Genomic DNA, 57,671 nt, shown 5'->3' with positions numbered 1-57,671 from the left:
TGGAAAAGAGCGCTGGTCAACTGGCGTTGGCATTCAAGCATGGCGCACTGCGGACCTTGGAGGGCGGCCCCTTGTTCGAGCGCGCACTGGCCGCTGTGGTGGGCAAGCTGCGTCAACTCAATCGCGGCAAGTGATCGCAACCAGGGGGCCGAACGCGGCATACTGGTCACATGTTGTCTCGTTCAAGGAACCGGTATGCAGTTGGACCCCATCAGCGGTTGGTGCCAGGGCATCCGTCATTGCCCTTCACCCAACTTTAACGAGCGCCCCGCAGGCGAAATCTCACTGTTGGTGGTGCATAACATCAGCCTGCCGCCGGCGCAGTTCGCCACCGGCAAAGTGCAGGAGTTTTTCCAGAACCGCTTGGATGTCACGGAACATCCCTACTTTGAAGGAATCGCCGACCTACAGGTGTCTGCGCATTTTCTGATTGAGCGTGATGGTGCGGTGACGCAGTTTGTTTCCTGTCTCGACCGCGCCTGGCATGCCGGGGTTTCCCAGTTCGAGGGTCGGGAAACCTGCAATGACTTCTCCCTGGGGGTGGAACTGGAAGGCACTGATGATCAACCGTTCACCGACGCCCAATATGCGGCGCTGATCGACCTGACCCGCCAGTTGCTGGCGGCTTACCCAGGCATCACTGCCCAGCGCATTTGCGGTCACAGCGACATCGCCCCGGGACGCAAGACCGATCCCGGCCCGGCTTTTGATTGGACGCGCTTTCGCAGCGCCTTGCAGGATGGAGGACACGCACGATGAGTTTCCTGGTGTTGGTGCTGGCCGTATGGATCGAGAAGTTCTCGGCCTTGCGCCAGCGGTTGCAGCGTGACGGCGGTTGGTTGCGCGAACTGGCCAAGCTGGAATCGAGACCGCGCATGGGCAAGCGGCCCTGGCTGATTCTGGCGTTGCTGGTGTTGCTGCCGGTGGCGTTGCTGGCCTTGTTGTTGCTGGTGCTGGAGCCGGTGGCCTATGGGCTGTTGGCGTTGCCGGTGCACCTGCTGGTGGTGATCTACAGCCTGGGCCGCGGTGATCTGCTCGCCGGCCTCGGTCCCTTCCGCGATGCCTGGCGCCGTGGCGACCTGCAGGCCGCCGAGCATGTGGCCGAACGTGACCTGAGCCTTAACGCCGACGACGGCGAGCAATTGCTTGAACGTGTCCAGGGCCACCTGTTGTGGCAGGCCTACCAGAGCTTTTTCGCGGTGATTTTCTGGTACTTCCTGCTGGGGCCGGTAGCGGCCCTGGCCTATCGCCTGCTTGCCCTGGCCAGTGAGCACAGCAAGAACCCGCTGGTGGCCGAGCGCGCCACGCAACTGCGCCACGCATTTGACTGGGTGCCGGTACGCCTGCTGGCGGCCAGTTTTGCCCTGGTCGGCAACTTCGTCGCGGTCGGCCGTGTGATGCTGCACGAATTGCTGAACTGGGACATCAGCGCCGCCCAACTGGTAGAAAAAGTCGGCTTGGCTGCCGCTGAAATTCCGCCTCCGGCGCTGGGCCCCGATGGCGTCAACAGCCTGGACAGGCTGTGGGAATTGCTGCTGCGCGCGGCGGTGCTGTGGTATGCAGGGTTTGCTATCTGGACGGTTTTGCCCTAGCCAGACGGGCCCCGAGATTAAAAGCAAAAGCGCGACGCCCCGGTCAAGCTGTGGGAGCTGGCTTGTCGGATCGCCGCACCGCTGCGATGCAGGCGCCTTGGTAGATCAGGCATACCCTGTTGATGCCATCGCAGCATAGGTATCTACACAATTTTCAACGGTGTGTGGCGAGGAGCTTGCTTGGCGGCCTTCGGGCCGACCGTTTTTTGGGTTTGACGGAGTACATATCCGTTGCTGCGGTAACGGCGGCTTAGGGTTCCGCCCTTACGGCGGGTCACTTTTTGGAGAGCGCAAAAAGTAACCAAAAACGCTTCGCCCCACCACTCGGTGCCTCGCCTAGGCTCGGCATGCCCGTAATCCGACATTGATTTGGGGGGCCGCCGCCACGCGCCATCCATGGCGCGGGGCGGCTAAACCGGCGTCCTGCCGGTTTACCCCCCAAATCAATATCGAATTGCGGCCAGCGTGGTTGACGGGGCGCCTCAGATCAAGATCAAAAACAAAGCGCGGCGGCCTTGGAGCCGACCGGTATTCATGTCGAACTCGGTTCAAAATGTGGGAGCTGTCGAGCCCCAGCGAGGCTGCGAAGGCGGCGGCACTGCTGGCATTTTTTTCGCCTGACCCACCGCTTTCGCAGCCTCGCTAAAGCTCGACAGCTCCCACAAAAAAGCAGATCTGCAGAGTTCCCCCACCCATTAACCTTAAATTACAAAACTCCCCCTCAAAGTGAGCTATACAGATGCTGGCTAACTGCCGCCCTGTGCCTCAATAAAAATAAAAGAAAAGGGAGTTCACCTGTGAAGCGCTTGCTCTATCCCGCCGTCGCGTTGATGAATCGCCTGAGTTTCGGCATGAAGTTCAGCTTGGTCAGTGTGCTGTTCCTGCTGCCGATGCTGGCGACCAACTATTACCTGGTGCGCGATTCCTGGCGTGAATTCCAGGGCACTCGTGTGGAATTGCAAAGCCTCGACCTGCTCGGCAGCAGCCTGGCCCTGCGTCGCGACCTGGAAACCCTCAACAACCAGGTACAAATCAACGCCACCCTCGGCCAGTCCGGCAAGGCCGGCGACCTTGAGGCGCAGATAAACGCATTGGAAAACAGTGTGCTCAGCCGCCTGCAAAGCCTCAGCGCCATGGCCAGCGACCCCGAGCACATTGCTGCGTTTGAGGGCAAGCGCGATGAGTTGATCGCGGCCTTCAAGGCCCAGCAACAGGAAACCTCGCTACTGAGCAAAAGTGCGCTGATCGGCAAGTTGCTCAACAAGGCGCAGATGCTCAGCCAGATCATCGCCAGCCAATCCGGCTTGAGCCGCGACCCCCAGGGCGATCTGCGGCAGCTTACCGAACTGATCACCAGCGTCACCCCTCAGGTCACCCAAACCCTGGGTGAAGGTCGGGCTATGGGCGCCTATTCCCTTGGCCAGGGGTTTCTCAATTCGTCAGCCAGCACGCGCTTTGATGAGCTATTGCAGCAATTGGAAAAACTCCAGGCTGAATATGGCTTGAAGTTGCAGGATGCCTTGGGCTCCAGCAACGCCGCGCTCACTGCCCTGGAGAGCCTGGCCACGGCCAGCAACGCCAGCCTGAAGCAAGGCAGTGTGCTGTTTGAAGATCAGGTGGTGATGGCGCAAACCCTGGATGCGCCGTGGCAGGGGTTCTACGACAGCGTCAGCCAGTTGATGGCCAAGACCTACGGGCTGGATGACGCCACCCTCGCATTTCTCGCGCAGCAATTGGAGCAACGCCTGGCGCAGAATCGCACGCACATGCTGGTACTGGTCTGCGCGCTGACGGCGGTGTTCTTGCTGATCTTTTATTTATACGCAGGCTTCTACGCCTCCACCCGCACCACGCTGCGCCGCTTGGGCGCCATGATGGACAAGGTGGCGGCCGGCGACATGACGGTCACCTTCGTGGCCGACAGTCGCGATGAGTTGGGCGACCTGGGCCAGGTGTTCAACGGTACCGTGGCGAAGATCCATGACCTGATCGAACGTGTCGGCCACACCGTCAGCCAGGTGGAGCGCCAGGCCGGCGAGGTGGAAACGGTCTCGGCCCAGAGCAATCAGGCGGTATCCGGGCAGCGTTTCCAGATCGAGCAAGTCGCCACGGCCATGAACCAGATGTCGGCCACTGCCCAGGAAGTCGCACGCAGCGCGGCGGCGGCGGTCAGCAGTGCCCGTAGCGTCAACGACGAAACCGTCGGCGGTCGTGGGCTGGTGCAGTCCCAGCAAGTCAGCATCGCACGGCTGGCTTCGGAGATTGATCAATCGGCGGGGGTGATCAACCAATTGGCCACGGACAGCCAGTCCATCAGCAGTGTGTTGGAGGTGATCAAGAGCATTGCCGAGCAAACCAACCTGCTGGCACTCAATGCCGCCATCGAGGCGGCGCGGGCGGGTGAGCAGGGCCGTGGTTTTGCGGTGGTCGCCGATGAGGTGCGGACCCTGGCCCGGCGCACCCAGGACTCCACAGAGGAAATCGAGCAGATAATCAGCCGCTTGCACAGCGGCGTGGCAGCGGCGGTGAAGGCCATGGGCAGCAGCCATGAAATGGCGAACGGCACGGTTGGGCAGTCGGAAAAGGTGCAGCAGGCCCTGGAAAATATCCTCGGTGCCGTAGGAATGATCGTCGATCAGAACCAACAGATCGCTGCCGCGGTGGAACAGCAAACCGCTGTCGCCCATGACATCGACCAGAATATCGTCGCGATCAATCGCGCCGGTGAGCATGCGGCGCAAGGCGCGCAGCAGACCGAAGCGGCGAGCCGGCAACTGTCTGCGCAAGTGATCGAGTTGAAGCAATTGATCGGTGCGTTTCGCGTGTAGCGCAGGTGTCGGCACTCAGGCAGGCTTTACCAGCCGAACAGCTCGCAGGCGTTGCGTGTACTCGCCTCTGCCAGCGCTGGCGGGCTGATGCCCATGCGTTCGGCCAGCGCCGCGCAGATAGCCGGCAGATGCTCGGGGCTGTTGCGTTGGCCCGGGTACATGGCGGGCGCCATGTCGGGTGAGTCGGTTTCCAGCACCACCGCGTCCAGCGGCAGATGCGCCAGCACCTTGTGCATGCGCAGCGCCTGGGGCCAGGTGGCGGCGCCGCCCAGGCCCAGTTTGAAGCCGAGCTTGATGTATTCGCGGGCTTCTTCGCGGCTGCCGGCAAACGCATGGATGATGCCGCCGCGGGGCAGGCGAATGCGCTTGAGGGTCGCGATCACCGCCGCGTGGCTGCGCCGCACATGCAGCAACGCAGGCAGTTGGAAATCCAGCGCCAGCTTGAGCTGGGCTTCAAACAGGCTTTGCTGGCGTTCGCGGTCCGGTTGCTCGACAAAGTAATCCAGGCCAATTTCACCGACCGCACACAGTTGCCGATGGCCGTGCAGGCGAGTCAGCCAATCGCCCAGTTCACTCAGGTCAGCGGGGCGATGCTCATCGAGGTACACCGGGTGCAGGCCAAAGGCGGCGAACAATCCCGCGTCCGTTTGCACCAGATCCCACAACCGTTGCCAGTTCCGCTGATACACCCCCAACACCACCATGCGCCGCACGCCCAACGCACGGCTGTGGGCGAGGACTTCGCGGCGGTCGCTATCGAAATCCGCAAAGTCCAGGTGGGTATGGGTGTCGATCAGCTCCACGCTCAGGCCTCGTGAATACGCTGTTTGAATGTGCGGCCGATGGCGTGTACGCCGGGTTGGTAGTGTTCTTCTTCAATAGCGGCCAAGGCCAGGCGCAGAGCGGTATCGGCGATCAACTGATGTTGCTGGGCCATGGCGTTGACCGGCAGCGGCAGGAAATCCAGCAACTGGGTATCACCAAAGGTGCCCAGGCGCAGCGGGCGCGACTTGAGCGGGAAGTCATGCAGCGCATCGAACACGCCCTGCAACAGCACGTAGGAGGTGGTGACCAGCGCGTCAGGCAAATGCCCCAATTGATGCAGAAGCTGCTCCATCAATTGCCGGCCGCAGTCCCGGCTGAAGGCTTCGCCGTGTTCGACGATCACCTCGCCGGTGAAACCCTGGAGGGCTTCACGGAAACCGGCGGCACGCGCCTGGCTGATGCTCAGCTCGGGCCGTGCGCCGATCAGCACGATCTGCTTGGGCACCGGTTGCAGCAGGCTGCTGGTCAATTGCTGACACGCTTGGCGGTCGTCGCTGACCACCGAGCAAAACTGATCCGACGCCATCTCCCGGTCGATCGCGATCACCGGCAAACCCTTGGCTTGCAGTTCGCGGTAACTGTCATCGCTGGCCGGCAGGCAACTGGCCACAAACAACGCATCGCAGCGCCGCGCGCGGAACAGTTGCAGCAATTGGCGCTCGCTGCCGGCGTCGTCATCCGAGCTGGCGATCAGTAACTGATAGCCGCGCGCCCGTGCGCCTTGCTCCAGGAGCTTGGCGATGCGTGCGTAACTGGGGTTTTCCAGGTCGGGCAGGATAAACCCCAAGGTGCGCGTATGCCGACTGCGCAGCCCGGCGGCCTGGGGATTGGGGGTAAAGCCATGGGCTTGGACGACAGCGCGCACCCGTTCGACGGTGGCATTGCTGATGCGTTGCTGTTCGGCCTTGCCATTGATGACGTAGCTGGCGGTGGTCACGGACACACCGGCCAGGCGTGCGATATCACTGAGTTTCAAACCGGGATTTCCTTGTTTTCTGGAGCTCGCCCCGACATTTTGTCCAATCGTAACCGATTCCTGTACGCGACTTATGTCCTGGCTCAATCGCCGAGTGGTCCTTCAAGGATGCGCAATTAACGCGTAGTCTTCCATAAAATCTAGATTAAACGTTTCAGCCAGCGTATTTTTACGACGTTCGCGACTGAGTGGCTACTGCCCATCGACTGCTCGGTCAGTTATTTTTGAACACCCATTACACTGTTTGTTTAAAACAATACCTAGTGCACGACCGCACTAACTAGGAGAACGGCATGCTTGAGCTCACTGTAGAGCAGATTTCCATGGGCCAGGTGGCTGTGGATAAATCCGCTGCCTTGCACCTGCTCGCTGAAAAACTGGTGGCCGACGGCCTGGTCGCCGAGGGTTACCTGAGCGGTTTGCAAGCCCGTGAAGCCCAAGGCTCGACCTTTCTCGGCCAGGGTATTGCCATCCCCCACGGCACCCCGGAAACCCGCGACCAGGTATTCTCTACCGGCGTACGCCTGCTGCAGTTCCCCGAAGGGGTGGACTGGGGCGACGGCCAGATCGTGTACTTGGCCATCGGCATTGCCGCCAAATCCGACGAACACCTGCGCCTGCTGCAACTGCTCACCCGTGCCCTTGGCGAAACCGACCTGGGCCAGGCACTGCGCCGTGCCGGAACGGCCGAAGCGCTGCTGAAATTGCTGCAGGGCGCGCCGCAGGAACTGGCGCTGGATGCGCAGATGATCAGCCTGGGCGTGTCCGCCGATGACTTCGAAGAGTTGGTATGGCGCGGCGCACGGCTGTTGCGCCAGGCCGATTGTGTAAGCAATGGTTTCGCCGCCGTGTTGCAGCAGGTCGACGCGCTGCCCCTGGGCGATGGCCTGTGGTGGTTGCACAGCGAGCAAACGGTCAAACGTCCGGGCCTGGCGTTCGTCACCCCGGACAAGCCCATGCGCTACCTCGGCCAGCCGCTCAATGGCCTGTTCTGCCTGGCTAGCCTCGGTGAGGCCCACCAGACGCTGCTGGAACGCCTGTGCGCCTTGCTGATTGAGGGTCGCGGCCAGGAACTCGGCCGCGCCACCAGCAGCCGCGCGGTGCTCGAAGTGCTGGGCGGCGAACTGCCGCCGGATTGGCCCAGCGCGCGCATCACCCTGGCCAACGCCCACGGCCTGCATGCGCGCCCGGCGAAGATCCTGGCGCAATTGGCGAAAAGCTTTGAAGGCGATATCCGCGTGCGCATCGTCGATGGCCCAGTGGGCGCGGTGTCGGTCAAAAGCCTGAGCAAGCTACTGAGCCTCGGCGCACGGCGTGGCCAGGCGCTGGAATTTGTCGCCGAGCCGACGATTGCCGATGACGCACTGCCCGCGTTGCTGGCCGCGGTGCAAGAAGGCCTCGGTGAAGACGTCGAGCCGCTGCCGACCCTGAGCGAACAGCCGCAAGTGCTCGATATCGAGCCGCTGCTCAGCGCGCCGCAGGCCGGCAGCCAGGTCCAGGCCATCGCCGCAGCGCCGGGCATTGCCATCGGCCCTGCGCACATTCAGGTTCAGCAAGTCTTCGAATACCCGCTGCGTGGCGAGTCCTCGGCGATTGAACGCCAGCGCCTGCAAAGCGCCCTGGCCGAGGTGCGCCGGGATATCCAGGGCCTGATCGAACGCAACCCCGCCAAGGCCATCCGCGAGATTTTCATCACCCACCAGGAAATGCTCGACGACCCGGAACTCACCGATGAAGTCGAGACCCGCCTCAAGCAGGGCGAGAGCGCGCAAGCGGCGTGGATGAGCGTGATCGAAGCGGCCGCCAAGCAACAGGAGTCGCTGCAGGACGCCTTGCTCGCCGAGCGCGCCGCCGACTTGCGGGATATCGGCCGCCGCGTACTGGCGCAACTGTGCGGTGTTGAAACCGCCCCGGAACCCGGCGAGCCTTACATCCTGGTGATGGACGAAGTCGGCCCGTCCGACGTTGCGCGGCTTGATCCCGCGCGCGTCGCCGGCATCCTCACCGCCCGTGGTGGCGCTACCGCCCACAGTGCCATCGTCGCCCGTGCCCTTGGCATCCCGGCCCTGGTCGGCGCCGGCCCGGCGGTTTTGCTGCTGGCCTCGGGCACGCCGCTGTTGCTCGACGGCCAGCGCGGCCGCCTGCATGTGGACCCCGACGCCGCCACCCTGCAACGCGCCACGGTCGAGCGCGATACCCGCGAACAACGCCTGCAGGCCGCCGCCAAGCAGCGCCATGAACCGGCGCTGACCCGTGACGGCCACGCCGTGGAAGTGTTCGCCAACATCGGTGAAAGCGCCGGTGTCGCCGGCGCGGTGGAGCAGGGGGCCGAAGGCATCGGCTTGCTGCGCACCGAACTGATTTTCATGGCTCACCCGCAAGCGCCGGACGAAGCCACCCAGGAAGCCGAGTACCGCCGCGTCCTTGACGGCCTTGGCGGTCGCCCGCTGGTGGTGCGCACCCTCGATGTGGGCGGTGACAAACCGCTGCCTTACTGGCCGATTGCCGAGGAGGAAAACCCCTTCCTCGGCGTGCGCGGCATACGTCTGACCTTGCAGCGCCCGCAGATCATGGAAGCGCAATTGCGCGCGCTGCTGCGTTCGGCGGACAACCGCCCGCTGCGCATCATGTTCCCCATGGTCGGCAGCGTCGATGAATGGCGTGCGGCCCGCGACATGACCGAGCGCCTGCGCCTGGAAATCCCGGTGGCGGACTTGCAACTGGGCATCATGATCGAGGTGCCGTCGGCCGCGTTGCTGGCGCCGGTGCTGGCCCAGGAGGTCGACTTCTTCAGCGTCGGCACCAACGACCTGACCCAGTACACCCTGGCCATCGACCGTGGTCACCCGACCTTGTCCGCCCAAGCGGATGGCTTGCACCCGGCGGTCCTGCAACTGATCGACATCACCGTGCGCGCCGCCCACGCCCATGGCAAATGGGTCGGTGTGTGCGGCGAGCTGGCGGCGGACCCGCTGGCGGTGCCGGTGCTGATCGGCCTGGGCGTGGATGAGTTGAGCGTGTCGGCCCGCAGTATTCCCGAAGTGAAGGCGCGCGTGCGCGAATTCAGTCTGAGCGAGGCCCAGGGCCTGGCGCAAAAAGCACTCGCGGTAGGCTCGCCCGCCGAAGTGCGTGCCCTAGTGGAGGCCGTGTAAATGGCACATATCTTGACCCTGACGCTGAACCCGGCGTTGGACCTGACCGTGCGCCTGCCGCGCCTGGAGCCGGGTGCAGTCAATCGCAGCGAAACCCTGCTGACTCATGCCGCCGGCAAGGGTGTGAACGTGGCGCAGGTCTTGGCGGACCTCGGCCATCACCTGAGCGTCGGCGGTTTTCTCGGTGCGGCGAACCCCGAGGCGTTTGATGCGCTGATCGCCCGTCGCGGCTTTGACGACGCGTTCATCCGCGTGCCCGGCGAAACCCGCAGCAATATCAAGATTGCCGAACAGGATGGCCGGGTCACCGATATCAATGCGCCGGGGCCGCTGGTGAGTGAGCAGGCACAAAAGGACTTGCTCAAGATGATCGCGAGCATCGGGCCCGGGTTCGACGCGGTGGTGGTCGCCGGCAGCTTGCCGCGCGGCGTCAGCCCGCAGTGGTTTCAAGCAATGCTGCAACAGTTGAAAGACCTCGGCTTGAAAGTCGCCCTGGACACCAGCGGCGAAGCGTTGCGCGCTGGTCTGCAGGCCGGCCCGTGGCTGGTCAAGCCCAACACCGAAGAGCTGGCCGAAGTCCTTGGTAATCCCTCCGATGCAATCAATCAACTGCATCAACAGGGCGTGGAACATGTGGTGGTTTCCGACGGTGCCGCGGGCGTGACCTGGTACAGCTCGGGTGCAACGCTGCATGCCACTCCGCCCAAGGTGGAGGTGGCCAGTACCGTAGGCGCCGGCGACTCGCTGCTGGCCGGGATGCTGCACGGTTTGCTCAGTGGCGATAAACCCGAGCACACCCTGCGCCGCGCCACGGCGATTGCCGCGATGGCGGTGACGCAGATCGGCTTTGGTATCAGCGATGACGCGCAATTGGCGCGCCTCGCAAGCGGCGTCCAAATACGCACGCTGACAGAACAATAAGAGGGTTTGTGATGAAGTTAGCCATTGTTACCGCCTGCCCGAACGGCATGGTCACCAGTGTGCTGTGCGCCCGCTTGCTGGACGCCGCCGCACAGCGCATGGGCCTGCACACCAGTGTTGAAGTGGTGGATGTGCAGCGCCCGGAACGCCAGCTGTCCCAGGCCACCCTCGACGACGCAGAATGGGTGCTGCTGGTCAGCAGCACGCCGGTGGATATGCCGCGGTTTGTCGGCAAGCGCGTGTTCCAGACTACTCCGGCCCAGGCGTTGGCGGATGTTGACGCAGTGTTGCGTCGCGGCGCCGAAGAGGCGCAGGTGTATGTCGCACCGCAGGGGGCGGCCAAACAGGCGCCGCGCATCGTTGCGATTACCGCATGTCCTACCGGGGTGGCCCACACGTTCATGGCCGCCGAAGCCTTGCAGCAGACGGCCAAGCGCTTGGGCTACGACTTGCAGGTCGAGACCCAGGGCTCGGTGGGCGCACGTACGCCCTTGAGCCCGCAAGCCATCGCCGACGCCGACGTGGTATTGCTGGCGGCCGATATCGAAGTCGCCACCGAGCGCTTTGCCGGCAAGAAAATCTACCGTTGTGGCACCGGCATTGCCCTCAAGCAATCCGAAGCCACGCTCAACAAGGCCCTCGCCGAAGGTGCGGTGGAGAGCGCAGCCGGCGGTGCGGTGGCCAAAAAAGAAAAGACCGGCGTGTACAAGCATTTGCTTACGGGCGTGTCGTTCATGTTGCCGATGGTGGTGGCGGGCGGGTTGTTGATTGCCCTGTCGTTCGTGTTCGGCATTCACGCGTTTGAACAGGAAGGCACCCTGGCGGCGGCGCTGAAAACCGTGGGTGACCGTGCATTCATGTTGATGGTGCCATTGCTGGCGGGTTACATCGCCTACTCGATTGCCGACCGTCCCGGCATTGCGCCCGGCATGATCGGCGGCTTGCTGGCCGGCACCTTGGGCGCGGGGTTTATTGGCGGGATCTTCGCCGGTTTCCTCGCCGGCTACTGCGTCAAGCTGATCACGCGCGCGGTGAAGTTGCCCCAGAGCCTGGAGGCGCTCAAGCCGATCCTGATCATTCCGTTGCTGGCGAGCCTGTTCACGGGCCTGGCGATGATCTATCTGGTGGGCCCGCCTGTGGCGCGCATGCTGACCGGCCTCACCGACTTCCTTGCCACCATGGGCACCACCAACGCAGTGCTGCTGGGTGTTCTGTTGGGCGGCATGATGTGTGTCGACCTGGGCGGGCCGATCAACAAGGCGGCGTATGCGTTTTCCGTCGGGTTGCTGGCGGCGTCCAGTGGCGCGCCGATGGCGGCGACCATGGCGGCCGGCATGGTGCCGCCGATTGGCATGGGCATCGCCACGTTCCTGGCGCGACGCAAGTTCGCCCAGACTGAGCGTGAGGCGGGCAAGGCGGCGATGATCCTCGGCATGTGCTTTATCTCAGAGGGCGCGATTCCGTTTGCCGCCAAGGACCCGCTGCGCGTGATTCCGGCCAGCATTGCCGGCGGCGCCTTGACCGGTGCCCTGTCGATGTACTTCGGCTGCAAACTGGCGGCGCCCCATGGCGGCTTGTTTGTACTGGTGATTCCGAATGCGATGAACCACGCGCTGCTGTATCTGCTGGCGATTGTCGCCGGTAGCCTGCTGACCGGGCTGGTGTATGCGCTGATCAAGCGGCCGGAGACGGTGGAGCTGGCGGTCACACCAGCGTAAAAAATGTGGGAGCTGGCTAGTGTCATCTCTGATTCATGCGCACATGCTTAAGTCTCCCTTTTGATCCTCAAGAGGGCACCCGCATGAGCCACTTCGATCTTGGCCGTCGTCGCGTGATGCAAGCCGTCGGCGCCGGTCTGTTACTGCCGGGCCTGGCCCCGGCGGTGATCGCCTCGGTCAAGGACCGGCCGCAACTCACCGACGGCGTGCAGTCCGGTGACCTGCTCGGCGACCGCGCCATGATCTGGAGCCGCAGCGACCGCCCGGCGCGCATGGTGGTGGAGTGGGACACCCGCAGCGTGTTCAGCAACCCCCGCCGATTCGTCTCGCCCCTGGCTGACAACCGCACCGACTTTACCGCCCGCGTCGAACTCACCGGGCTGCCCACCGACCAGGCGATTTTCTACCGCGTGCACTTTGAAGATGCCCAGACCGGCGTCCCCAGCGAACCCTGGTTCGGCCATTTGCGCAGCGTGCCGCAACAGCGCCGCGACATCCGTTTTGTGTGGAGCGGCGACACGGTCGGCCAAGGCTTCGGCATCAACCCGGACATCGGCGGCATGCGCATCTACGAAGCCATGCGCCTGCGCCTGCCGGACTTTTTTATCCACAGCGGCGACACCATCTACGCCGACGGCCCGGTGCCGGCGCAACTGGCCACCGAAGGCGGGCGCATCTGGCGCAATATCACCACCGAAGCCAAGAGCAAAGTTGCGCAGACCCTCGACGACTATCGCGGCAACTATCGCTATAACCTGATGGACGAAAACGTGCGCCGCTTCAACGCCGAAGTGCCGCAGATCTGGCAGTGGGACGACCATGAAGTGGTGAACAACTGGTCGCCGAGCAAGCAGCTCGATGAGCGCTACCAGGTCAAGGACATCAACACCTTGGTGGGCCGCGCCCGCCAAGCCTGGCTGGAATATTCACCGATGCGCCGACAGGCCGCCGACGGCGGCGGGCGGATTTATCGCAAGCTCGCTTACGGTCCGTTGCTGGATGTGTTCGTGCTCGACATGCGCAGCTATCGCGGGCCCAACGATGACAACCTGGGCGCTGAAAAAGCCTTCCTCGGTCGCGAGCAACTGGACTGGCTCAAGCGTGAACTCAAGGCGTCCCAGGCGCAGTGGAAAGTCATCGCCGCCGACATGCCCATCGGCCTTGGCGTGCCCGACGGCGAAGTAAGCCCCGGCGTACCGCGCTGGGAGGCGATTGCCAACAACGATCCGGGTGCGCCGCAAGGCCGCGAGGTGGAAATTGCCGAATTGCTGGGTTTCCTAAGAGCACAACAGATACGCAACCATGTGTGGCTGACGGCGGATGTGCATTACTGCGCGGCCCATCATTACCATCCGGACCGCGCGGCCTTCCAGGATTTCGAGCCGTTCTGGGAGTTTGTTGCCGGACCGCTGAACGCGGGGAGTTTTGGGCCCAATCCACTGGACAAGACCTTCGGGCCGCACGTGGTGTTCGAAAAAGCGCCGCCGGCGCAGAACACCTCGCCGTTTGCCGGGTTCCAGTTTTTTGGCGAGGTGCAGATCGATGGGCAGACGGCGGAGTTGACCGTGATTTTGCGCGACTTGGATGGCGTCTCAGTGTTCGAGCAAAAACTGCAACCCACCTGATTTGGAATGCGATCAAAACTGTGGGAGCGGGCTTGCTCGCGAATGCGATGGGTCAGTTACATCACAAGTGACTGACACGCCGCATTCGCGAGCAAGCCCGCTCCCACATGGGGTCTTCAGCGCTAACAAAAGTATCAATACACATCCCGGCGATAGCGACCTTGTTCGATCAACCGCTCCACGGCCTCGCTCCCCACTATATCCACCAGCGCCTGATCCACCCCGGCCGCCATCCCCTGCAAACTCCCGCACACGTAAATCGCCGCGCCTTCGTTGAGCCACTTGCGCAACACCTCGGCTGATTCGCGCAGGCGGTCCTGCACGTAGATTTTCTCCGCCTGATCGCGGGAAAACGCCAGGTCCAGCAACGCCAGATCACCGCTGGCCAACCAGCCTTGCAGCTCGTCCTGGCACAGGAAGTCATGGGCGATATTGCGTTCGCCAAACAGCAGCCAGTTGCGCTGCTGGCCGTCGGCAATGCGTGCCTTGAGCAAACTGCGCAGGCCGGCCAGGCCGGTGCCGTTGCCCACCAGGATCAGCGGCACCGGGGCGTCCGGCAGGTGGAAACCACTGTTGCGGCGCAGGCGCAGGCTGACGCTCGAACCCACGGCGGCGTGCTCGGTGAGCCAGCCGCTGGCCACACCCAGGCGGCCGTCGGGGTGGCGTTCCTGGCGTACGATCAGCTCCAGCGCACCTTCGCTTGCAATTGAGGCGATGGAGTATTCGCGCATGCCCAGGGGCACCAGTGCGTTTGCCAGGGCCTGAGCGTGCAGGCCCACCAGATGGGCGCGGTTGTCCGGCAGTTGGCGCGTGGCCAGGGCCTGGTTGAGCGTCTGCGGCAAGCCGTCGATCAATACGCCCTCGCTGCCGGCCAGGCCCAGGCCCTCGATGAAGTGCTCGATGGCCCGGGAGCAATTGCGTGGCAGCACTTCCACCAGGTCGCCGGCTTGCCAATTGTGTGGCGATGGCGAGCTGAGGCCGAGCAGATAGACTGGCGAGCCGCTGCTGCCGGGATTGAGCAGGCGGCGTTGGCTCAGTGTCCAGTTTTCATACTGTGCAATCGGCCAGGCCGCTGCGGGTGCGTGGCCGGTCAGTTGCCCGAGCTGCTGTTGCCAGTGCAGCAGCGCCGTGGTGTCGCCGCTGTCTACTTCCACGGGGGCGAACAATGGGTTGCCACCCTGGTTGGTCAGCCAGAAACTCAGGCGTCGGGCAAAGCCGCAAAAGTGTTCGTACTGGCGATCGCCCAGGGCCAGCACCGAGTAGTTCAGGCCCTTGAGCGACAGGTCCTGTCCGAGCACGCTGCGCTCGAAACCACGGGCGTTGTCCGGGGCTTCGCCGTCGCCGAAGGTGCTGACCACAAACAGCGCATTTTCCGACTGGCGCAGGTCGTCCTGGCTGACGCTGCCCAAAGGCTGCACCTTCACCGGCAACCCGGCCGCCTGCAATTGGCCGGCGGTCTGCCAGGCCAATTGCTCGGCAAAACCGCTCTGGCTGGCAAAACCGATCAGCCAGGCTGGCGCATCGCTGGTGTGGGGCGCGAGGCCTTTGCGCGCATCACGCACCTGGCGCTTTTTGCGCCGGCGGTCCAGGTACAGCAACCAGCCGGTGATAAAGAACAAGGGCATCAGCACCGAGCTGAGCGTGAGGATGATCCGCCCCGCGAGGCCAAAGTAACTGCCAGTGTGCAGCGCGTACACGCTGGTCAGCAGCCGGGAACCGAGTGACTTGCTGGCATACCTGTCGTGGGCAGTGACCTCGCCGGTGGCCGGATCCAGGTTGATCTGGTTCACGGCGCGATCATGGGGCGAATCTTTCAGCAGGTAGTAGACGGTGGCCGGTTGCCCGGCGACGGCTGGCATGCGGATGTTATAGGCGCTCAAGCCTGGGCCGGCGTTGCTGTAGATGCTGCTCCAGATCGCGTCGTAGTTGGCCACTTGCGCCGCGCCCTCTGGCGTCGGGCCGCGCTTGCGCCCCCGTTCGTTCTGTGGCGCGTCGGAGAGCAATCGGATCAGGCCCTGGCTGTACCAATCGTAGGACCAGGTCAGGCCGGTCAGTGCCGACAGCAGGTAGGCCAGCAGGCACCAGGTGCCGAACACCGAGTGCAGGTCCCAGTTGAAGCTGCGGCCCTTCTTACGCCAGTCCACGGCCAACCAGGCTCGCCAACTCGCCACTTGGCGTGGCCAGCGCAGGTACAAGCCGGACAGACAGAAGAACACCAGGATCAGCGTGCACGCGCCGGTGATCTGCCGGCCGGTTTCGCCCATGACCAGGAAACGATGAAACTGCAGGATAAACTCGAACACGTCCTGGCCGACGACGTCGCCCACGAAGTTCCCGGTGTAGGGGTCGAAGTAGCGCAACTGGGCGCGCGGCTCACCCGCCGGTGAGGTGAAGAGCACCCGCGCGGCGTTGCCGCTTTCGCTTTCCACCCAGAGCCGTGAGACGGTCTGGCCTGCGCTGGCCTCCAGCTTGCGCACCAGTTCGGCGGGCGGCAGTACCCCGGCTTCACGTTTCTCCACGCTCAGCACGCTCGGGTTCAGCGCTCGCAGTATTTCATCCTGAAACGAGACCGCAGCCCCGGTGATCCCCATCAAGGCCAGCACCAGCCCGGCGGTAATGCCGAAGAACCAGTGCAACTGGAACAGGGTTTTCTTCAACACGTCTGACGGCCTCGTCTATCTGAATATGTAGGACAGGGCGCGCATTATGCCGTGCCTTGTCGAGAAACATTCCTTTTAAGCACAAAAAAGCCCACGACAGGTCGTGGGCTTTTGCTTGCCGCTGCGTTTATACGTAAAACGATTTCAATGGCGGAAAGCCATTGAACTCAACCGCGCTGTAGCTGGTGGTGTACGCGCCGGTCGACAGCCAGTACAAGCGGTCACCGATCGCCAGGTTCAGCGGCAGGCCGTACTTGTAGTTTTCGTACATGATGTCGGCGCTGTCGCAGGTAGGACCGGCGATGACCACTTCTTCCATCTCGCCTTTCTTCTCGGTCCAGATCGGGAACTTGATGGCTTCGTCCATGGTTTCGATCAGGCCGGAGAACTTGCCCACGTCTGTGTACACCCAGCGCTCAACGGCGGTACGCGACTTGCGCGCCACCAGCACCACTTCGCTGACCAGAATACCGGCGTTGGCGATCAACGAACGGCCCGGCTCCAGGATGATTTCCGGCAGGTCGTCGCCGAAGTCTTCCTTGAGGAAACGGATGATTTCCTCGGCGTAGGTTTCCAGGCTGTTGGTGCGGGTGATGTAGTTGGCCGGGAAGCCGCCGCCCATGTTGATCAGCTTGAGGTGAATGCCGTCTTCTTCCTTCAGGCGTTCGAAGATCACTTTGACCTTGGCGATCGCCGCGTCCCACACGCTGATGTCGCGCTGTTGCGAACCAACGTGGAACGAAATGCCGTACGGCACCAGTCCCAGATCACGGGCCAGGATCAGCAGGTCCATGGCCATGTCGGTCTGGCAGCCGAATTTGCGCGACAGCGGCCAGTCAGCCGTGGTCGAGCCTTCGGTGAGGATACGCACATACACTTTCGAGCCCGGCGCGGCCTTGGCGATGTTGCGCAGGTCGGCTTCGGAGTCGGTGGAGAACAGGCGCACGCCCTTCTCGTAGAAGTAGCGGATGTCCTTGGACTTCTTGATGGTGTTGCCGTAGCTGATACGGTCGGCGCTGACGCCACGGTCCATGACCTTGTCCAGCTCGTAGATCGAAGCAATGTCGAAGCTCGAGCCTTTGTCCTTGAGCAGGTCGATGATCTCGACGGCCGGGTTGGCCTTGACCGCGTAATAGACTTTGGCGAATTCGAAACCGGCGCGCAGGTCATCGTAGGCCTGGCTGATCATCGCGGTATCGATCACCACGAATGGGGTTTCTTGCTTGTCGGCGAACGCCTTCATTTTGTCAAAGGTGGCGCGCGCGAAATAATCTTCGACGTTAATCGACATGCTGGGAACTCCTAGGGCAAACAAATTTGGTCAATGGGTGCAAATGAACGTCCTCCGTATCCCCACTTTGGTTCGCCTACTTCCCAAGGCATGTCGCCGAAAGCAAAAAGGCCATGGGAATGACTGCTTCCCTTGGCCTTGCTGTCTCGTCGTCAGTACTTGAGCCGGATGGATCGTTTCCAGCATGGACGTTCGGCGCGAACTTTAGGGCTTGATGGGCGTGGGATCAACTAAAAATGTCGCGTTTTTGCACGCGTTCGTCGCGCGACCGTGTGCAGCTACTTATGTAACCGACAGGTGTGACGGAATGATGTTCCCCGCAGATGGGGAATTGAAGGTATTTCCCTGCCACACCGCAGATCCAAATGTGGGAGCGGGCTTGCTCGCGAATGCGGTGTGTCAGTCAATACACAGGTGACTGATAGACCGCGTTCGCGAGCAAGCCCGCTCCCACATTTTGGACTGAGTTGTGTCAGATCAGGCCAGGGCGGTTTCGGCCGGCGACACGATGCTGGTCTTGCCCCCACGGGACTTACCTGAGCTCAGGTACTCGGCAATCGACTCCTGGGTTACTTCCCCGAGGAACACCCGCTCCGCATCCATCACCGGCAACCACGAACGGTTGAACTCGTACATGCGCGACAGCAGGATGCGCAAGTGTTCGTCATACGCCGCCGTGGCGTTGAACTCGCGCAGGTACTGGCCGCAAGTACCGGTCTGACGGTGCAGGTCGCGACGTCTTACATAACCCAGCGCCTTGTTCTCGGCGCAGGTGACCACCACGTAGCGACGGTCCAGTTCGTCCATCAGTTCCAGCGCTTCGGCCACCGGGGTTTCCGGGCTCACCGACGGCGCGTTGTCCGCCGCGTCTTCGGCCTTCACCAGCAGCAAGCGCTTGAGCGTGCTGTCCTGGCCTACGAAGTTGCTGACGAATTCATCGGCCGGGTGCGCCAGCAGGGTGTCCGGATGATCGATCTGCAGCAGCTTGCCGGCGCGGAAGATCGCGATCTTGTCACCCAGCTTGATGGCTTCGTCGATGTCGTGGCTGACCATGATCACGGTCTTGTTCAGCGCGCGCTGCATTTCGAAGAACTCGTTCTGGATCATCTCGCGGTTGATCGGGTCAACGGCGCCGAAGGGTTCGTCCATCAACAGCAACGGCGCATCCGCCGCCAGCGCACGGATCACGCCGATGCGCTGTTGCTGGCCGCCGGACAACTCACGCGGATAGCGGTGCAGGTACTGCTTGGGTTCCAGCTTGATCATGCTCATCAACTCGCGGGCGCGGTCGTGGCATTTCTGTTTGTCCCAGCCCAGCAGCTTGGGCACGACCACGATGTTTTCCTCGATGGTCATGTTGGGGAACAGGCCGATCTGCTGGATCACGTAGCCGATGTTGCGACGCAGGGTCACTTCGTCGAGGTCGGTGGTGTCTTCGCCGTTGATCAGGATCTTGCCCGAGGTCGGCTTGATCAGGCGGTTGATCATTTTCAGCGTGGTGCTCTTGCCGCAGCCCGAAGGCCCCAGGAATACGCAAATTTCGCCTTCGTTGACGGTCAGGCTTACGTCGTTGACGGCGGACACAGTCTTGCCGTTGCTTTGAAACGTCTTGGTCAGGTTTTGAAGTTCGATCATTTGAGCAATCCTTTTGGAGTCAGCGAGCGTTGCAGCCATTGCAAGAGCAGGTCGGCGAAGATGGCCAGGAGACTGACCAGCACGGCGCCGACGATCAGCATCGACATGTCGCTGCGGCTGATGGAAGCCAGAATAAGTACACCCAGGCCACCGGCGCCGATGGTGGCGGCGATGGTCATCACACCAATGTTCATCACCACGGCGGTGCGCACACCGGCGAGGATCACCGGCACCGCGATCGGCAGCTCGACCATGCGCAGGCGCTGGCCGAAGGTCATGCCGATGCCTTTGGCGGCTTCGCGAATACCCGGTTCCACGCCGGTCAGGGCCAGGTAGGTGTTACGCATGATCGGCAACAGGGAGTAGAGAAACACGGCGGTGATCGCCGGCATCGGCCCCAGGCCCTGGCCGAACTTGGAGTAGAACGGCAGCAGCAGGCCGAACAGGGCGATGGAAGGTACGGTCAGCAACACCGTGGCGCTGGCTTGCAGCGGGCCGGCCAGGGTCGGGAAGCGGGTCATCAACACGCCCAGGGGCACGCCTGCGACGATTGCCAAGATGACCGCAATGCCGACCAGCGTAATGTGCTGCCAGGTCAGGTGCAGGACTTGGGCCCAATCAAGATGGGAAAAGGCGTTCAGAAATTCCATGTCTCTTCCTCTTATTGATTGATCGGATGCTGGCGCAGGAAATCGGCGGCAACAGCGGACGGGCTTTCGTGGTTAACGTCGACCCGCGCATTCAGCTCGCGCATGGTGTTGTCGTCGAACAGATCGGCCAGCGGCTTGAGTTCGGCCGCCAGTTGCGGATGCTGGTCGAGATACGCCTGGCGGATCACCGGCGCTGCGGTGTAGTCCGGGAAATAGTGCTTGTCGTCTTCCAGCAGCTTCAGTTTGAAGGCGTTCAGGCGACCGTCGGTGGTGTAGACCAGGCCGGCAAACACCTGGCCGTTACGCAGCGCGGTGTAGACCAGCCCCGCGTCCATCTGCCGGGTGTTTTTGCGGGTCAGATTCATGTCGTATAGCTTGACCATGCCGCCCATGCCGTCGGAACGGTTGGCGAACTCGGTGTCCAGGGCGACCAGGCGCGTGCCCTTGGTTTTTTCCGCCAGGGCTTGGGTCAGGTCGCTGATGCTGTTGATGTGCGGGAACTCCTTGGCCACGTTATCGGGCAAGGCCAGGGCGTAGGTGTTGCTGAAGCGCGACGGCGAGAGCCAGACCAGGCCTTTTTTCGCGTCGACTTCTTTAACCCGTGCGTAGGACTGTTCGCTGTCGAGTTTCTCGTCGATATGGTTGTAGGCCACCAGAGAAACCCCGGTGTATTCCCACAGCAGGTCCAATTGCCCGCTTTCCTGGGCGCTGCGTGCCAGGTTGCTGCCCAGGCCGCCGGTTATCTGGGCGTCATAGCCCTTGGTGCGCAGGTACTGGGACGTGATCTCGGCGAGCAGGGTCTGTTCAGTGAACACCCGCGCGCCGATGCGGATCACCGGTTTATCAGCGGCCTGCGCGATGCCTGCAAACAGCAGGACGCAGCCTAATATCAAGCTTAGCTTTTTCATGTGAATTCCTTTGCAGGCCTTAAGACGCACGCAACCCGCGTTCCAGCCAGAGGCGGCTGGCCAGGGTCACCAGGCCGTCAAGCAACAAGGCGAGCAGCGCGGTGCACGCGGCGCCGAGCAGCAATTGCGGCTGATTGTTCAGGGCGATGCCGGGGAAGATCAGGCTACCCAGGCTGTTGGCGCCAATCAGGAACGCCAGCGGTGCGGTACCGACGTTGATCGCCAGGGCCACGCGCACGCCACCGATGATGATCGGCACGGCGTTGGGCAATTCCACGCGCAGCAGCACTTGGCGCGGCGTCATGCCGATGCCGGTGGCGGCTTCTTTCAGGGAGCCCTGGACGTTTTTCAGGCCTTCGTAGGTGTTACGCACGATGGGCAGGAGTGAAGCGAGGAACAGCGCGAAGATCGCCGGGCCGCTGCCGATGCCGAGGACACCGAGGGCAATGGCCAGTACGGCCAGGGGAGGAATGGTGTTGCCGATGTTGAAGATCTGCATGAAGCGTTCTGCGCGCCCGACCATGTTCGGCCGGCTGAGCAGGATACCGGCGGGGATACCCACAACGAGGGCCGCCAGCATGGAGACAAGAACCAGGATCAGATGAGCTTGCAGGTAAAACACTAAATCGTCGCGGTACAGTTCGATCGTATTGATGCCGATCCAGTGGACCAGCAGGGCCAGGAGCGCGACGACAACCGCGCCTCCCATAAGCCCTTTGCCATAGCGAATAGCCACAGGCGGACTCCTTTTTTCTTCTGTCGACGAACACATTCCCGCGTGGCATGCCATGGCTGGCTGTCAGCGGAATATGGTCGCGAAATGCAGCTCGCCAATGCCGTCAAAAGCGGCATGAGTTCGAGCCATAAGCGCTGCCCCGTCAGGCTAACTTGCTGATTTTTCAGCCCCTGGTACGAGTGCGTTGGCAGGGGAATGGACGTCTCCACCTTTTAAAAGGTTCCACACTTGGCCGCATTTAGCCACCCCCAAACGGGTGAACGGTGGTCCGGCACGCCCGGTTTGCGCTATACTCGCCGCCCTTTTTTGACTCACCTGCCAGGCGATTTCCCATGACCCACCAGGCCGCCGAAGTCGCGAAACGCCGCACTTTCGCCATTATTTCCCACCCCGATGCCGGTAAAACCACCATCACCGAGAAGCTGTTGCTGATGGGCAAGGCGATCGCGGTGGCCGGCACGGTGAAGTCGCGCAAATCCGACCGCCATGCCACCTCCGACTGGATGGAGATGGAAAAACAACGGGGTATTTCCATTACCACGTCGGTCATGCAGTTCCCGTATCGCGACCACATGGTCAACCTGCTCGACACCCCGGGCCACGAAGACTTCTCAGAAGACACCTACCGCACCCTGACCGCGGTGGACTCGGCGCTGATGGTTCTGGACGGCGGTAAAGGCGTCGAGCCCCGGACCATTGCCTTGATGGACGTGTGCCGGTTGCGCGACACGCCGATTGTCAGCTTCATCAACAAACTCGACCGCGACATCCGCGACCCGATCGAGCTGCTGGATGAAATCGAAGCCGTCCTGAAGATCAAGGCCGCGCCGATCACCTGGCCGATCGGTTGCTACCGCGATTTCAAGGGCGTGTACCACCTGGCCGACGACTACATCATTGTCTACACCGCCGGCCATGGCCACGAACGCACCGATGTGAAAATCATCGAAAAGCTCGACTCCGACGAAGCCCGCGCCCACCTGGGTGACGAATACGACCGCTTCGTCGACCAATTGGAGCTGGTGCAGGGCGCCTGCCATGAATTCAACCAGCAGCAATTCCTCGACGGTCAGTTGACCCCGGTGTTCTTCGGCACTGCATTGGGCAACTTCGGCGTCGACCACGTGCTCGACGCCGTGGTGGATTGGGCACCCAAACCCTTGGCCCGTGTCGCCAACGAGCGCACCGTCGAGCCGGTTGAAGAGAAATTCACCGGTTTTGTGTTCAAGATCCAGGCGAACATGGACCCCAAGCACCGCGACCGCATCGCTTTCATGCGCATCTGCTCCGGTCGCTACGAAAAAGGCATGAAGATGCGCCATGTGCGCACCGGCAAGGACGTACGCATCGGCGACGCCCTGACGTTCTTCTCCTCCGAGCGTGAACAGCTAGAAGAGGCCTACGCCGGCGACATCATCGGCCTGCACAACCACGGCACCATCCAGATCGGCGACACCTTCACCGAAGGCGAAGCGCTGGGCTTCACCGGTATCCCGCACTTCGCCCCGGAACTGTTCCGCCGCGTACGCCTGCGCGACCCGCTCAAGTCCAAGCAACTGCGCCAGGGCCTGCAGCAACTGGCGGAGGAGGGCGCCACCCAGGTGTTCTTCCCCGAGCGCAGCAACGACATCATCCTCGGCGCTGTCGGCGTGCTGCAGTTCGATGTGGTCGCCAGCCGCCTGAAAGAGGAATACAAGGTCGAATGCTCCTACGAGCCCATCACCGTGTATTCCGCGCGCTGGATCGATTGCAGCGATAAGAAGAAGCTCGAAGAGTTTTCCAACAAGGCGGTGGAAAACCTGGCGATTGACGGCGGTGGGCACTTGACCTACCTGGCGCCGACCCGGGTCAACCTGGCGTTGATGGAAGAGCGTTGGCCGGACGTGAAGTTCCGCGCGACGCGCGAGCACCATTAAGCTCTAAGCGGTAAAGAAGGGCGAAGCTGTGATGGCTTCGCCCTTTTTATTGGCTGGCGCAAATCAAAAATGTGGGAGCGGCGGTGCGACGATTCGACTTGCTCGCGAAGGCGGTGCGTCATTCACCAGATGTACTGCCTGATCCACCGCTTTCGCGAGCAAGCCCGCTCCCACATGTTGATCTTCATTCGTCATGGCACTGGCGAGAACTTGACATCCGGTCTAGCGTTTCTCATTCCGATGACAGAAGAGGGGAACACCGTGCCTAGTGTTGAGCGCTTTATCTTTCTGGTATTGCTCGCCGCCCTGGGGTTCTCGAGCGCCCCAGCGCAGGCAGGCGCGGGAACGCCTCAGTGGAAAGACACCGGCCCGGTCACCAAGAAAAAGCAGCAAGAGGTCAACTCCGGCAGTTGGCAACCGCAGCCCCAGCCTTCAGACGTCAAGGATCCGGAAAATCCCGTCAACGAAGGCGAAGACAGTGAAACCTTCGACGACGGCGAGACCTGAGACGCGGCGCACAGCCAAAAAGAAACCCCTCCCGCCAGGCTGATGCGCAACCTGACGGGAAGGGCTGTAGAACGCTATGGGAGCAGTGTTGCCTCAGGCCACGAATTGCTCCGCGTAGTGGCACGCCACCTGGCGGTTATCCAACGGCCGCAACTGCGGTTCCTCGGTGCTGCACCGCGCCGTCGCATACGGGCAGCGCTTGTGAAACGCGCAACCCGATGGCGGGTTCAGCGGGTTGGGCAACTCGCCGACGATTTTGATCTTCGGCTTGTTCGGATCCGGATGAATGGTCGGGGTGGCCGACAGCAGCGCCTGGGTGTACGGGTGCAGCGGGCGGGCGTAGATGTCTTCCTTGGGGCCGACTTCCACCGGGCGGCCGAGGTACATCACCATCACGTCATCGGCCACATGTTGCACCACGGCCAGGTTGTGGGAGATGAACACGTAGGCGGTGTTGAATTCCTGCTGCAGGTCCATGAACAGGTTGAGTACCTGGGCCTGGATCGATACGTCGAGCGCCGAGGTCGGTTCATCGGCCACCAGCACCTTGGGTTGCAGCATCATCGCGCGGGCCAGGGCGATACGCTGGCGCTGGCCGCCGGAGAACATGTGCGGGTAGCGCTGGTAATGCTCGGGGCGCAGGCCCACTTGCTTCATCATCGCCTGCACTTTCTCGCGGCGTTCGGCGGCGGACAGGTTGGTGTTGATCAGCAGCGGCTCGCCGAGCTGGTCACCGACTTTCTGCCGTGGGTTCAACGAGGCATACGGGCTCTGGAACACCATCTGCACGTCTTTGCGCAATTGCTTGCGCTGGGCCTTGTCGGCGCCGGCGACTTCCTGGCCGGCGATTTTCAGCGAGCCCGAAGACGGCTCTTCGATCAGCGTCAATGCACGGGCCAGGGTGGACTTGCCGCAGCCCGACTCACCCACCACGGCGAGGGTCTTGCCGGCTTCCAACTCGAAGGACACGCCATTGAGTGCGCGTACCAACGCATGGCCCTTGAACAGGCCACGGGACACTTCGTAGTGACGGGTCAGGTCGCGGGCGGTAAGAACGACGGCCATTACGCCACCTCCTGGTTCAAGGGGTAGAAGCAGCGCGCCAGGCTGTTGGTTTTCGGATCAAGCGCTGGGCGCTCGCTGCGGCAGTTGTCGCGTACATACGGGCAGCGCGGCGACAGTAGGCAACCCTGCGGGCGGTCATAGCGGCCCGGCACGATGCCCGGCAGCGTGGCCAGGCGCGTGGCGCCGAGGCTGTGCTCGGGAATCGCCTTGAGCAACGCTTCGCTGTACGGGTGCGCCGGGATGTCGAACAACTGCGGCACCTGGCCGACTTCCACCGCTTGGCCGGCGTACATCACGCACACGCGCTGGGCGGTTTCCGCCACGACCGCGAGGTCGTGGGTGATCAGCACCAGGCCCATGTTCTGTTCTTTCTGCAGGGCCAGCAGCAGTTCCATGATCTGCGCCTGGATAGTCACGTCCAGGGCGGTGGTCGGTTCGTCGGCGATCAACAGCTTCGGCTCGCCGGCAATCGCCATGGCGATTGCCACACGCTGGCTCATACCACCGGACAGTTGGTGCGGGTAGGCGTCCATACGGCTGGCGGCGCCTGGGATCTCGACTTTTTCCAGCAACTCGATGGCACGCTTGCGCGCTTGCTTGCCGGACATTTTCAGGTGCAGGCGCAGCACTTCTTCGATCTGGAAACCCACGGTGTAGCTGGGGTTCAGCGCGGTCATCGGGTCCTGGAACACCATCGCCAGGTCTTTGCCGACGATCTGGCGGCGCTGGCGGTTGCTCAGCTTGAGCATGTCCTTGCCGTCGAAGTTCAGCGCGTCGGCGGTGACGATGCCGGGGTGCTCGATCAGGCCCATCAGCGCCATCATGGTCACGGATTTACCCGAGCCCGACTCGCCAACGATCGCCAGGACTTCGCCTTTGTCGACCGAAATGTCGAGGCCATCGACCACCGGCACGGCGGTCTTGTCGCCGAAGCGCACGTTGAGATTCTTGATTTCTAACAGTGACATGGGAATCTCCTCAGGCGGCGTTCTTGAGTTTCGGGTCCAGCGCATCGCGCAGGCCGTCGCCCATCAAGTTGATTGCCAGCACGCTGAGCAAAATGGTCAGACCCGGCAGGCTCACGACCCACCAGGCGCGTTCGATGTAGTCACGGGCCGAAGCCAGCATGGTGCCCCACTCAGGGGTTGGCGGTTGTACGCCAAGGCCCAGGAAGCCCAGGGCCGCGGCGTCGAGGATCGCCGAAGAGAAACTCAGGGTGGCCTGCACGATCAGCGGCGCCATGCAGTTGGGCAGCACCGTGATGAACATCAGGCGCGGCAAACCGGCGCCGGCAAGGCGGGCGGCGGTCACGTAGTCACGATTCAGTTCGCCCATCACCGCGGCGCGGGTCAGGCGCACGTAAGATGGCAACGACACGATGGCGATGGCGATCACGGTGTTGATCAGGCCAGGGCCGAGGATCGCGACAATAGCCACAGCCAGCAGCAGCGAGGGCAGGGCCAGCATGATGTCCATCAGGCGCATGATGGTCGGGCCGAGCAGGCGCGGGAAAAACCCGGCGAACAGGCCCAGCAGGATGCCGGGGATCAGCGACATCACCACCGACGACAAACCGATCAGCAGCGACAGGCGCGAACCCTGGATCAGGCGCGAGAGCAAGTCACGGCCCAGTTCGTCGGTACCCAACAGGAACTGGATCTGCCCGCCCTCCAGCCAGGCCGGTGGGGTCAGCAGGAAGTCGCGGTACTGCTCGCTCGGGTTATGCGGTGCAACCCACGGCGCGAAGATCGCGCAGAACACGATCAGCAACATGAACAACAGCCCGGCAACCGCGCCTTTGTTCTTGGAGAAGGCTTGCCAGAATTCTTTGTACGGGGACGGGTACAGCAGGCTTTGATCGACTGCTGACACTTGAGTAGGTGTGGTCATGGTCATGATCTCAGCGCTGGTGACGGATGCGTGGGTTGGCGAAGCCGTAGAGGATATCCACCACGAAATTCACCAGAATCACCAGGCAGGCGATCAGCAGGATGCCGTTCTGCACCACCGGGTAGTCTCGCGCGCCAATGGCTTCGATCAGCCATTTGCCGATGCCGGGCCAGGAGAAGATGGTTTCGGTCAATACCGCGCCGGCCAGCAGCGTGCCGACTTGCAGGCCGACCACGGTGAGTACCGGGATCAGCGCGTTACGCAGGCCGTGCACGAACACCACCCGCGCCGGCGACAGGCCCTTGGCCTTGGCGGTGCGGATGTAGTCTTCGCGCAGCACTTCGAGCATCGACGAGCGGGTCATGCGCGCGATCACCGCCAGCGGGATGGTGCCGAGCACGATGGCCGGCAGGATCAGGTGGTGCAGTGCGTCCCAGAAGGCGTCCGGCTCGTCAGCCAGCAGGGTGTCGATCAGCATGAAGCCGGTGCGCGGCTCGATGTCGTAGAGCAGGTCGATGCGCCCGGACACCGGGGTCCAGCCCAGGCTGACCGAGAAGAACATGATCAGGATCAGGCCCCACCAGAAGATCGGCATCGAATAGCCCGCGAGGGAGATGCCCATCACCCCGTGGTCGAACAGGGATCCTCGCTTCAAGGCCGCGATCACCCCGGCCAGCAGGCCCAGGATACCGGCGAACAACAGGGCGGCCATGGACAGTTCCAGGGTCGCCGGGAAGAGGGCGGTGAATTCGGTCCACACGCTGGTACGGGTACGCAGCGATTCGCCAAGGTCGCCCTGGGCGAGCTTGCCGACATAATCCAGGTATTGCGCATACAACGGCTTGTTAAGGCCAAGGCGCTCCATTGCCTGTGCGTGCATCTCGGGGTCGACGCGGCGTTCGCCCATCATGACTTCTACGGGGTCGCCAGGAATCATGCGTATCAACGCAAACGTCAGCAACGTGATGCCGAAGAACGTGGGGATCAATAACCCCAGTCGGCGGGCAATAAAACTAAACATCTTGTGGTGTACCTCAATCAGCCGGTTAGGCAGGTCCGGCGCCGTCAATAGCGACGGCACCGAGCGTTTTTCTTATTTACTTCACCTGGGTGGTGGCGAAGTTATTTGTACCCAGAGGGCTTTGGGTGAAGCCTTCTACGTTCTTGCGCATGGCGGTGAACAGTTTCGGGTAAGCCATGGGAAGCCATGGTTGGTCCTTGTCGAAAACGTCCTGTGCTTGTTCATAGAGTGCAGCGCGCTGGCCGGGTTCAGCGACGGCGCGGGCCTTGTCGATCAAGTCTTGAAACTCTTTGTTACACCAGCGTGCGTAGTTTTCGCCGTTTTTCGCTGCATCGCAACTCAGGTTTGGCGTGAGGAAGTTATCCGGGTCGCCGTTATCACCTACCCAGCCGGCCGAAACCATGTCGTGCTCGCCGTTTTTAGCACGCTTGAGCATCTCGCCCCATTCCATGACTTTGATATTCACCTTCAGGCCAATCTGCGCCAGATCCGCCTGCATGCGCTGGGCGCCGAGCATCGGGTTCGGGTTGGTCGGGCCGCCGCCGTTACGGGTGAACAGGGTGAACTCGGTGCCTTCCGGTACGCCGGCTTCCTTGAGCAGGGCACGGGCCTTGTCCAGGTCGCGGGGCGGGTTTTTCAGTTTGTCATTGAAACCCAGCAGGGTCGGCGGATAAGGGCCGGTACCCACCACTGCATTGCCTTTGCCGAACAGGGCTTCGGTATAACCGGCCTTGTCGAACGCGATGTTGATCGCGTGGCGTACCCGCGCATCGCTCATGTATTTGTGGGTGGTGTTCAACGCGGTGTAACTGGTGGTCATCGCCGCCAGTTCATCGACTTTCAGGTTCGGGTCTTTCTTGATGCTTGGAATGTCATCCGGCTTGGGAAACAACGCGATCTGGCATTCGTTGGCCTTGAGCTTCTGCAGGCGCACGTTGTTATCGGTGCTGATCGCCAGGATCAGCGGATCGACTGCCGGCTTGCCGCGGAAGTAGTCAGGGTTGGCCTTGAACCGCGCCTGGGCGTCTTTTTGATAACGGATGAAGATGAACGGGCCAGTGCCGATGGGCTTGGCGTTGAGGTCATCGGTCTTGCCGGACTTGAGCAACTGGTCGGCGTATTCCTTCGAATGAATTGAAGAAAATGCCATGCCCAGGTCGGCCAGGAACGGTGCTTCAGGACGGGTCAGGGTGAAAACGACGGTGTGATCGTCCGTCTTTTCTACGCTCTTGAGCAGTTCCTTGAAGCCCATGCTTTCGAAGTACGGGTAGCCCACGAGGGACTTTTTATGCCACGGGTGATTGGGGTCCAGCTGGCGCTGGAAACTCCAAAGCACGTCGTCGGCGTTCAGGTTGCGCGTGGGTTTGAAGTAGTCGGTGGTGTGGAACTTGATGTCGTCACGCAGGTGAAAGGTGTAGGTCAGGCCATCGGCGCTGATCTCGGGCAGGGCCTTGGCCAGCGCGGGAACGACTTCGGTGGTGCCGGGCTTGAAGTCCACCAGACGGTTGAACATGGTTTCAGCGGCGGCGTCAGCGGTCACGGCCGTGGTGTACAGGACCGGGTCAAAACCTTCCGGGCTGGCTTCGGTGCAGACCACCAGTGGTTTGGCCGAAACGCCGATCGCCACGCTCAACAGCGCGGCAGCCATGGCGGCTTGTAGCGGGAGCATTTTCATTCGGAACCCTCTGCAATCGATGGGACCAGTAAAAACGTAGACGGCGGGCTCGTCCTGAGCCCGCCGTTTACCTGGCGCTAATTAAAGAATGTTGAACGGGATGGTGGTGACCAGACGGAACTCTTTGATGTTGCCGTCAGCCTGTTGAGCGCTGGCGCGGTGAGTCACGTAGGTGCCACGGATGGTCGTGGCCTTGAGTGGGCCGCTCTGAATTGCGTAGGACGTGCCAACGCCGTATTCCTGGTGTTTCTCGCCATCCATCAGACGCAGGTCACTGCGCGATGCGCCGGCTTCGCCGTAAGCGGTACCGTTGTAGTGAGTACCGTCGATGCCCCAGCCGCGAGCCGAGTAGACGTTGAACTTCAGGCCTGGCACACCGTATTCGGCCATGTTGATGCCGTAGGCGATCTGGAAGGACTTCTCGTTCGGGCTGTTGAAGTCAGAGGTCAGGGAGTTGGCCAGGTAGATGCCGTTGGTTTCGTGCAGGTAGTCGAAGTACTCGTCACCGTTCACTTCCTGGTACGAGAAGGTCAGGCTATGAGCCTGGTGGGTCAGTCCCAGGGACAACGAGTAAGTATCGTTGTCGATGTTGCCCATCTTCTTGCTGCCGGTGTCGGTAGTTTTGTAGTAGTTCAGGCCGGTAGTCAGTGCCAGGGTCTGTGCATCACCCAATTCGTGGGTAGCACCGAAGTAGTACTGGTTCCAGAAGTCTTCGACGTTAGCGGCGAACACGCTGGTTTTCAGACTCTTGAACGGCTGATAGTTGAAGCCCAGGGTTTTGACCTTGTCGGTTTCCTGGCCATTGCCGTACTCGGAACGGAATTTCGACAGGCTTTGTTCGGTACGCGGCGAAACGCGATCGAAGATGCCGCCCTGGAACGACAGGTTGCTGAACTCTTCGCTGTTGAAGCTCACACCTTCGAAGCTCGAAGGCAGGGCACGGTTACCGATGGTGTCGACGATACCGGAGCTGAAGTTCTGGCGACCGGCGGTCAAGGTGGTGTTGGAAACACGGAACTTGACGTTGGCCAGGCCCAGTTTGCTCCACTGGCCTACTGCGTCACCGCCGGAGTCAGCCAGGGTACGGTTGGAACCACCGGCAATGTCCTTGCGGTCGCGGTCAAGGGCGATGAAGTTGTAAGCAGCGACTTCAGTGCTGACGCCAACGGTGCCTTGGGTGAAGCCCGAGGTGTAGTTGAGGATGGTGCCCTGAGCCCAGTTGATACGACGGGAGATCGGGGTTTTCACGCCGTCTTTGGTGTAGCTGAAGCGGTCGTTGCGGAACTTCATTTCGTTCGCATACCAGTTACGGGTCGTGCCGCCCAGGCTTTGACCCTCGATAAAACCCTTGGACTCGCTTTGCGCGCTGGTGCCGGCCAGTGTGGTCGGAACGAAGTCCTGGCTGGCGGGTTCAGCGTAGGCGGTGGCCGTGATGCTGCTGATGGCCAGGGCCAGAAGCGCTTTGCTGCTCAGTTTCATGTGTGAAGCTCCTTTGGTTCTCTTTTTAATGCCGGTCTTTTTTGGTGATCCGACTATTGGGTGTGTAACTCTTTTCAAGCTATGCAAACGTTTGCCGTAGGAAAAATACCAATAAATGGCTGCACGTTTGCCGGAGAGCCAATCTCGCTCTCCTGCAATCCGGTTATTTTCTTATGGGGTAATGCTGACGCCCGAGAACACGTTGCGGCCGAAGGGGCTCACTTTGAAGCCTTCGACTTTGGCGCTTAACGGCTGGTTGACCGTCGAGTGAGCGACTGGCGTGATCGGCACCTGCTGCTTGAGCAGTTGCTGCGCCTGTTTATACAGAACAGTCCGTTGTTCGCGGTCGGTGACGACCTTGGCTTGCTTGATCAGCTTGTCGTACGCCGGGTCACACCACATCGAGTAGTTGTTCCCGCCGATGGCGTCGCAGCTGTAGAGGGTGCCCAGCCAGTTGTCCGGGTCGCCATTGTCGCCGGTCCAGCCGATCAGGCTGATATCGTGCTCACCGTTCTTGGTGCGCTTGATGTATTCGCCCCATTCGTAGCTGACGATCTTGACCTTGAGGCCGATCTTGGCCCAGTCGCTTTGCAGCATCTCGGCCATCAGCTTGGCGTTGGGGTTGTACGGGCGTTGTACCGGCATCGCCCACAGGGTGATTTCGGTGCCTTCCTTTACGCCGGCGGCCTTGAGCAATTCCTTGGCTTTCTCCGGGTTATAGGCCGCGTCCTTGATGCTGTCGTCATAGGACCACTGCGTCGGCGGCATGGCGTTGACCGCCAGTTGCCCCGCGCCCTGGTACACGGCATTGAGGATGCTCTGCTTGTTCACCGCCATGTCCAGCGCCTGGCGCACTTCGAGCTGGTCGAACGGCTTGTGGCGCACGTTGTAGGCGATATAGCCGAGGTTGAAGCCCGGCTTGGTCAGCAGTTGCAGTTTAGGGTCGGCCTTGAGCGCATCGACGTCAGCCGGGCGCGGATGCAGGGTCACCTGGCATTCGCCGGCCTTGAGTTTTTGCACGCGTACCGAGGCGTCGGTGTTGATCGCGAAGATCAACTGGTCGAGCTTGACCCGGCTCGGGTCCCAGTACTGTTTGTTGCCCACGTAACGGATCTGCGAATCTTTCTGATAGCGCTGGAACACGAACGGGCCAGTGCCGATCGGCTTCTGGTTGATGTCGCTCGGCTTGCCCGCCTTGAGCAACTGCTCGGCGTATTCGGCCGACAGGATCGCGGCAAAGCTCATGGCAATGTTCTGCACGAACGCGGCGTCGACCGTGTTGAGGGTCATGACCACGGTGAGCGGGTCGGTTTTCTCGACCTTGGCGATGTTCTTGTTCAGGCTCATCCCGTTGAAGTATGGAAACTCGGTGGGGTAGGCCTTGCGAAACGGATGGTCGGGGTCAAGCATGCGGTTGAAGGTGAACAGCACATCGTCGGCATTGAAATCCCGCGTTGGCTTGAATTCCTTGTTGCTGTGGAATTTCACCCCTTCGCGCAGGTGAAAGGTGTAGGTCAGGCCGTTGTCGGAAATATCCCATTTGGTTGCCAGCCCCGGCACCACATTGGTTGCACCTTTTTCAAACTCGACCAGGCGGTTGTACAGCGGCTCGGCCGCATCGTTATCGGTGGCGGTGGTGTATTGCGCCGTATCAAAACCGGCCGGGCTGCCTTCGGAGCAGAACACCAGGCTCTGCTTGTCGGCGGCTTGGCCCATCGTGGCCACAGCCAGCAGGCTGGTGCCGAAAATTGCGGATAGAACGGTGGTATGGCGCATGACGATCCCGATCCTTGTTTGTAGTTGTCATCAGCGAGCAACCGCCCTGGCAATCGGCCAGGGCGACATCGCTGATCCCACACGCAGCAAGTACCTTTCCGTAGTAGGTGCATCTGCTGTCCTACGACGTTAGGCGTCGCGGACCTGGCAGTAAATGCACTAAATCGGATTGACCTTGTAGGCAACGGAGACACGGATCGCAGTTCGTTGCTGTAGGACGCAACTATTACGAGCGTGGTCTGTTTCCTACGGGCCAGGCAGATGCAATAACGGCGACGTTATGAAACGTCGCCGCCAGGGCTTCTTACTTGCCGCTTACGCTCACGCCGTAAAAGGAATTCAAGCCAAACGGGCTGATCTTGAAGTCCTGCACGGTGGACCGCATGGGTTGATACACCGTCGAGTGCGCGATAGGTGTCATCGGAACCGCATCTTTGAGGATATGTTGCGCCTGCTTATACAGCTCGGTGCGTTTGGCGACATCCGATGTGGCCTTGGCTTCTTTCACGATGCCGTCGAATTTCTTGTCGCACCATTTGGAGAAGTTGTTACCGGACAGCGAGTCGCAGCCGAACAGCACGTTCAGCCAGTTGTCCGGATCACCATTGTCGCCGCTCCAGCCAATGATCATGGCCTGGTTCTCGCCACCTTTGGAGCGCTTGATGTACTCGCCCCACTCGTAGCTGGTGATTTTTACGTTGAGACCGATTTTCTTCCAGTCGTTCTGCAGCATTTCAGCCATCAGCTTGGCGTTCGGGTTGTACGGACGCTGAACCGGCATGGCCCACAGAACGATTTCGGTACCTTCCTTGATGCCGGCTTCCTTGAGCAGCGACTTGGCTTTCTCAGGGTCGTACTTGGCATCCTTGATGGTGGTGTCATACGACCATTGGGTCGGCGGCATGGCGTTGACGGCCAGCTGGCCGGCGCCCTGGTATACGGAGTCGATGATCTGCTGCTTGTTCACCGACATGTCCAGCGCTTGGCGTACGCGCAGGTCGGCCAGCGGGTTTGCCTGGTCGCTGCCCTTGACCTTGTCCATGACGTTGTAGGCGATGTAGCCCAGGTTGAAACCGGCCTGGTGCGGCAGTTTCAGGTCTTTGTCTTCGCCCAGCGCCTTGAGGTCGGCCGGACGCGGGAACAGGGTGATCTGGCATTCATTTTTCTTGAGCTTCTGGATACGCACCGACGGGTCGGTGGTGATGGCGAAGATCAGGTTGTCGATCTTCACGTCCTCAGGTTTCCAGTAGTCCTTGTTGCCGGTGTAGCGAATATTGGAATCTTTCTGGTAGCTCTTGAACACGAACGGACCAGTGCCGATCGGCTTCTGGTTGATGTCGGCAGGCTTGCCATCTTTGAGCAGTTGGGCGGCATATTCAGCGGACTGGATCGACGCGAAGCTCATCGCCAGGTTCTGGATGAAAGCGGCGTCCACGGTGCCAAGGGTGAACTTGACCGTGTTGGCGTCGACTTTCTCGATGTTCTTGATGTTGGTGTCCATCCCCATGTCCGTGAAGTACGGGAACTCGGTGGGGTAGGCTTTGCGGAACGGATCGTCCTTGTTGATCATGCGGTTGAACGTGAACAGCACGTCATCGGCATTGAAGGTACGGGTCGGCTTGAAGTACGGCGTGGTGTGGAACTTGACGCCATCACGCAGGTGGAAGGTGTAGGTCAAGCCATCCGGGGACACGTCCCAGCTGGTGGCCAACCCAGGAATCACGGCGGTGCCGCCGCGCTCGAACTGGGTCAGGCGGTTGAACATGGTTTCGGCCGAGGCATCGAAGTCTGTTCCGGTGGTGTACTGGCCTGGATCAAAACCGGCCGGGCTCCCTTCGGAGCAGAACACCAGGTTAGTCGCCGCATGGGCGAAAGGGGCTGCGGCCATAAGGCCAGCGCTAACTAAAAGCGGAAGGACTGCGTGTTTAAGCATGTTGGCCTCATGATTTGTTGTCATTTTTGGTGGTGAGGGCGACCTCGTGAGTCGGCCTGCGGATACTTATGCAGGCGCCATACCCATTGCAAGATGTTGAACCGTTGCCGGGGGCAAACAGTGGTACGAACGTACAGGAATGTCGCAATTATGAAAGTTTTGACATATTTGCGCATATTTCGAGGGTTTTTTCGGTGCACGCTTCGCACCAAAAAGCCCCAGCCGAGGCGTCTAGTGCACTCGGTTGGGGCGCGGCTGTTACTTATCTAGACTCACGCCGTAGAACGGCGTCAGCCCAAACGGACTGATCTTGAAGTCCTTGACTTCCTTGCGCAGCGGCTGGAAAACCGTCGAGTTCGCAATAGGCGTTATAGGTACTTGTTCTTTAAGGATTTGCTGCGCCTGTTGATACCACTTGATGCGCTGCTCGCGGTCGTTGCTGACCTTGGCTTGCTGTACGAGCTTGTCGTAGGCCGGGTTACACCATTTAGCGTAATTGCTGCCCTTGACTGCGGCACAACTGTAGAGCACGCCCAGCCAGTTATCCGGGTCGCCGTTGTCGCCGGTCCAGCCGTAAATCATCGCATCGTGCTCGCCGTTTTTGGCGCGCTTGATGTATTCGCCCCACTCATAGCTGACGATGTTGGCCTTGATGCCCACCTTTTCCCAATCCTGCTGGATCATTTGCGCGGACATGCGCGCGTTGGGGTTGGACGCGCGTTGTACGGTCATCGCCCATAGGTTGATGGTGGTGCCGGGTGCAACCCCTGCTTCTTTTAGTAGCGCCCGAGCCTTGGTCGGGTCGTGCGGCGCGTCCTTGATGGTCGGGTCATAAGACCACTGCGCAGGCGGCAGGGCGTTCTGCGCCAATTGCCCGGCGCCCTGGTACACGGCCTTGATGATCGCCGGCTTGTCGATCGCCATGTCCAGCGCCTGGCGCACCTTGAGTTGGTCCAGCGGCGGGTGGGTCACGTTGTAGGCCAGAAAGCCCAGGTTGAAACCGGCTTGTTGCAGCACGCGCAGATTGGGGTCCTGCTTCATCACCTCGATATCGGCGGGGCGCGGATAGCCGCTGACTTGGCATTCGCCGGCCTTGAGCTTCTGCAGGCGCGACGCGGCATCCGGGGTAATGGCGAACACCAGGTTGTCGAGCTTCACATCCTCGGGTTTCCAGTAGCTTTTATTGGCCACGTAGCGGATCTGCGAATCTTTCTGGTAGCGCTTGAACGCAAAGGGCCCGGTGCCCACCGGTTTATGGTTGATATCTTCGGCCTTGCCTTGCTTGAGCAGTTGGGCGGCGTATTCAGCCGATTGTACCGAGGCGAAGCTCATGGCCAGGTTTTGCACGAATGACGCATCGACGTTATTGAGGTTGAAGCGCACGGTGTGACCGTCGAGTTTGTCGACGCTCTTGATCGTGGTGTTCAAGCCCATGTCGGTGAAATATGGCGACTCCGACGGATAAGCCTGGCGAAACGGGTTGTCCGCATCGAGCAGGCGATTGAAGGTAAACAGCACGTCATCGGCGTTGAAGTCGCGGGTAGGCGTGAAGAAATCGGTGGTATGAAACTTGACACCCTCGCGTAGGTTAAACGTATACGCCAGGCCGTCCTCGGACACTTCCCAGCGCTTCGCCAGGCCCGGTTCGACTTCGGTACCACCGCGCTTGAACTGGGTCAGGCGGTTGAATACGGTTTCGGCGGACGCATCAAAATCGGTGCCGCTGGTGTACTGGCTGGGGTCGAAACCTGCGGGGCTGGCTTCGGAGCAGTAGACCAGGGTGGTGGCTGCGTGCGTCATGGGCATGAAGGCCATGAGGCCTGCAGCGAGGAGGAGCGGTTTCAACGCGATTCTTTCCATGGAGACCCCTGAAGTGGCAGGCATATGCAGTTGCGCAAACGAAAACGACGGTAACCGAGGTTACCGTCGTTCAAGGGTCTCAGGTAAGAGGCGATTGATCATGGCGTGTAGATACAGACGTGTTGTGCATCGCCTGGGTGTCTACAGCTCTTGGGTGAATAAGCTCCTCATGATGGGCGCAAGGCTATTGCCAGCGTAGTCCTGACTCTTGAACTCACTGATCGTGTATTCCGGCACCGCCGGGTTGTTGCCAAGTGCTCGGAGCCTGAAGGGGCTTGTGCCCCTGTTCAGGACGCGCTCCATCCCACGCTCGAAGGCCTGCGGATTATCGAATGTCGCCAGGCCGAAGTTGGGATCAAAGTAAAACCATTTTGGGGTTTCGCCTTCCATGTTTACACCGGCCAGAACGGCATGGTCCGTCGAAGTGATTCGCAGGGCCTTTGAGTCGGCGGCGTTGGCCAAGTCTGCAATGATTTCGCTATACGCTACCTGCCTGAAGGGGGCCGCATGGACGTCTTCCAGCTCCGTCCCCATCGCCGTCTGAAGCGTGCTCAGTTTCTTTATGAAGTTGGCGCTGGCGGCATCATTGGGGCTGGCCGCCGCTTTGAATAAATTGGCCAGGAAGGTCCTTTCCTGTCCTGACTCAAGCGCCATCCCAATGGTATTGCTCATTGCAGCGCATTCGCCCTGAGAAGCAAGGTTAGCCTGGCTCAGGTAAAACTCTTGAGGCATGGGCGTCACACTGCCGCCAGCGCTTTGTATATCGCGTTGAAACGCGGGATAGGCTTCTTGAATCAATTTTATTTTCAGGCGTTCGATGGCTCGCGACAAGGTGCCGACTTGTTCGGCCGACCGCCAAGGTTCAGAGGCCATTTTCATGAGATCGGGGAGGGTCATGGAGGCGCTGTACCCGGGCACGTCATTTAAATTACCTGAGTTATAGCCATTATCAAAGTTTGCCCGGTTGTTCGGCGTGCGTGAGGCGTTGTACTTTGTTTGAAAATCCTCGAACTCCTTTTTCGTGAGGCCGGGTTGCGCCTCCCCTTTGTTCAACCAGCCGTAAACCCGATCGGTAAAGCCATTGAAGGATTTTTGGCTCCTGGGGCTGACCGGTAACTTTTGCTCCGGCGATGCATAAGGATCTTCAGCTTCCCCGGCGAAACCACCGACTGAAAACAGTGTATTGAGGACGCCATCGAAAGCCTTGGACGCTCCGTCCTTACGTTCTGCCTCGGTGTCGCCGGACGAGGCTTTTTCCGCGCCCAAGGCTACTTCGGCCAGGCCGGTGACTACCGCGATGGCCGCTGCCGGCGCTGCGATGGGCGCCAGCTTCGCCAATAAACCTGCGGCTACAGTAATGTCGTTGAGCCAAGTGTCCCGAATCACCTCGCTGTTGGACTTGATCACAACGTCGGCGTCGCTTTTCATGCGCTCTTTGGCAGACGTTGCCAGTGTGGAAAATACGTCCTCTTCGATTGCCGAGTGATTGTTATTGACCGCCGGGTCTTTCAATGTGCCGTTGGCCATCTTTTCAAAGTGGGTATCCAGGCCCTCTGTCTTATCTGCCACGTGTGTGAACCACAGAACGGGCATCAGTACTTCTGCCGCGCGGGCAGCAAAGCCGGCCTCATGGTCCTGGCGATAGATCAACGGAAAATGCGCAGCCAACGCTTCGCGCTTTTTGGAGTCCTTGGTTTGCTCAACAATCCATTGGTTCAGTTTTTCCAGAGAATCGAACGTCAGAAAGGCCGGCTCGGCGCCTGGTATGTAGAGTACCTGGCGGCCATCGTCGGGGGCGCTGAATCGCAGAATGTCGCTGGAAGTGAAGCCGTGGATGTTAAGAGCATGTACCTGGACATGGTCTTTTGCCGGTGCCTTGGCCTTGAGTTGTTCGACGGTCAGTGGCGTCTTTTCATCAATTGACAGGTTGGAGGCTGCGCCCATCACCAGGCGGTAGTCTTCGCGGCTGAATTTATGCTCGGGGGCTTGCAACGTGCGCTCGGCGGGTGGCCTGGCTTCATTGTCCTTGAGTTGCTTGCGGGCCTGGTGGACGAACTCGCCTTTGATAACGGTCTCATAGTCGCTGGTCTGGGTATTCCAGAAATGGTCGATTTTCTGAGTCATTTGCGCCTGGAAGTCAGTTTTCCAGCTCGCGTGCATGAGCGCGGACGGCGCGAGGGGGAATTGATTGTGGGACCCATATCCACTTGTAGCGCCTTGGCCGGGACCGTTCATGTACAGGCCGGCTTCCTGATCCAGATTGCCGGGAACACCATCATGCTCGTTGAAGTTCTTCAGCAAGGCGTCCGGCAAGCGCTGCGAGGAGGCCAGGTCGTCATCACTGTGTTCCCAGCCAGTCACGGTGGCGGTGTCAGATGAGAGTGGTGTGTTGGCGCCTTTGAAACGGTTCAAGTAGATCGTGTCCGCGTCGACCTGTTTACCGGTCAATTGGAAAATAATCTGTTCTGCCCATTTTTTCGCTTCCGCCCGTGTATTGGGCAGGTGGGTGCCGACGTTGACGGCCAGGCGCTTATATTCCAATGCCTGCGGGGCACTGCGGTAGTAGATGGCGGCTTGTTGTTTTTGTATGTCCAACGCTTGCGGCGAGCGGCTGCCGGCAGGGCGCGTGCGGTCGTCTACGGCAATAGGGTCAAAGGCATCCTTGCCTTGCAGCTGCCTGATTTGCGCGTTGGCCTGGGAGGGATTGGCAGGTAGCGGTATGCCCTGGAAATTCGCCACCACCTTTGCACTGACCTCATTGAAACCATCGCCTAATCGTACGCGTAAAACGCCCTTGTCCTCTGGCCAGATGACTTTCGCTGCGGCTAAGATTGGTCCTGAAACCTGCCCCCAGCCTGATGCATCAGAGGGTGAAAAGGTTTTAACCGTGCCTCCCGCATCGGCAGACAGGGTGCCTTTGAACGGATCGATAGAAAGCAGGCTAGTGGGGTCGATTTTCTGCTCGCGCAACCAATGTTGAACAACCGGATGCTCCAATTGCGCGCGGTACAGTTCAAGCCACTGGCCCAGGGTGCTCTCGGGCGGGACCTTTACCAGCCCCGCATTGCCGTGAAGCGCTTTGCTCTGCACGGCCTTGAGGTAGGCATCGAGCAGCGCTTTCTCGTGAGGGGATGCGGATGCCGCCGCTCCCGTTTCTGTTTGCGTTACCTGTATAGGAGTTGATTTGGTTTCCCTCTTCGACCGGGTCGATACATCGCTGATGTGCTGTGACGGGAAAGAAGTCGCGTAGTGGGGAGTGATAGACATATTTGGGGCCTCGTAAAATAAACAAACGCAGTACTCCCTGTCGCTGCGGCATGGTTTATGTAACGCGGGCCGGGTTGTGGGTTCCGACGAATACGCTGCGATATATGACGTGGCCGACACTCGGAAAAAATAAATCCGTCCTCTTTTTAAGGCGATTCTTTACGTGGAGGCCCCTGAAGTGGCAGCCGCACAAGACTGCTTAAACAAAAAAAGCGGTAACCGAGGTTACCGCCCTTCACAGGTGCTTGGTTGAGGCTGCGCTTATCAGTCCAGCTTTGGCGTGATTTCTATGCGCGTCGGTGCGGAGGGTTCGATGACATAACCGCCGCTGCCGAGTTCGTTGCTGGCGCTTATGGTGAGTGTCTTGGAAGACTTGGCCTGTATGTCCGTAATGGTTTCAAGCTCGCGGCCGTCTAACTTGCTAAGAATCATGTCGGCTTTTCCGGTGACGGTAGTTACTTTATTAGCGGGGTCAAAGTAGACGAAAAAGTGCGGGTCACGCCCGCTTGCGAAGACCGTCCCCTTCAGTCGGGGTGTTTGGAACTCGTCCGGACCCGAACCTAATATCCATTGATTCGACACTTGAGACATTCGGGCCCTTAGTTCAGGGTCGGGTATGAATTTCTCAATAGCTTCAATACTCCTTTTTTTAATCGCAATAATTTCTTCGGGTGATGCAAAACGGCCTTTTTGAAGTTCGAATGCTCTTACGTCAGCGCCGGTATCAATTTCCAGTATGCTTCCGTCAGGTTTTTGCAGTGTCAATTTTGTGCGATTCAAGTCAGCAATAAATTGATCGCTGTACGGGTTCTTGCCAAAACTCAAATCGTTGGCTTCTGGTGGCGGTGTTGCTTTGGCCGGGTCTTCTGCGCTCGTCCAGGAAATCTGCGGTACGACCTCTCCGTCTTCGGTTACAGCAACGCCATAGGTGTATGGGTAGTTGGCATCGAGATTCAAATACTCGTCCAGTTTTTCGGCGCCTTTCATTTTCGCGCCGTTCAACTCAAGGAAGTGATCTGCAATTTGTGGCGGGAGCTTGGGGTCGATACTTGGCGTTGGTGAAGACGGACGTTTCCATGGCCATATACCGCCATCTCCTTTGATCGCAGCCCACTGCCCGTTACCCACAGCATGAACCGTCTGTACCGGCTTGCGCGTAGCCGGATCGATAATCTGCACATAGTCATTGCTCAGCTTGAAATCACTCTTGATCTCGTAAAGCCTGGAAACGCCCGTGGCGTCCTTGTACTGGATATACCAGTGATCAACCTCGGCAGCGTCTTTGTACTGATAAATCCCTTTGGTGTTGACCGTCGCTCGTTCAAGAATCCGAGCACTATCAGGCGCGGCGTGGGCACTGATATTGGCGGCCTGGGACGGCTGGAGACGGTTGGCGATGGCTTCGCCGGGTATTTCACTTTTGGCCGGCACCGACTCCTTCAGCGATTTGCCGGCAGCCGTTTCGCCTGCCGTCACCCCCTTGATCGCCCTGGATGCACCACTCGCTACGGCCGGCAGCGCGTTCAGCACGCCAAACACAATATGGTCGGCTCCGCCCGGCTTGCCATGTTTGAGGTCATCGGCGCCGATCCCGGCCTCGGCTGCGCCTGCGGCGGCGTAAAACACCTCCAGGGCCACCGCCACTTCCGGCATCACCAGGGTGAGCGGCGTCAGCATCAGGGCAATCTTGGTGGTCGTTTCCAGGACCTCAAGAATGGTCGCCTTGGTGACATCACCGTCGGTGGTTATTTCGGTCTCTGCATCGGCGTACGAACGCTCTTTCTGGCGTTGGGCAATCACCTTGAACGGGTCTTCGAACAGCGGTTCGGTGGTGATGAAGGTTTGTGGGTCGTATTCATTCAAGCGCTCAGTGATGCTTGCATCAGAGGCGTCTTTTTTTGACCAGCCACTGATGCCGACCAATGCTTGATTGACACCTTCGGAAAAGAACCGGTTGGCCTGATCGCGCATTTTGAAGTGCATCGACAAGGCTTCACGCTTGACCGGGTCGGCGGCTTGCTCGGCCAGCCAGCTTTTCATCTGCGCCGGGCTGTCGAAGCTGTGAATCGGCGAAGAGTTGCCGGGGATGTACAGCAGCGTGGGGTTGCCCGGCTTGCCGTCAGCCCCGATTTTTGGTGTTTTGTCGGTGATGTACAGCAGGTCGGTGGCTTGGAAACCGTTGATCTTGAGCAGCCCGATTTCCACATTTGGGTCCTTGGCAGGCGGGGCTTTCAGCTCGTCGAGGGTCAGGGTCGACCAGGTGGTGTTTTCCGGTACGCCGGCCGCGCGCATGATCAGGTTGGTGGCGTGCTCGCTCAGGCTGTCATTATTGAACTGGGCCAGGGCGGCACCGATAAACGAGGCCTTGGCGGTTTGCGCATATTTTTGCTCATGGGCAGGCCAGAACTTGTTCAAGAACTCTGTGTAGGGCTGCTTCAGTTCGGTGTTCCACACGATGTCACGGAACGCGGCAGGCGTGTGACGCAGCAGCGTTCGCTCGTTGTAAAACTGATGGCGATCGGGATCGGCGCCGATAAAGATGCCCTCGTAGGTTTTTTGCTCATGCACCTTGGTGTCGATGGCGTCGATCACTGCCGGTAGCGGAGCCAGCGGGGCGAGTCGTTGCAGCCAGGTGTGCAGGGTCGAGCGCTGTTTTTCATCCGGTGTCTGGTGCTCATCATTCTTATTGGCGCGCTGGGCGTTATGCAGGGCTGCCTGGGTCAGGGACATCTGGTTGAGTACCTTGCCGCCTCGGGGCTTGGGCTTCTTGGGGTCGTAGTTCAGCGTGGTAATGAAGGTGTTGTCGGGGTCTATGTCTTTGCCCCAGCGTTTCTTCAGCTCGGCCCGGATGATGTCGGCGGTACTTTGGCTGGGCGTCTTGAAGTCGGCGGTGGCAGTGGTGACGAACTTGTCCACTTGCTTGTTGTAGGGGAGGCCAGGAATCAGGGTCTCATGGTGATTGCGCCGGTTTGGGGTTTTTTGACGGGGAGTGGGGTGAGTCGGAGCGGTAACGTCTGGCGTATTCGCGGTCTTGGGTTGATCGTGCGTTGGCATACGAACGGGGACAGGTGCGGTTGTTATCATCACGCAGGGCTCTCTGGAAGTTGGACGCACTGGGCGTCTTTCAGGGGTCGCTATGTGCGTGGGCTATGGACCCGTCAGCGTTCCGCCGTCCTGGGGGCGAATAAGTTGCATAAAAAAACGGCGCTTACCCAAGGCAGCGCCGCCTTTTCCTATTGCAGGTTATTGCAGGACTTCGATTACCCCGTCGGCGCTCATGCTGACCTGGCTGGTGCCGGCCTCGACTTCAGGCGTCGGCGCTGAATCCATTTGGGCTTTCATCATCATCGCCCCGCCCCGGGCAAACGGCTGTGGGTAACCATTGGTGTTGAAGTTCAGGTTCACTATTTTGTAACCCTTTCCCCCCAGCGCGTCGGTGGCCAGTTGCGCGCGGGCCCTGAACGCGGCGACTGCGTCCTTGAGCAGGGCATCTTCGCTGCTCTTGCGCGTTGCGTCGGCGATGGCGAAGTCCATGCTGTCCATTTTCAAGGTGTTGAGGAGTTCACCGGTCAGTTTCGAGAGTGCCGGGAAATCGGCGCTTTCCAGGCGCAGTTCGGCACGTTCACGCCAGCCGGTGATCTTCTGGTTCTTGTTGTCGTAGATCGGGTAGCTGTTGCGGCTACCTTGGCGCAGAGTCACGGCTTTGACTTCACGGGCCTGGCCGAGGGCCTTGTTCATCGTTTCAGTGATTTCGGCGGCGAGCTTGGCCGGGTCGCCGTTCTGGGATTCGGTGTACAGCGTGACGATCATCTTGTCGCGGGCCACCTCCTGGCTGACCTCGGCGCGCAGGGAAATCTGGTTGTAATGCAGCTCATCGGCGGCCATGACTGGAAGGCTGGCGAGGACGCTGGTGCTGAGGGCGATAACGGCTGCGCTGCGAAAGAAACGAGGCATGAGAGCTCCTTGGTATATGAGTGCTGGTTAAGACTGTAGACGGTGGCGTCGGGTTCTTCGGGTTTACAGATTACCTACAGGTTGTGGCGTCGCCGACGAACGGTCGTTCGCCTGGCCTGCGGCAAAGAGCCACACGCGCCGTGCCAGCAGGCCTGCTTCGTTTATACTCCTGCCGATCCGCCTGCAGCGCTCAACGGGAGAGCACATGCTCGCCGCCGTAAAACTGACTTCCGCCACCCGCCAGAACCTCTGGCGCCTGACGTTCATTCGAACCCTGGTCCTGGCCGCACAGGCCGGCTCCGTCGGGCTCGCCTATTGGTTCGACCTGCTGCCCCTGCCGTGGCTGCAACTGGGCGTGACCCTCGGTTTCTCCATCGTGCTCTGTGTGTTCACCGCCATCCGGTTGCGCACCACGTGGCCGGTGACCGAGCTGGAATACGCCCTGCAATTGGCCTGCGACCTGTTTATCCACAGTGTGTTGCTGTATTTCTCCGGCGGTTCCACCAATCCGTTTGTTTCTTATTATCTGGTGCCACTGACCATCGCCGCCGTGACCTTGCCGTGGCGTTATTCGGTGGTGCTGTCGGGCATCGCCCTGACCCTGTATACCCTGCTGCTGGCGCAGTTCTATCCGCTGCAAACCTTCCCGATCGCCCGGGAAAACCTGCAGATCTACGGCATGTGGTTGAGTTTTGCGCTGTCTGCCGCCGTCATCACCTTTTTCGCCGCGCGCATGGCCGAAGAGCTGCGTCGCCAGGAAGAACTGCGCGCCATCCGCCGTGAGGAGGGCCTGCGCGACCAGCAACTGCTCGCCGTCGCTACCCAGGCCGCCGGCGCCGCCCATGAATTGGGTACGCCGTTGGCCACCATGAGCGTGCTGCTCAAGGAAATGACCCAGGACCACCATGACCCGGCCCTGCAGGATGACCTGAGCGTGTTGCAGGAACAGGTCAAGCAGTGCAAGCAGACCTTGCAGCAACTGGTGCGCGCCGCTGAAGCCAATCGTCGCCTGGCCGTAGAGATGCAGGACGTGACCCAGTGGCTCGACGAAGCGCTGAACCGTTGGCACTTGATGCGCCCCGAGGCCAGTTACCGCTTTCATCTGCTGGGCCAGGGCAGCGTGCCGCGCATGGCGCCGCCACCGGATTTGACCCAGGCCCTGCTCAATCTGCTGAACAATGCCGCCGACGCCTGCCCCGAGGGCCTTGGCGTAGAGTTGGATTGGGATGCCGAGAACGTGACCATCAGTATTCGTGACCACGGCGCAGGCGTGCCGTTGGCCATCGCCGAGCAGATCGGCAAGCCCTTCTTTACCACCAAGGGCAAAGGCTTCGGCCTCGGCCTGTTTTTGAGCAAGGCCAGCGTGACCCGCGCGGGCGGCTCAGTGAAGCTCTATAGTCATGAGGAAGGTGGCACGCTCACCGAGCTGCGCCTGCCCCGTGTCGCACGAGGAGATATCGATGAGTGACGAGATCCAAGTCGAAGGCGAAGAACTGCCGCACCTGTTGCTGGTAGATGACGACGCTACCTTTACCCGCGTGATGGCCCGTGCCATGAGCCGTCGCGGTTTTCGCGTGAGCACCGCAGGGTCTGCCGAGGAAGGCCTGACCATCGCCCAGGCCGACCTGCCGGACTACGCCGCGCTCGACCTGAAGATGGACGGCGACTCCGGCCTGGTGCTGCTGCCCAAGCTGTTGGAACTCGACCCGGAAATGCGCGTGGTCATCCTCACGGGTTACTCGAGCATTGCCACCGCCGTCGAAGCCATCAAGCGGGGCGCCTGCAACTATTTGTGCAAACCGGCGGACGCCGACGATGTGCTGGCCGCCTTGCTCTCCGAGCACGCCGACCTCGACACCCTGGTGCCGGAAAACCCGATGTCGGTGGACCGCCTGCAGTGGGAACACATCCAGCGTGTGTTGACCGAGCACGAAGGCAATATCTCCGCCACCGCCCGCGCCCTGGGCATGCACCGCCGTACCTTGCAGCGCAAACTGCAAAAGCGTCCGGTACGACGCTGAACCTAAGCTGAACAGTCTGCTTCAGGCCGTACAGCGCCATGAACCGATCCCCTATGATCGGTTCGAACGCCTGTAAGTTTTCCTACCGAGCCTGAACGATGAATCAGAACGCTGAGTACTCCGCGGTCAACGATGCTGTGCGTGGGCGGTTTTTCCGCCGAACCTGGGCGATGATCACACCGTATTGGCGCAGTGAAGAGAAGGGCAAGGCCTGGTTGTTGCTCGGTGCAGTGATTGCCCTGTCGCTGTTCAGCGTGGCGATTTCGGTGTGGATCAATCACTGGTACAAGGATTTCTACAACGCCCTGGAAAAAAAGGATACGGCGGCCTTCTGGCAATTGATCGGCTATTTCTGCGGTATCGCGGCGGTGGCCATTCTCGGCGCGGTGTACCGTCTGTACCTGACGCAGATGCTGACCATTCGCTGGCGCGCCTGGCTTACCGAGAAGCATTTTGCGCGCTGGCTCGACCACAAAAACTTCTACCAGCTGGAGCAGGGCGGTTACACCGATAACCCGGACCAGCGCATATCCGAAGACCTCAACAGCTTCACCTCAAACACCTTGGGCCTGGGCCTCGGGCTGTTGCGCAATGTCGTCAGCCTGGTGTCGTTCTCCGTGATCCTGTGGGGCGTGTCGGGCAGCATTGACGTCTTTGGTATCACCATCCCCGGCTACATGTTCTGGTGCGCATTGGTCTACGCCGGTGTCGGCAGTTGGCTGACCCATTTGATCGGCCGTCGCTTGATCGGCCTGAGCAACCAGCAGCAACGGTTTGAAGCGGATCTGCGCTTCTCCATGGTACGGGTGCGAGAGAATGCCGAAAGCATCGCTCTGTACAACGGCGAACCTAACGAAAAGCAGCGCTTGAGCGCTCGGTTCGGCAAGGTCTGGCATAACTATTGGGACATCATGAAGGTGTCCAAGCGCCTGACGTTCTTCACCGCCGGCTACGAACAGATTGCGATCGTCTTCGCCTTTATCGTGGCGGCGCCGCGCTATTTCGCGGGCAAGATCGAATTGGGCGAACTGATGCAAATCAACTCGGCGTTCGGCAATGTGCAGGGCAACTTCAGCTGGTTCATCAGCGCCTACACCGACCTGGCCGCCTGGCGCGCAACCAGTGACCGCCTGCTCAGCTTCCAGCAGGCCATGAACGACAACGAGCAACGTCCGGCGACTATCGATGTGCACGCGCAGGGCGATCGCCTCGTGGTGCAGGGGCTGGGCTTGAACCTGGCCGATGGCCGCCATTTGCTGACGGACGCCAACATGTGTGTGGAGCCGGGTGAGCGCCTGATGCTCAGCGGGCGTTCCGGCAGCGGTAAAAGCACGTTATTGCGCGCGATGGGCCATTTATGGCCGGCGGGGCACGGCAGTATCCAGTTGCCAGCGGTGCGCTATCTGTTCCTGCCGCAAAAGCCGTATTTGCCGATTGGCACGCTGAAGGCGGTGTTGAGTTATCCACAGGACGACAGCGTCTATCCGGCAGCACGTTATGCACAGGTCCTGCAAACCTGCCGCCTGCCGCATCTGGCGGGTCGGCTGGATGAAGCCAATCACTGGCAGCGCATGCTCTCGCCGGGTGAACAACAACGCCTGGCCTTTGCCCGCGCCTTGCTGTTTGCGCCGCAGTGGCTGTACATGGACGAAGCGACGTCGGCGATGGATGAAGAGGATGAAGCGACGCTGTACCAGGCGCTGATCGATGAGTTGCCGGGGCTGAGTATTGTCAGCGTCGGGCATCGCAGCAGCCTCAAGCGCTTTCATGGGCGGCATGTGCGGATTGAAGGCGGGTGGTTGCAGGAACAGCAAGTGACTTAAAACCATGCGCGGTTCAATGTGGGAGTCGGGCTTGCCCGCGATGGCGGTGTGTCAGTAGCAGGTGTATCAAATGGCCCACCGCTATCGCAGGCAAGCCAGCTCCCACACTGGATCTAAGGTGTTCTTAAAGTGCCTGCCCAACAAAAAACCCGGCTGATCATCGATCAGCCGGGCTTTTTGTGTTGCTTGAAGCGCCTTACTTCTTCAAGCCGTAATGCTCATCCAGCATGCCTGGAGCGTTCGGCGTTTTTGGCGCGTAGTCCCGTGGAGGCTCCTGGTTTTCCCGGGGAGGGGTCAGGCGTTCCCGTGGCGCTTGCGGTGCATCGGAATGCAGCGCGGCCAGCAGACGCTGGCGGGTGATGTCGTCGAGGGCCAGGCGGTTGGCGCCATCGGCGAGGTGATCCTGTACTTCCTGGTAGCTCTGGGTGAGCTTCTTGACCAGGGTCGCGGTGCTGTTGAAGTGGGTAACAACCTCGTTCTGATAACTGTCAAAACGTTCCTGGATATCATCCAGCTGACGCTGCGTGCGGTTAGGCGCGGCATTCGGCAGCAGGCGAGCAACCAGGAATCCAATGGCGACACCGGCAACCAGGGCAAGAGTCGGCAACAACCAAACTAAGAGCGAGTGTTCCACGAGTCCTTCCTCTATAAACGGCTTTGCTTTACGTTAACGGCTCAAACCTGCGCTGTATACCGCGATTAAGCTCGCAATGATGCCATGCACAGACTTTAGCTAGACGAGTCGACCCTTTGAGAGGTCACGGAGTTCATCCCTTGCTCATGCGTGAAACCCCCGTTTTGATCGATGGCCCGGTAGGCCAATTGGAAGCCCTGTACCTGGATCACCCCGCGCCACGTGGCCTGGCGCTGATCTGCCACCCTAACCCGGTGCAGGGTGGGACCATGCTCAATAAAGTGGTATCGACCCTGCAACGCACCGCCCGCGATGCCGGTTTGATTACTTTGCGTTTCAATTATCGTGGCGTCGGCGCGAGTGCCGGTTCCCATGACATGGCCACCGGTGAAGTCGACGATGCCGAAGCCGCCGCCGCCTGGCTGCGGGCAAAACACCCCGACCTGCCGCTCACCTTGCTCGGCTTTTCCTTTGGCGGCTATGTGGCCGCCAGCCTCGGCGGCCGCCTGGAAGCCAAGGGCGAAAAACTGTCCCATTTGTTCATGATTGCGGCAGCTGTGATGCGTCTGCGCGATACCGACGCGCTTCCCCAGGGCTGTCCCTTGACGCTGATCCAGCCGGAAACCGACGAAGTGGTCGACCCGCAGCTGGTCTACGACTGGTCCGCGGCGTTGAATCGCCCCCATGAGCTGCTGAAAGTGGCAGAATGCGGACACTTTTTCCATGGCAAGCTCACCGATCTCAAGGATCTGGTGCTGCCGCGCCTCTCGAATTGACAGCAGTCTGATAAGCGATTACCCATGACGACGCGTACCCGTATCCTCACCGGCATCACCACCACCGGCACGCCCCACCTGGGCAACTACGCCGGTGCGATCCGCCCGGCGATCCTTGCAAGCGAAGACGCCAATGCCGACTCCTTCTACTTCCTGGCCGACTACCACGCCCTGATCAAATGCGATGACCCGCAGCGCATCCAGCGCTCGCGCATGGAAATCGCCGCGACCTGGCTGGCCGGTGGCCTGGATGTGAACCGGGTGACGTTCTATCGCCAGTCGGACATCCCTGAGATCCCCGAGCTGACCTGGCTGCTGACCTGCGTGGCGGCCAAGGGCCTGCTCAACCGCGCCCACGCCTACAAGGCCTCGGTGGACAAGAACGTGGAAACCGGCGAAGACCCGGACGCGGGCATCACCATGGGCCTGTACAGCTACCCGGTACTGATGGCGGCGGACATCCTGATGTTCAACGCGCACAAGGTGCCGGTCGGTCGCGACCAGATCCAGCACGTGGAAATGGCCCGCGACATCGGCCAGCGCTTCAACCACCTGTTCGGCAACGGCAAGGAATTCTTCACCATGCCCGAGGCGTTGATCGAAGAAAGCGTCGCCACCTTGCCGGGCCTGGACGGCCGCAAGATGTCCAAGAGCTACGACAACACCATCCCGTTGTTCACCAGCGCCAAGGACATGAAAGACGCCATCTCGCGGATCGTCACCGATTCCCGCGCGCCTGGCGAAGCCAAGGACCCGGACAACTCGCACCTGTTCACCTTGTACCAGGCGTTTGCCAGCAAGGCCCAGGAAGCAGAATTCCGTGGCGAACTGCTGCAAGGCTTGGGCTGGGGCGAGGCGAAGAATCGTCTGTTCCAGCTGCTCGATGGCCAGTTGGGCGAAGCTCGCGAGCGTTATCACCAACTGATGTCGCGCCCATCGGACATGGAAGATCTGCTGCTGGTCGGCGCGAAAAAAGCCCGTGCGGTTGCGGCACCGTTCCTGGCCGAGCTGCGTGAAGCGGTGGGCCTGCGTTCGTTCGTCAACCAGGCTGCCGCGCCGGTCGCCACCAAGAAGAAAGCAGCGAAAGCTGCGCGCTTCGTAAGCTTCCGTGAAGACGACGGCAGCTTCCGCTTCCGCCTGTTGGCTGCTGACGGCGAGCAATTGCTGCTGTCGCGCAACTTCGCCGACGGCAAAGCGGCGGGCGCGGTGACCAAGCAATTGCAAAGCGGTCATTTGGACATACGCACCCAAGCCCAGAGCTTCAGTGTGTGGCTGGACGATGCCGTTGTGGCCGACAGCGCCGAGTTCGCCGACAGCGCCTCCCGCGATGCCGCCATTGCCGCCTTGCGTATCGCGTTGGTCCCTTCCGAGGATTAACCCGACCAAGGGTTGATTGCCATTATCCGGGGCCGTCGTTACAGTGACGGCCCGTTTTTGTTGCCTTGCTAACGAAATTATGACGCCCCTAGAACGATATCAAGCTGATCTGAAACGCCCTGAATTCTTCCATGACGCTGCCCAGGAAAACGCGGTGCGTCATTTGCAGCGCCTGTACGACGACCTGGTCGCGGCCTCGCAAAGCAAGCCGGGGATGTTCAGCAAGCTGTTTGGCAAGAAAGACCACACGCCGGTCAAGGGCCTGTACTTCTGGGGCGGCGTCGGCCGTGGCAAGACCTATCTGGTCGACACCTTCTTCGAAGCGCTGCCGTTCAAGGAAAAGGTGCGCACTCACTTCCACCGCTTCATGAAGCGCGTGCACGAAGAGATGAAGACCCTGCCGGGCGAGAAGAACCCGCTGATGATCATCGCCAAGCGTTTCTCCGAAGAAGCGCGAGTGATCTGCTTCGATGAGTTCTTCGTCTCCGACATCACCGATGCCATGATCCTTGGCACCCTGATGGAAGAGCTGTTCAAGAACGGTGTGACCCTGGTTGCTACCTCGAACATCGTGCCGGACGGCTTGTACAAGGACGGCCTGCAGCGCGCGCGCTTCCTGCCGGCGATTGCGCTGATCAAGCAGAACACCGAGATCGTCAACGTCGACAGCGGCGTCGACTACCGCCTGCGTCACCTGGAACAAGCGGAGCTGTTCCACTTCCCGCTGAACGAGGCGGCCCACGAAAGCCTGAAGAAGAGCTTCCGCGCCTTGACGCCCGAATGCACCCAGGCCGTGGAAAACGACAAGTTGATGATCGAGAACCGCGAAATCATCGCGCTGCGCACCTGCGATGACGTGGCCTGGTTCGAATTCCGCCAACTGTGCGACGGCCCGCGCAGCCAGAACGACTACATCGAACTGGGCAAGATCTTCCACGCGGTGATCCTCAGCGGCGTGGAGCAGATGAGCGTCACCACCGACGACATCGCGCGGCGCTTTATCAACATGGTCGACGAGTTTTACGATCGCAACGTCAAGCTGATCATTTCGGCCGAAGTCGAACTCAAGGACCTCTACACGGGGGGGCGTTTGAATTTTGAGTTCCAGCGTACGTTGAGCCGCTTGCTCGAGATGCAATCCCACGAGTTCCTGTCGCGCGGGCACAAACCGTAAGAACGACGCGGAACCCAATGTGGGAGCGGGCTTGCTCGCGAAAGCGGTAGGTCAGTCACACATGTATTGACTGATACACCGCATTCGCGAGCAAGCCCGCTCCCACATTGGCCCTGTGTACATCCTTGGTTATGCGGCTTGCTGGAATTGCTGCCGATACTGGTTCGGCGACAACTCCGTGTGCTGCCTGAACAGCCGCGCAAAAAAGCTCGCGTCGTCGTAACCCACTTCGTAGCTGATGGTCTTGATGCTCTTGCGGCTGCCTGAAAGCAGTCCTTTGGCCGTCTCGATGCGCAGCCGTTGCAGGTAATGCAGTGGCTTATCGCCGGTGGCGGTCTGGAAGCGGCGCATGAAGTTGCGGATGCTCATGCCGTGTTCCCGGGCGACATCTTCGAAGCGGAATTTGTCGGCGAAATGCTCTTCGAGCCAATGCTGGATCTGCAGGATGATCACATCCTGGTGCAGCTTCTGCCCGCCAAAACCGATGCGCCCCGGTGAATAGCTGCGCTGCACTTCGTAGAGAATGTCGCGGGCCACGGCCTGGGCGATGTTGGCGCCGCAGAAGCGCTCGATCAGGTAGATATAGAGGTCGCATGCCGAGGTGGTGCCGCCGGCGCAATACAGGTTATCGGCGTCGGTGAGGTGTTTGTCCTGGTTGAGTTGCACCTTGGGGAAGCGTTCGCTGAAGGCGTTGAAGAAGCGCCAATAGGTGGTCGCCTCCTTGCCATCGAGCAAGCCGGCTTCGGCCAGCCAGAACACCCCGGTGGCCTCGCCGCACAACACGGCGCCGCGTGCATGCTGTTCACGCAGCCACGGCAGCACTTGCGGGTAGTGTGTGCACAAGGCATCGAAGTCATCCCAGAACGCCGGCAATACGATAATGTCGGCGTCTTCCAGGCCGCCGTCCACCGGCATGATCACATCGCTGAAACTGCGCACCGACTTTCCGTCGGGGCTGACCAGTCGCGTTTCAAACGCAGGGGTCAGGCCCAGGCCTTGTTGCTTGCCGTAACGGAGGCTGGCGAGGTGGAAGAAATCCTTGGCTTGCATGAGGGTAGAAGCAAATACCCGATCAATGGCCAAAATGCTGACGCGCCGCAGGGGCGTGGAGATTTGGTTAGACATAATTTCATTTATTCTTATAGGGGAAAGTGGTCACCAGACGGCTGGATCGTCTTATTTTTTGTCGCATGTGTCCAGTGTCCTGTGATGCCCTCGGGGCATAGTCTCTCTGGGCTGGTTTTTGTCCGACAATCCACGCAGGTGACCCATGATTCCCAGAACCTTGTTCAGCCCGGAACACGAACTTTTCCGCGAAAGCGTGCGTACCTTTCTCGAAAAGGACGCCGCGCCGTTCCATGCTCAATGGGAGAAACAAGGCCATATCGACCGCAGCTTGTGGAGCAAGGCGGGGGAGGCGGGGATGTTGTGTTCCCACCTGCCGGAAGAATATGGCGGGCTGGGCGCGGATTTTTTGTACAGCGCGGTGGTGATCGAAGAGATCAGCCGGCTGGGCCTGACCGGCATCGGGTTTTCCCTGCACTCGGATATTGTCGCGCCCTACCTCCTGCATTACGGCAGCGAGGCGCTGAAACACCATTACCTGCCCAAGTTGATCTCCGGCGAGATGGTCACGGCCATTGCCATGACCGAACCGGGGGCGGGTTCCGACCTGCAAGGGGTCAAGACGACTGCCGTGCTGGATGGCGACGAGTACGTGATCAACGGCTCCAAGACGTTTATCACCAATGGCTACCTGGCCGACCTGGTGATCGTCGTCGCCAAGACCGATCCCAAGGCGGGCGCGAAGGGCACCAGCCTGTTCCTGGTGGAAGCCGACACACCCGGCTTCGCCAAGGGCAAGCGCCTGGAGAAGGTGGGCATGAAGGCCCAGGACACGTCGGAGCTGTTCTTCCAGGACGTGCGTGTGCCCAGGGAAAACCTGTTGGGCCAGGCGGGCATGGGCTTCGCGTATCTGATGCAGGAGTTGCCCCAGGAACGTTTGACGGTGGCGATTGGCGCCTTGTCATCCGCCGAGGCGGCGTTGCAATGGACCTTGGAGTACACCCGTGAACGCAAGGCCTTCGGCAAGGCGATTGCCGACTTCCAGAACACGCGCTTCAAGTTGGCGGAGATGGCCACCGAGATCCAGATTGGGCGGGTGTTCGTCGACCAGTGCATGGCGTTGCATCTGGACGGCAAGCTGGACGTGCCCACGGCGGCGATGGCCAAGTACTGGGGCACCGACCTGCAATGCAAGGTGCTCGATGAGTGCGTGCAGTTGCACGGCGGCTACGGCTTCATGTGGGAATACCCGATTGCCCGGGCCTGGGCGGATGCGCGGGTGCAGCGCATTTATGCGGGGACCAATGAGATCATGAAGGAGATCATTGCGCGGGCGCTTTGATCTTGTGGTGCTTTTGAGGGCGCCATCGCAGGCAAGCCAGCTCCCACATTTGACGGTGTTCACAATTCAAATGTGGGAGCTGGCTTGCCTGCGATAGCGATCTGAAGATCAATCAAGGAGCAGGATTCGGGTGATCCTTCTGAATCGCCTCAATCCCTTCCAGCACCTCCTTCGAGAGCTTCAGATCAGCACTGGCAATGTTGCTGTCCAACTGCGCAAGCGACGTCGCGCCAATGATATTGCTGGTCACAAACGGTTGCTGCGTGACAAACGCCAGTGCCATCTGCGCCGGGTCCAAGCCATGTTCGCGTGCCAGCGCCACGTAACGGCTGCACGCCGCTTCCGACTGCGGGTTGAAGTAGCGGCTGAAGCGGCTGTATTCGGTCAGGCGTGCCTTGGCCGGGCGTGCGCCGCCTTCGTACTTGCCACTGAGCATGCCGAACGCCAGCGGCGAATAGGCCAGCAGACCGCATTGTTCACGTATTGCGACTTCCGCCAGGCCCACTTCGAAACTGCGGTTGAGCAGGTTGTAGGGGTTCTGGATCGACACCGCGCGGGGCCAGCCACGGGCTTCGGCCAGGGCCAGGAACTTCATGGTGCCCCACGGCGTTTCGTTGGACAGGCCGATATGGCGGATCTTGCCGGCCTTGACCTGCTCATCCAGCGCCTCGAGGGTTTCCTCCAGCGGGGTGAGGTCGTCTTCGTCCTTGTGCTTGTAGCTCAATTGACCGAAGAAGTTGGTGCTGCGCTCCGGCCAGTGCAGCTGGTAGAGGTCGATCCAGTCGGTCTGCAGGCGCGTGAGGCTGGCGTCGAGTGCCTGGGCGATGTGCTTGCGGTTGTGGCGCAGGTAGCCGTCGCGGATGTAGTCGATGGTGTTGCCGGGGCCGGCGATCTTGCTGGCGAGGATCCAGTCGGCGCGGTCGCCACGGCTCTTGAAGTAATTGCCGATGTAGCGCTCGGTGGTGGCATAGGTGTCGGCCTTGGGCGGCACCGGGTACATTTCGGCGGTGTCGAGGAAGTTGATCCCTGCACCCTTGGCCCGCTCGATCTGCGCGAAGGCCTCTGCCTCGCTGTTCTGCTCGCCCCAGGTCATGGTGCCCAGGGCTATCGCGCTCACGTTCAGATCCGTACGGCCCAGCTGTCGATAATCCATCGGGTACTCCTTCAGGGAAAACAATCATAAAAGCAGGTTGAATTTTTTTTCGCAATCTGCATAATTGCCCACCTCTTTCTGCAGTGGAAGTGATGCGCCGCCTGCCGAAGAATCTTGCCGTTGAACGGACGCGCTGACCCGAGCCCCCGATAGCGTCTGTATCCGGCTGCCTTTGACCTTGTCAAAGTAAGCACTATTCAGTAAGATCCGCCGTCTAATTTACAGGGCGGCCCCTGAGGCTATTAAAGAATGACAACTTTTACTGCAAAACCGGAAACAGTTCAGCGCGACTGGTTTGTCGTCGACGCCGCTGGTCAGACCCTGGGTCGTCTGGCCACTGAAGTCGCCAGCCGTCTGCGTGGCAAGCACAAGCCTGAGTACACCCCTCACGTTGACACCGGTGACTACATCGTGATCATCAACGCTGAGCAGGTACGTGTTACCGGCAACAAAGCGCAAGACAAAATGTACTACCGTCACTCCGGTTTCCCAGGCGGTATCAAGTCTTCCAACTTTGAAGGCCTGATCTCCAAGAAGCCTGAAGCCCCGATCGAAATCGCGGTCAAAGGCATGCTGCCTAAGGGCCCACTGGGTCGCGATATGTTTCGCAAGCTGAAAGTCTATGCGGGCGCTGTACACCCTCATGCTGCTCAGCAGCCCCAAGAACTGAAGTTTTAACGGAATAGTTCATTATGTCGGCGACTCAAAATTACGGCACTGGCCGTCGCAAAACCGCAACCGCACGCGTTTTCCTGCGTCCGGGCACTGGTAACATCTCGATCAACAACCGCACTCTGGACAACTTCTTCGGCCGCGAAACTGCCCGCATGGTAGTTCGTCAGCCGCTGGAACTGACCGAGACGGTTGAAAAGTTCGACATCTACGTCACCGTTATCGGTGGCGGTGTAAGTGGTCAAGCTGGCGCAATCCGCCACGGTATCACTCGCGCGCTGATGCAGTACGACGAAACCCTGCGTGGCGCTCTGCGCAAAGCTGGCTTCGTGACTCGTGATGCCCGTGAAGTTGAACGTAAGAAAGTCGGTCTGCGTAAAGCGCGTAAGCGTCCGCAGTACTCGAAGCGTTAATTCGCTTTACGTTCCACAAAAACGCCCAGCCTCCTCACGGAGCTGGGCGTTTTTTATTGCCTGCGATTTATGCATAAAAATCGCCGTGACAACTTGCCACATCCGTAGACCCCCTATACTACAAGGCCTGGGGGCTGAGCGCCGGGCAATTCCCTTGTCATACGTGGGGCTTTTCATTACCATTCGGCAAAATTTTTATAAGCAAAGATTCAATACTTAGTAGACGCCTGATTTAACAGGCCAAAAAGCTGATGGGAGAGGACTGAATGAGCAATGACGGCGTGAATGCAGGCCGGCGTCGCTTCTTGGTAGCAGCCACATCCGTGGTGGGTGCTGCAGGAGCGGTGGGGGCTGCGGTCCCGTTCGTGGGGTCATGGTTTCCCAGTGCCAAGGCGAAAGCCGCAGGTGCACCGGTGAAGGTGAATGTCAGCAAGATCGAGCCAGGCCAGCAGATGATTGCTGAATGGCGCGGCCAGCCGGTGTTCATTGTTCGTCGTACCGAGGAAATCCTGGGGAATCTCAAGAAGATCGAGGGCCAGTTGTCTGACCCCACGTCCGAGAAATCCGACCAACCCGCCTACGCCAAGAACGAAGCACGTTCGATCAAGCCGGAGATCCTGCTGCTGGTCGGTCTCTGCACTCACCTGGGTTGCTCGCCTACTTTCCGCCCGGAAGTGGCCCCTGTGGATTTGGGCAAGGATTGGGTCGGCGGCTATTTCTGCCCTTGCCACGGCTCCCACTACGACCTCGCCGGCCGCGTCTACAAGTCCCAGCCTGCGCCTTTGAACTTGCCGGTTCCTCCGCACAACTACGAATCTGACGACATCATTGTCATTGGTCTCGACAAGGAGAACGCGTGATGAGCAAGTTCATGGATTGGGTGGATGCGCGCTTCCCCGCCACTAAAATGTGGGAAGACCATCTCAGCAAATATTACGCGCCAAAAAACTTCAACTTCTTCTACTTCTTCGGCTCCCTGGCACTGCTGGTGCTGGTCAACCAGATCGTTACCGGTGTCTGGCTGACGATGAGCTACACCCCTTCGGCGGAAGAGGCGTTTGCTTCCGTCGAGTACATCATGCGTGACGTCGAGTACGGCTCGATCCTGCGCCTGCTGCACTCCACGGGCGCGTCGGCGTTCTTTATCGTCGTCTACCTGCACATGTTCCGTGGCCTGCTATACGGCTCGTACCAGAAGCCCCGCGAACTGGTATGGGTCTTCGGCATGCTGATCTACCTGGCGCTGATGGCCGAAGCCTTCATGGGTTACCTGCTGCCATGGGGCCAGATGTCGTACTGGGGCGCCCAGGTGATCATCTCGCTGTTCGGTGCGATCCCGGTGATCGGCAATGACCTGACCC

At 60.3% G+C, this 57,671-nt stretch carries 44 protein-coding genes and 1 pseudogene (2 of these 45 cut by a window edge); 22 read left to right on the top strand and 23 right to left on the bottom strand.

Annotation, left to right across the window (positions count from 1 at the left end; genetic code table 11):
- The 5 genes and pseudogenes from ACLH0H_RS05010 to ACLH0H_RS04990 all read left to right on the top strand — a co-directional run.
- Positions 1–134, top strand: the end of a protein-coding gene (locus tag ACLH0H_RS05010) for a DUF1631 domain-containing protein (protein ID WP_411381206.1). 1,999 nt of this gene lie to the left of the window's left edge; 134 of the gene's 2,133 nt are visible here — the last part of the coding sequence; its start codon lies off the left edge, out of view; it ends in the stop codon at positions 132–134.
- A 61-nt stretch (positions 135–195) separates the two neighbouring features.
- A complete protein-coding gene (gene ampD / locus ACLH0H_RS05005) occupies positions 196–759 on the top strand; it encodes a 1,6-anhydro-N-acetylmuramyl-L-alanine amidase AmpD (RefSeq protein WP_411381205.1) in 564 nt (187 codons plus the stop codon).
- Positions 756–1,592 carry a regulatory signaling modulator protein AmpE gene (gene ampE, locus ACLH0H_RS05000; protein ID WP_411381204.1) on the top strand — a complete coding sequence of 279 codons (837 nt, stop codon included), beginning with the start codon at positions 756–758 and terminating at the stop codon, positions 1,590–1,592. Before ampD ends, ampE begins: the two co-directional genes overlap by 4 nt.
- An 830-nt stretch (positions 1,593–2,422) precedes the next feature.
- A pseudogene (locus ACLH0H_RS04995) lies at positions 2,423–3,562 on the top strand (HAMP domain-containing protein); the annotation flags it as partial.
- Positions 3,563–3,706: 144 nt separating this feature from the next.
- Positions 3,707–4,420 carry a methyl-accepting chemotaxis protein gene (locus ACLH0H_RS04990; protein ID WP_411382368.1) on the top strand — a complete coding sequence of 238 codons (714 nt, stop codon included), beginning with the start codon at positions 3,707–3,709 and terminating at the stop codon, positions 4,418–4,420.
- A gap of 26 nt (positions 4,421–4,446) precedes the next feature.
- Here ACLH0H_RS04990 and ACLH0H_RS04985 read toward each other — a convergent pair whose 3' ends face one another.
- Entirely contained in the window at positions 4,447–5,223 is a 777-nt protein-coding gene (locus ACLH0H_RS04985) for a TatD family hydrolase (protein WP_411381203.1), read from the bottom strand.
- 2 nt (positions 5,224–5,225) lie between these two features.
- Positions 5,226–6,221, bottom strand: a complete 996-nt coding sequence (cra, locus tag ACLH0H_RS04980) for a catabolite repressor/activator (RefSeq protein WP_411381202.1) — start codon at positions 6,219–6,221, stop codon at positions 5,226–5,228.
- A gap of 293 nt (positions 6,222–6,514) precedes the next feature.
- On the opposite strand from cra, the gene ptsP reads away from it, so the two are divergent.
- The 4 genes from ptsP to ACLH0H_RS04960 all read left to right on the top strand — a co-directional run bounded on the left by ptsP (position 6,515) and on the right by ACLH0H_RS04960 (position 13,637).
- A complete protein-coding gene (ptsP, locus tag ACLH0H_RS04975; RefSeq protein WP_411381201.1) occupies positions 6,515–9,373 on the top strand; it encodes a phosphoenolpyruvate--protein phosphotransferase in 2,859 nt (952 codons plus the stop codon).
- The gene (pfkB, locus tag ACLH0H_RS04970) at positions 9,374–10,294 is read left to right on the top strand and encodes a 1-phosphofructokinase (RefSeq protein ID WP_411381200.1); all 921 of its coding nucleotides are present in this window, start codon (positions 9,374–9,376) and stop codon (positions 10,292–10,294) included.
- A gap of 11 nt (positions 10,295–10,305) precedes the next feature.
- Complete coding sequence (locus ACLH0H_RS04965) at positions 10,306–12,012, top strand: PTS fructose-like transporter subunit IIB (protein WP_411381199.1); 1,707 nt, start codon at positions 10,306–10,308, stop codon at positions 12,010–12,012.
- Between the two features lie 83 nt (positions 12,013–12,095).
- Positions 12,096–13,637: an alkaline phosphatase D family protein gene (locus tag ACLH0H_RS04960; protein WP_411381198.1), complete on the top strand. Its 1,542-nt coding sequence runs from the start codon at positions 12,096–12,098 to the stop codon at positions 13,635–13,637.
- 134 nt (positions 13,638–13,771) lie between these two features.
- Here ACLH0H_RS04960 and ACLH0H_RS04955 read toward each other — a convergent pair whose 3' ends face one another.
- The 6 genes from ACLH0H_RS04955 to ACLH0H_RS04930 all read right to left on the bottom strand — a co-directional run bounded on the left by ACLH0H_RS04955 (position 13,772) and on the right by ACLH0H_RS04930 (position 21,553).
- On the bottom strand, positions 13,772–16,297 hold the full coding sequence (locus ACLH0H_RS04955; protein ID WP_411381197.1) for a PepSY domain-containing protein: 2,526 nt from the start codon (positions 16,295–16,297) through the stop codon (positions 13,772–13,774).
- Between the two features lie 127 nt (positions 16,298–16,424).
- Positions 16,425–17,588 (bottom strand): type III PLP-dependent enzyme, encoded by a 1,164-nt coding sequence (locus ACLH0H_RS04950; RefSeq protein ID WP_014716890.1) that lies wholly within the window; start codon positions 17,586–17,588, stop codon positions 16,425–16,427.
- 477 nt (positions 17,589–18,065) lie between these two features.
- Positions 18,066–19,223 carry a betaine/proline/choline family ABC transporter ATP-binding protein gene (locus ACLH0H_RS04945; RefSeq protein ID WP_181080583.1) on the bottom strand — a complete coding sequence of 386 codons (1,158 nt, stop codon included), beginning with the start codon at positions 19,221–19,223 and terminating at the stop codon, positions 18,066–18,068.
- Positions 19,220–19,873, bottom strand: a complete 654-nt coding sequence (locus tag ACLH0H_RS04940) for an ABC transporter permease (RefSeq protein WP_038443408.1) — start codon at positions 19,871–19,873, stop codon at positions 19,220–19,222. The genes ACLH0H_RS04945 and ACLH0H_RS04940 overlap by 4 nt, the downstream gene beginning before the upstream one ends.
- An 11-nt stretch (positions 19,874–19,884) precedes the next feature.
- Positions 19,885–20,781: a glycine betaine ABC transporter substrate-binding protein gene (locus ACLH0H_RS04935; protein ID WP_411381196.1), complete on the bottom strand. Its 897-nt coding sequence runs from the start codon at positions 20,779–20,781 to the stop codon at positions 19,885–19,887.
- A 19-nt stretch (positions 20,782–20,800) separates the two neighbouring features.
- Complete coding sequence (locus ACLH0H_RS04930; protein WP_370879572.1) at positions 20,801–21,553, bottom strand: ABC transporter permease; 753 nt, start codon at positions 21,551–21,553, stop codon at positions 20,801–20,803.
- Positions 21,554–21,849: 296 nt separating this feature from the next.
- On the opposite strand from ACLH0H_RS04930, the gene ACLH0H_RS04925 reads away from it, so the two are divergent.
- Together ACLH0H_RS04925 and ACLH0H_RS04920 are read left to right on the top strand one after the other, a co-directional pair.
- Positions 21,850–23,433, top strand: coding sequence for a peptide chain release factor 3 (locus ACLH0H_RS04925; RefSeq protein ID WP_411381195.1), 1,584 nt, complete (start codon positions 21,850–21,852; stop codon positions 23,431–23,433).
- Positions 23,434–23,607: 174 nt separating this feature from the next.
- The gene (locus ACLH0H_RS04920; protein WP_411381194.1) at positions 23,608–23,940 is read left to right on the top strand and encodes a hypothetical protein; all 333 of its coding nucleotides are present in this window, start codon (positions 23,608–23,610) and stop codon (positions 23,938–23,940) included.
- A 93-nt stretch (positions 23,941–24,033) separates the two neighbouring features.
- Here ACLH0H_RS04920 and ACLH0H_RS04915 read toward each other — a convergent pair whose 3' ends face one another.
- From ACLH0H_RS04915 to ACLH0H_RS04860, 12 genes are all read right to left on the bottom strand, one after another.
- Entirely contained in the window at positions 24,034–25,005 is a 972-nt protein-coding gene (locus ACLH0H_RS04915; RefSeq protein ID WP_076951129.1) for a peptide ABC transporter ATP-binding protein, read from the bottom strand.
- The gene (locus ACLH0H_RS04910; protein WP_186688232.1) at positions 25,005–25,973 is read right to left on the bottom strand and encodes an ABC transporter ATP-binding protein; all 969 of its coding nucleotides are present in this window, start codon (positions 25,971–25,973) and stop codon (positions 25,005–25,007) included. The genes ACLH0H_RS04915 and ACLH0H_RS04910 overlap by 1 nt, the downstream gene beginning before the upstream one ends.
- A gap of 10 nt (positions 25,974–25,983) precedes the next feature.
- Positions 25,984–26,895 carry an ABC transporter permease subunit gene (locus ACLH0H_RS04905; RefSeq protein WP_099494034.1) on the bottom strand — a complete coding sequence of 304 codons (912 nt, stop codon included), beginning with the start codon at positions 26,893–26,895 and terminating at the stop codon, positions 25,984–25,986.
- A 10-nt stretch (positions 26,896–26,905) separates the two neighbouring features.
- Positions 26,906–27,916 carry an ABC transporter permease subunit gene (locus ACLH0H_RS04900; RefSeq protein WP_003171721.1) on the bottom strand — a complete coding sequence of 337 codons (1,011 nt, stop codon included), beginning with the start codon at positions 27,914–27,916 and terminating at the stop codon, positions 26,906–26,908.
- A 76-nt stretch (positions 27,917–27,992) separates the two neighbouring features.
- Positions 27,993–29,591, bottom strand: a complete 1,599-nt coding sequence (locus ACLH0H_RS04895) for an ABC transporter substrate-binding protein (protein ID WP_169374499.1) — start codon at positions 29,589–29,591, stop codon at positions 27,993–27,995.
- Between the two features lie 81 nt (positions 29,592–29,672).
- Positions 29,673–31,070: an OprD family outer membrane porin gene (locus tag ACLH0H_RS04890; protein WP_411381193.1), complete on the bottom strand. Its 1,398-nt coding sequence runs from the start codon at positions 31,068–31,070 to the stop codon at positions 29,673–29,675.
- A gap of 171 nt (positions 31,071–31,241) precedes the next feature.
- Complete coding sequence (locus ACLH0H_RS04885) at positions 31,242–32,786, bottom strand: ABC transporter substrate-binding protein (RefSeq protein ID WP_411382367.1); 1,545 nt, start codon at positions 32,784–32,786, stop codon at positions 31,242–31,244.
- 364 nt (positions 32,787–33,150) lie between these two features.
- The gene (locus ACLH0H_RS04880) at positions 33,151–34,779 is read right to left on the bottom strand and encodes an ABC transporter substrate-binding protein (protein ID WP_411381192.1); all 1,629 of its coding nucleotides are present in this window, start codon (positions 34,777–34,779) and stop codon (positions 33,151–33,153) included.
- Positions 34,780–35,037: 258 nt separating this feature from the next.
- Positions 35,038–36,639, bottom strand: coding sequence for an ABC transporter substrate-binding protein (locus ACLH0H_RS04875; protein ID WP_411381191.1), 1,602 nt, complete (start codon positions 36,637–36,639; stop codon positions 35,038–35,040).
- Between the two features lie 141 nt (positions 36,640–36,780).
- Complete coding sequence (locus ACLH0H_RS04870) at positions 36,781–39,906, bottom strand: dermonecrotic toxin domain-containing protein (protein WP_411381190.1); 3,126 nt, start codon at positions 39,904–39,906, stop codon at positions 36,781–36,783.
- A 264-nt stretch (positions 39,907–40,170) separates the two neighbouring features.
- Positions 40,171–42,822, bottom strand: a complete 2,652-nt coding sequence (locus ACLH0H_RS04865; RefSeq protein ID WP_411381189.1) for a dermonecrotic toxin domain-containing protein — start codon at positions 42,820–42,822, stop codon at positions 40,171–40,173.
- 327 nt (positions 42,823–43,149) lie between these two features.
- A complete protein-coding gene (locus ACLH0H_RS04860) occupies positions 43,150–43,860 on the bottom strand; it encodes an SIMPL domain-containing protein (RefSeq protein WP_411381188.1) in 711 nt (236 codons plus the stop codon).
- A gap of 205 nt (positions 43,861–44,065) precedes the next feature.
- On the opposite strand from ACLH0H_RS04860, the gene ACLH0H_RS04855 reads away from it, so the two are divergent.
- The 3 genes from ACLH0H_RS04855 (at position 44,066) to ACLH0H_RS04845 (ending at position 47,704) form a co-directional block, all read left to right on the top strand.
- Positions 44,066–45,328: an ATP-binding protein gene (locus ACLH0H_RS04855; RefSeq protein ID WP_411381187.1), complete on the top strand. Its 1,263-nt coding sequence runs from the start codon at positions 44,066–44,068 to the stop codon at positions 45,326–45,328.
- Positions 45,321–45,881 carry a response regulator transcription factor gene (locus ACLH0H_RS04850; RefSeq protein WP_003171731.1) on the top strand — a complete coding sequence of 187 codons (561 nt, stop codon included), beginning with the start codon at positions 45,321–45,323 and terminating at the stop codon, positions 45,879–45,881. The genes ACLH0H_RS04855 and ACLH0H_RS04850 overlap by 8 nt, the downstream gene beginning before the upstream one ends.
- A 98-nt stretch (positions 45,882–45,979) precedes the next feature.
- A complete protein-coding gene (locus ACLH0H_RS04845) occupies positions 45,980–47,704 on the top strand; it encodes an ABC transporter ATP-binding protein/permease (RefSeq protein ID WP_411381186.1) in 1,725 nt (574 codons plus the stop codon).
- A gap of 196 nt (positions 47,705–47,900) precedes the next feature.
- Here the strand turns inward: ACLH0H_RS04845 and ACLH0H_RS04840 are convergent, their stop codons facing one another.
- Positions 47,901–48,338 carry a YhcB family protein gene (locus ACLH0H_RS04840; RefSeq protein ID WP_017138275.1) on the bottom strand — a complete coding sequence of 146 codons (438 nt, stop codon included), beginning with the start codon at positions 48,336–48,338 and terminating at the stop codon, positions 47,901–47,903.
- 146 nt (positions 48,339–48,484) lie between these two features.
- Here ACLH0H_RS04840 and ACLH0H_RS04835 point away from each other — a divergent pair, with 146 nt between their 5' ends.
- The 3 genes from ACLH0H_RS04835 (at position 48,485) to zapE (ending at position 51,665) form a co-directional block, all read left to right on the top strand.
- Positions 48,485–49,114 (top strand): alpha/beta hydrolase, encoded by a 630-nt coding sequence (locus ACLH0H_RS04835; protein WP_411381185.1) that lies wholly within the window; start codon positions 48,485–48,487, stop codon positions 49,112–49,114.
- A 24-nt stretch (positions 49,115–49,138) separates the two neighbouring features.
- A complete protein-coding gene (locus ACLH0H_RS04830; protein WP_411381184.1) occupies positions 49,139–50,491 on the top strand; it encodes a tryptophan--tRNA ligase in 1,353 nt (450 codons plus the stop codon).
- A gap of 79 nt (positions 50,492–50,570) precedes the next feature.
- Complete coding sequence (gene zapE, locus ACLH0H_RS04825) at positions 50,571–51,665, top strand: cell division protein ZapE (RefSeq protein ID WP_411381183.1); 1,095 nt, start codon at positions 50,571–50,573, stop codon at positions 51,663–51,665.
- A gap of 129 nt (positions 51,666–51,794) precedes the next feature.
- On the opposite strand, the gene ACLH0H_RS04820 is transcribed toward zapE, so the two are convergent.
- Positions 51,795–52,715, bottom strand: coding sequence for a GlxA family transcriptional regulator (locus ACLH0H_RS04820; RefSeq protein ID WP_178114970.1), 921 nt, complete (start codon positions 52,713–52,715; stop codon positions 51,795–51,797).
- Between the two features lie 220 nt (positions 52,716–52,935).
- On the opposite strand from ACLH0H_RS04820, the gene ACLH0H_RS04815 reads away from it, so the two are divergent.
- The gene (locus ACLH0H_RS04815) at positions 52,936–54,072 is read left to right on the top strand and encodes an acyl-CoA dehydrogenase family protein (protein WP_411381182.1); all 1,137 of its coding nucleotides are present in this window, start codon (positions 52,936–52,938) and stop codon (positions 54,070–54,072) included.
- Positions 54,073–54,184: 112 nt separating this feature from the next.
- Here ACLH0H_RS04815 and ACLH0H_RS04810 read toward each other — a convergent pair whose 3' ends face one another.
- Positions 54,185–55,225: an NADP(H)-dependent aldo-keto reductase gene (locus tag ACLH0H_RS04810; protein WP_411381181.1), complete on the bottom strand. Its 1,041-nt coding sequence runs from the start codon at positions 55,223–55,225 to the stop codon at positions 54,185–54,187.
- Positions 55,226–55,474: 249 nt separating this feature from the next.
- Between ACLH0H_RS04810 and rplM the strand changes: the two genes are divergently transcribed.
- From rplM to ACLH0H_RS04790, 4 genes are all read left to right on the top strand, one after another.
- Positions 55,475–55,903: a 50S ribosomal protein L13 gene (gene rplM / locus ACLH0H_RS04805; RefSeq protein WP_003171742.1), complete on the top strand. Its 429-nt coding sequence runs from the start codon at positions 55,475–55,477 to the stop codon at positions 55,901–55,903.
- A 14-nt stretch (positions 55,904–55,917) separates the two neighbouring features.
- Positions 55,918–56,310: a 30S ribosomal protein S9 gene (rpsI, locus tag ACLH0H_RS04800; RefSeq protein ID WP_003171743.1), complete on the top strand. Its 393-nt coding sequence runs from the start codon at positions 55,918–55,920 to the stop codon at positions 56,308–56,310.
- Positions 56,311–56,576: 266 nt separating this feature from the next.
- Positions 56,577–57,170, top strand: coding sequence for a ubiquinol-cytochrome c reductase iron-sulfur subunit (gene petA / locus ACLH0H_RS04795; protein ID WP_003188524.1), 594 nt, complete (start codon positions 56,577–56,579; stop codon positions 57,168–57,170).
- Positions 57,170–57,671: the 5' portion of a cytochrome b gene (locus ACLH0H_RS04790; RefSeq protein ID WP_003171746.1), read on the top strand. The gene runs 710 nt beyond the window's last position; only the first 502 of its 1,212 coding nucleotides appear in the window; it begins with the start codon at positions 57,170–57,172; its stop codon lies off the right edge, out of view. Before petA ends, ACLH0H_RS04790 begins: the two co-directional genes overlap by 1 nt.

The organism is Pseudomonas sp. MPB26, assembly GCF_046605355.1.
GTDB lineage: Bacteria > Pseudomonadota > Gammaproteobacteria > Pseudomonadales > Pseudomonadaceae > Aquipseudomonas > Aquipseudomonas cedrina.
The sequence above is the reverse complement of the archived record's forward strand: the minus strand, read 5'-3'. Positions and strand labels throughout refer to the sequence as shown.

Bases quoted from the DNA above. Each gene is read 5' to 3' on its own strand.
- ampD (WP_411381205.1), top strand. From the start codon at position 196: ATGCAGTTGGACCCCATCAGCGGTTGGTGCCAGGGCATCCGTCATTGC.
- ampE (WP_411381204.1), top strand. From the start codon at position 756: ATGAGTTTCCTGGTGTTGGTGCTGGCCGTATGGATCGAGAAGTTCTCG.
- ACLH0H_RS04990 (WP_411382368.1), top strand. From the start codon at position 3,707: ATGAACCAGATGTCGGCCACTGCCCAGGAAGTCGCACGCAGCGCGGCG.
- ptsP (WP_411381201.1), top strand. From the start codon at position 6,515: ATGCTTGAGCTCACTGTAGAGCAGATTTCCATGGGCCAGGTGGCTGTG.
- pfkB (WP_411381200.1), top strand. From the start codon at position 9,374: ATGGCACATATCTTGACCCTGACGCTGAACCCGGCGTTGGACCTGACC.
- ACLH0H_RS04965 (WP_411381199.1), top strand. From the start codon at position 10,306: ATGAAGTTAGCCATTGTTACCGCCTGCCCGAACGGCATGGTCACCAGT.
- ACLH0H_RS04960 (WP_411381198.1), top strand. From the start codon at position 12,096: ATGAGCCACTTCGATCTTGGCCGTCGTCGCGTGATGCAAGCCGTCGGC.
- ACLH0H_RS04950 (WP_014716890.1), bottom strand. From the start codon at position 17,588: ATGTCGATTAACGTCGAAGATTATTTCGCGCGCGCCACCTTTGACAAA.
- ACLH0H_RS04945 (WP_181080583.1), bottom strand. From the start codon at position 19,223: ATGATCGAACTTCAAAACCTGACCAAGACGTTTCAAAGCAACGGCAAG.
- ACLH0H_RS04940 (WP_038443408.1), bottom strand. From the start codon at position 19,873: ATGGAATTTCTGAACGCCTTTTCCCATCTTGATTGGGCCCAAGTCCTG.
- ACLH0H_RS04935 (WP_411381196.1), bottom strand. From the start codon at position 20,781: ATGAAAAAGCTAAGCTTGATATTAGGCTGCGTCCTGCTGTTTGCAGGC.
- ACLH0H_RS04930 (WP_370879572.1), bottom strand. From the start codon at position 21,553: ATGTGTTCGTCGACAGAAGAAAAAAGGAGTCCGCCTGTGGCTATTCGC.
- ACLH0H_RS04925 (WP_411381195.1), top strand. From the start codon at position 21,850: ATGACCCACCAGGCCGCCGAAGTCGCGAAACGCCGCACTTTCGCCATT.
- ACLH0H_RS04920 (WP_411381194.1), top strand. From the start codon at position 23,608: ATGTTGATCTTCATTCGTCATGGCACTGGCGAGAACTTGACATCCGGT.
- ACLH0H_RS04915 (WP_076951129.1), bottom strand. From the start codon at position 25,005: ATGGCCGTCGTTCTTACCGCCCGCGACCTGACCCGTCACTACGAAGTG.
- ACLH0H_RS04910 (WP_186688232.1), bottom strand. From the start codon at position 25,973: ATGTCACTGTTAGAAATCAAGAATCTCAACGTGCGCTTCGGCGACAAG.
- ACLH0H_RS04905 (WP_099494034.1), bottom strand. From the start codon at position 26,895: ATGACCACACCTACTCAAGTGTCAGCAGTCGATCAAAGCCTGCTGTAC.
- ACLH0H_RS04900 (WP_003171721.1), bottom strand. From the start codon at position 27,916: ATGTTTAGTTTTATTGCCCGCCGACTGGGGTTATTGATCCCCACGTTC.
- ACLH0H_RS04895 (WP_169374499.1), bottom strand. From the start codon at position 29,591: ATGAAAATGCTCCCGCTACAAGCCGCCATGGCTGCCGCGCTGTTGAGC.
- ACLH0H_RS04890 (WP_411381193.1), bottom strand. From the start codon at position 31,070: ATGAAACTGAGCAGCAAAGCGCTTCTGGCCCTGGCCATCAGCAGCATC.
- ACLH0H_RS04885 (WP_411382367.1), bottom strand. From the start codon at position 32,786: ATGGGCCAAGCCGCCGACAAGCAGAGCCTGGTGTTCTGCTCCGAAGGC.
- ACLH0H_RS04880 (WP_411381192.1), bottom strand. From the start codon at position 34,779: ATGCTTAAACACGCAGTCCTTCCGCTTTTAGTTAGCGCTGGCCTTATG.
- ACLH0H_RS04875 (WP_411381191.1), bottom strand. From the start codon at position 36,639: ATGGAAAGAATCGCGTTGAAACCGCTCCTCCTCGCTGCAGGCCTCATG.
- ACLH0H_RS04870 (WP_411381190.1), bottom strand. From the start codon at position 39,906: ATGTCTATCACTCCCCACTACGCGACTTCTTTCCCGTCACAGCACATC.
- ACLH0H_RS04860 (WP_411381188.1), bottom strand. From the start codon at position 43,860: ATGCCTCGTTTCTTTCGCAGCGCAGCCGTTATCGCCCTCAGCACCAGC.
- ACLH0H_RS04855 (WP_411381187.1), top strand. From the start codon at position 44,066: ATGCTCGCCGCCGTAAAACTGACTTCCGCCACCCGCCAGAACCTCTGG.
- ACLH0H_RS04850 (WP_003171731.1), top strand. From the start codon at position 45,321: ATGAGTGACGAGATCCAAGTCGAAGGCGAAGAACTGCCGCACCTGTTG.
- ACLH0H_RS04845 (WP_411381186.1), top strand. From the start codon at position 45,980: ATGAATCAGAACGCTGAGTACTCCGCGGTCAACGATGCTGTGCGTGGG.
- ACLH0H_RS04835 (WP_411381185.1), top strand. From the start codon at position 48,485: ATGCGTGAAACCCCCGTTTTGATCGATGGCCCGGTAGGCCAATTGGAA.
- ACLH0H_RS04830 (WP_411381184.1), top strand. From the start codon at position 49,139: ATGACGACGCGTACCCGTATCCTCACCGGCATCACCACCACCGGCACG.
- zapE (WP_411381183.1), top strand. From the start codon at position 50,571: ATGACGCCCCTAGAACGATATCAAGCTGATCTGAAACGCCCTGAATTC.
- ACLH0H_RS04820 (WP_178114970.1), bottom strand. From the start codon at position 52,715: ATGCAAGCCAAGGATTTCTTCCACCTCGCCAGCCTCCGTTACGGCAAG.
- ACLH0H_RS04815 (WP_411381182.1), top strand. From the start codon at position 52,936: ATGATTCCCAGAACCTTGTTCAGCCCGGAACACGAACTTTTCCGCGAA.
- ACLH0H_RS04810 (WP_411381181.1), bottom strand. From the start codon at position 55,225: ATGGATTATCGACAGCTGGGCCGTACGGATCTGAACGTGAGCGCGATA.
- rplM (WP_003171742.1), top strand. From the start codon at position 55,475: ATGACAACTTTTACTGCAAAACCGGAAACAGTTCAGCGCGACTGGTTT.
- rpsI (WP_003171743.1), top strand. From the start codon at position 55,918: ATGTCGGCGACTCAAAATTACGGCACTGGCCGTCGCAAAACCGCAACC.
- petA (WP_003188524.1), top strand. From the start codon at position 56,577: ATGAGCAATGACGGCGTGAATGCAGGCCGGCGTCGCTTCTTGGTAGCA.